A 57,671-nucleotide genomic window follows, 5' to 3' on the forward strand; every position below is an offset into this window, starting at 1 on the left:
CATACTTATAGGTTGTGTTGCCATGGCTATATCCTTTTTTGCGGAAGAATATAACCGAAAATCACCAAAAGTGTCCCAACATGCTCCGGTTTTTATGCGGCACGGCACTCGAAACGGCATTTGTCCCAACATACTCCGGTTTTTATGGCCTGATACCATAAACGAAAAATGCAAATAACTGATAATCAGCTATGCCTTCCAACGGCGAATTGCCGTTTTAGGCATTCGTTTTCAGCCCTCATGCTGTCCCAGCATGCTCCGGTCTCTCCAACCAACTACCGAAAAAAATAATGTATAGCAAAAGAGTTATCTCCTTTTCATGGTGAACAGAGGAAGATAGAGGAATATGCCTATGACAGACATCACAAGTCCACCTATAGTTCCTGCAGCAAGCGGAAACCAGAATGCCTCCTTGTCGGCACCAAGCATGAATGGTATGAATCCCAATATGGTTGATATTACGGTCAATGATATCGGGGTTATCTTGGCATTCCATGCCTTGATGTAGGCTCGCAGTGGCGAGATTGAGGGCACACGCTCACGTATCTGGTTGAACTCATTCAGTATGTAGATGCTGGCGTTCACCGTGATACCACACAAAAGGACAAACGAGGCGAAACCGCCCTGATCAAAGTTGAGCTTGAATAGATAGAATGTCAAGAAGACACCTATATACGAGATGGGTATCACGAATATGACCGCCAAAGGCTGCCGCAACGAGTTGAACAGGATACTTGTGGTGAAAAAGATTATCACGATAATCAAGAAAAGCAAGGCGTACTGCTTCTTGTCCTTTTCGTCCCACGACCAGTAGTTGTTCTCCGATTTAGCGGTATAGCCCATAGGCAGCAGGCGGTTGATGGCCTTTATCTCCCTCTCCTGTATCTTCGAACCTTGCGAACCGGCACCAATATACTCATATTGCAGGCACAGCTTATACTGCTGGTTTACCTTCACTATCTTTTGTGGCATCTGGCTCTTCTCCACACTCGCAAGCTCAGATAGCTTATAACTCTTTTCTCCAACACGATGAGGCATGTGCCTCATGGCCCATATATCAAACTCCTTTGATTGACGGGATGAGAGCTTCAACCTCTCCTGCTCATTATCAACAATGATATAGCCCGTATTGATATCCTTGCCAAACACAGGGGCGATAGAGGAGAAGAGTTCTAGTGGGGATATTCTCTCTTGCGCCATTCTCCCCTTGTTCATGTTGAAATAGAACTCCTGATAGTCATCCTTCCACCATGAGAACTCCGAATTGATGAGCACCTCCTTGATACGGCGGTATGTGAGCAGCCTTTCCCTCAACCTTTCAGCCCACTCATATAGCTCATCATAGTTATATCCATACATCTCTATCCTGAAAGAGCCGGCATTCTCACGCACATCATTGCTGAAGCCCTGGTCCATCAATCCCCATACACCCCAACTGCCACCGCCAAGCTCCAGGGCCTTGCTGATAACCCTGCTCTTCAAGAGATATGGGAATCCGCTACGCTCGCTCTTGCGGGTGAAGTAGACGTTTATCATCGCCTGCCTGGCGTTGTTGATAGTGGTCTGGAACTGCCTTATCTCACTGAAAGTGCTCAGATAGGCCTCCATCCTACCGATAAGGTGGTTCATCTGCCCCAATGTCGTTCCATTGGGCATGGACGCGCTAATGGTCAGCACGGCCTCCTCATTACGTGTGAAATAGCTTCCCTCATATACCTTCTCGACAAAGAGGCGCAATGTCCCTCCAAGCCCCTTGTCGATAACCGGCTTTACCTTCTCTTTCCACACCTCACTCGAAGCCATCTCATTATATCTTGCGATCCACACCGAGTCGCATGGCGACAGCTCCTTATCATCAGGCTCAATCTTTTCAGGCAGGAGGAAGAGAGGCAATCCAAAAACCAGCGCCAACACCACGCATGCCAAACCCCTATGTCTCATCAGGAAAGGAATCTGCCAACGGTAGTAGTTGGAGAAATAGACGGGAAAGCGATATTTTAACGGTATGATGGTTCGCTCCTCCCCACTCTTCAGCCCCATCTTCTCGATAAGTGCGGGCACAAGGAAGAGCGCTATCAGCAATGAGACGGCAAGGTTGATTATCACCACGGCGGCGAAATCCTGAAGGTTAAGCCTTATCTTCTCATCAAGGAAGAATATTATCACCAGCGCGCCCATTGTGGTGAGCGTTGCCGTCAGTATGGAGAGGAAGGCCTTGCGATCGTTGTGATACCTGATATGGTCGGTCATCACTATGGTGTTGTCAATCACAAGGCTTAGCGATATGGTTACACCAGCCAATGAATACAGCTGCATCTCCAATCCCAGCAGATAGTATAGTATAACGGCAATACAGAGGTTGATTGTCAAGCTGATAACAATGAGGAAAAGATATTTCACACTCCGCGTGATAAGCAGCACGAAGAGCAGCAAAATCAATATTGTCAAGCCTGTGCGGACATAAATCTTATCCAGCTCCTCCCGGATATATTCTGTCGCATCATAGCTGGTATGGATCTCGTAGCCCGGAGGGAGAAGCTCACGAATATGCTCCATCTCCTCCTTCACCCTATCCGCCAGCTGCAGCTGGTTGGCGCTCTCCTCGGCACGGATGAAAAGATATATTGAGTTCAATCCATTAATACGGTAATAACTCTGCGGATCCTCCTCTTGGCGTGTCACCCTCACAAGCTGGTCGAGCCTCACCAGCTTACCGTCCCTGTTGCTGACCGTTATCAATGATGGATCGAAACCCACATTCTCGTTTTCTGGCATGAGCGCAAGCCTGATCCAATCCTCACCAAGCTCACCGCCACTGTTGGCGATACCCAGGAACTCCTTCTTATAAAATGGCTGATAGCCGACTGTATATCAGCTACAGCAATTTCAAGGTCGGCAAGCTGGCGGCTGTCATACTCCAGACGCCACTCCATTGGCGTGGCTCCGGTGACGTCAATGCGGTAAATACCAGGCAGGCTGCTCAACCTGGGCTTTATCTGATCCTCGGCGAAACGCTGGATGAATATTGGCGTGGCGGAGGCGTTAAGGGTATAGCTCAAGAAGGGTCTCGACTCCATATCGTCGGGACGGCTCATCTCCAGCACCGGATAGCTAAGCTCCTCAGGCAGGTCGGGCCATGTCTGCCTCACGATGGTTGAGGCCTCGAAGCGAGCAGCGTCGATATTGGTGTGCTTGTCCAGCTCAAGAGTTATCCTTCCCCAACCATTGCCAGATGTCGATGATATCTCCTTTATGCCCTTGATGCGGGCCAACATCGACTCAAGCCGCGATGTCACCTCCATCTCTATAACCCTGGCGGAATTGCTGGGCATATTATAGCTGATGGTAAGCTTAGGCAACGTACGTGATGGGGATAGCTTGATCGGCAACAGGGCACGAAAGCTATTCCCGCCAACGCGACACATAGGAAAGAGACTATGATCGTGAATGATGATATGTTAGGCTTATAACCCATGCTCGTAATCAAACTCGTTGGCTAGCGAAACGCCGGTCTCGAAATCATGCAAAGTGAGTTTACGTATCTTATAATAGCTCAACCAATAGTTCTGCAACGCCGTGATATAGTTGCGTTGCGCCTCCTGCTGCCTGTTTAGCGAAAGCGTCAGGCTGTTGATGTCGGCCTTGCCAATCATGAAGCGTTGCTTTGTCTCATTGTATGCCATGATGGCGATATCAAGTGCCTCCTCGGCGCTGGAGATAAGATCCTGCCTGACATTGAAGTCGCTCACAGTCATCACCACATCCTCCTCAAGCGACAGCTCGGTCTGTCTCGCCGATATGCGCGCCACATTGAGATTGCTTTTGGCCATATTGTGTTTGCCCCTCCTTACGCCCCAATCAATCAACGGAATAGATAGAGAGGTAGAGACAAGGTCCCGCTGTAGCGGATCCCTATAGACATCCTTGAACTTGGATGACACCTGGTTGAAACCTATACTGGCGTTGATCGAGGCATTGAACAAGGCCTCCTTCCTGGTCTTGTCCACCTGCTGCTCAGCCTCAAGAATATTCTGCCTTATCTCCATGAATTTAGGATTGTTGTCGCGAGCCAAGGCCAGGGCCTCCTCAACATTGATATCAAGACCGTGAGGTCGTGATGGAAGGCGTAGCCTGATCTCCGTGTTCTTGTCGAAATTGAGGAATGAGGCCAAACTGAACATGGCGCGTTCAAGCTCTATATCCGCGTTGCGCAAGGTGTTGCGTGCGTTTATGGCATCCAGCCTCAATGTCAGCAGGTCGGCCTGGCTGATAGCCGCGATCTTATGCCTCTCCTCCCCTGTGCGATAGAGGGTGTCGGTCGTCGCCACATTCTCCTTTGCCATGTCATACTCCACCTGCGCCATCGCCAAGGCGAAGAAATAGTTGGTCGCGTTCTCGCTTACATTCTCAATGTTATACAGGAGCTCCCTCTTCGCCCTCTCATATTTCAATGGCTCTATCTTTCTCTCCCATCGGAAAGGGTTATAGCCGATAAGATTCTGTGTATAGCCGATGCTGATAGGTACAGAGGTATACTGATTATATGTGTTTGTGCCGAAATAGCGCATATAGCCCAGGTTTGAGTTCACATAGAAACTACCGCCCAGCAGGTCGAAGTTCTGCTTGATCTGCAGGTTGCCACCAGCGTAGAATGATTGCTGCTTGCGATACTCATCGATATCCTTATCAGAGTCGTATCTCTTGGTTATGTCCCTGTAATACTCAACCGGGGTAAGGTTGAGTGTCAAGCTTGGCAGACGCTCAGCCTTATAGCTGCGAAACTCCCAGTAACCTGAAAGGAACAGGTTCTTGTTGCGGAAAGCCTCCAACGAGCTATCCGCCGCCAAAGAGATTGTCTTCTCCAACGTGAGGACCAACGGTTGGCTCATGGCCGTGCCTGCCAACAAAGTCCACAACGCGCAAATGGCGGGAACTACCCGCATGTATAATCTTCTACTCATGCCGATTCTCTCCTATAGATATACCAATAGACCAATGGGATTATAAACAGGCTGACCGCCGTACCGACAAGCATCGCCGATATCATGGCGATAGATAGCGGCTTCTGCAACTCGCTTCCCATATCGAACGAGAAGAGCAGCGGAACCATGCCGAATATTGTTGTCAAAGATGTCATTATGATAGGGCGAAGACGCCTGCGCCCTGCCTCATGGATGGCCTCCAACAGAGGGATTCCATCCTTGCGTAGCTCATTTATCGCGTCGAGCTTCAGGATGGAGTCGTTGATGATGATACCACAGGTAACAACGATACCGATGGCGCTCATAAGGTTCAGCGTGTGTCCGAATACCCATAGCACCAACAGTGATGCCGCCACGTCTATAGGTATCTCCAACAGCAAGATCAAGGGCTGGAGGAAGCTCTCGAACTGGGCGGCAAGGATGAAATACATCAGTAGTATTGATATGAGCAGGATGACGACAAGCTCGTTAAGCATCCGCTTGTTCGAGAAGAAGCTTCCGGAGAAGTCAATATCCCAGTTGGCCGAGCTGTCACCCTCCGATACAACCTCCCTTATGTCGCTCATCAACGCCTCAGCGTCATCCACGCCATAGAAGCTGAATGGGATGAACTCGCCATTCTTTCCCGCCGTCAATGTCTTCAGGTCCTCACCCGAAGATACCTTGACAACAGCGTTGAGAGGTACATAATGGCTCTCTTGCCTCTCGTTGGGAGTGGTGCGGACTAGCGTGTTACGCAATACCTGGTCGACACTCTGCCCATTACCGGCCAAGGTGATAGGCAGATACTGCTGATATGAGCGGAGTGTAGCCACCTCATTCTCCTTGAAGGCGGTCTTCAACACACGGTATACCTCATCATACGACACATTATATAATAGCAGTTTTCGCTGGTCTATCGACAGGTTCAGATGGTTCTCGAAAGCGACACCAACAGGAGAGATACCACTCTTATCCGTCATCTCCTTCTCCAGGCGGTGCAGCGTGGAGGCGTCGGGAGACTTCTCCTTATCACGGGCATAAAACTCAGCCACTATATCAGCCTCGCCAGTGACGAACAGCTTCTCGAAGACTGTCTCAGGCGGAGAGAATGAGATCACCGCCTCGGGGTATCGCCGCTTCACCCAGTTAAGTATGCTCTCTTGCAACGGCCCAATCTGGTCGGTCTCCTTGGTCTTGAGGTATAGCTCCGCCTCCGAGACAGACATCTCCCTGTCCCTGTTCAGCAGGAACTGCTGCTGTCCGATATCTGCGGTATGTCGTGCGCCAACCTTATCCGCCTCACCAAACAGCTCAGCCACCCTGGCCCTGTTCTCATCAACATGAATATTCTCGTTCCACTCAATATGCGCTATCAACTCGTTCTGGTCAATCTCCGGCATCCTGCTTTTGGGGATGATATAGAACAGCGCCACACAGAGCGGTAAAGTGAGCGATATGAACAGAAGGCTGGCACCCTTATGGTTGAACACCAGGTCGACTCCCCTGTCATAGAAGCGATCGAGCGTATGCTCCTTCACCAGGTTGTTTATCCTCATGTTCCAGAAGCCATGCTTTATATCAGGTATACTGTACACAAGCTTATAAAGCACCGGCAACAACATGATACCTGTGAAATATGAGACCATCAATCCTACCGTCACGGCAAACGCCTGGTCGAAGAATATAGCACCTGCGATACCACTCATGAATACCAATGGAGCGAACACCGCGATAGTGGTGAAAGTGGAGCTGAGCATGGGGGTTATCACCTCGCTAGTTCCCTTCGCGCAGGCATCCTCCAGCGAACAGCCATTTGCCCTATATTGGGCGATATTCTCGGTAACGACAATTGAGCTGTCTATCATCATACCCAGCGCCAGTATCAAACCTGAGAGAGAGATGATATTCAGCGACATGTCGAACAGGTAGAAAAAGAGGAAGCTGGTGATGATACTGGTTGTCATGCTCAGTCCAATCACGGCAGGGCTCTTTACATCACCAAGGAAGATTATTGCCACTATACATATAAAGAGGAATCCAAGCGACAGGTTCTGCTTGAGGTTCGATATGGTATAATCGAGCAGCTCGGTCTGGTTTCTGGTGATGGTAAGCTCGATATCAGGATAGATTGACTTGAAATGGTCTGTCACCTCTACAAGAGCCTCCTTCATATTCTCCATGTTCTCGTCGGCCTGCTTTATCACGGCCAATGTCACCGCGCGCTTTCCGTTGGCTAGCGACACCCCGGTCTCCCTCTCGGGCACTATACCTATCTTTGCCAACTCCTTCAACTGGAAAACGCGCTCACCCTTGCGGATAAAGATATCCCTCACGTCATCAACCGTTCGCAACAGCGTGGAGAACTTGATATTATACTCATAATAGCCATCCCTCACCACCATGCTGCCAGGTTCAACATTGTTTTCCGACAGTGCCTGCTCTATATCATCCAAGGTGATATTGGCCATCTCCAGCCTGCTCATGTCGGGCACTATCTGCAGCTCCCTGCCAACCACCCCGGTCATGTCCACCATTGCCACCTCCGGCAGCTGCTCTATCCTGCGCTTTATCACATTCTCGGCAAACAGGCAGAGGTCGAGAAACTCCTCATTGCCGCCATGCGTCTGCTCACTGCCCTTCAATGTGAGGTTGAGGCAAAATACCGGGATGTCGGTCGCGCTAGCCTTCACCACCCTTGGACGCTCCACCTCACGAGGCAGATAGTTCATGGCGGCATCTATCTTCTCGTTCACCTCAATGAACGCGAGGTCGGTATTCGTACCAAAGTCGAAACTGAGCTTTATGATTCCCGAGCCATCGCATGTCTCGCTATGTATATCCCTCAGCCCAGCCACCTGCATAAGCTGTAGACGGACAGGCTTCACGATGGTGTTCTCCAGCTCTCTTGCCGAGCTGTTTTGTCCCGACACCTGCACTGTTATCTCGGGGATGGCAATATCTGGCAATAGAGATACCGGGATGGTGAAATAGGTCACCAAACCCATGATGAAGCATGCGGTGAATGCCATCAATACGGCAATAGGACGATGTAGCAGGAAACGGACCATAAGGCAGCTATATTATTTGCTGTTTTCCACTACCTTGACAGGCGCCTCATGCGCAAGGTTGATGTTGCCACTGGTTATCACGACATCATTTTCCTTTAGTCCCTCAACAATGGTATAGCTATCGGCATTCTCAAGGCCTGTCGTCACGTAATTCCAGTAGGCCACATTATCCTTTAGCGTGAACACCACCTGCTTTCCGGAGCGCAACACCACTGCCGTCTTTGGCACAATAAGCTGTTTTCCCAATGAGCGCTGCACGCTTACCCGGACATTCATTCCCTCAAAGAGCTGGCCCTTGCCACTGACAGCGGCCCTCACCTGCACCATTCCATTCTCATCCACCAAAGGGTTGATCTCTGATACGCTCCCATGTGTGGTAAGCCCGGCGTTGGCGAATGGTGTCACCTCAACACGGTCGCCCCGCTTTATCAATGGCAACTCGCTCTCAAGCACGCTGAATGAGGCCTCAAGGCTATTGGGGTCGATTATCGTACAGAAAGGTTCAGTCGTGGAGGCCATATTGGCCTGTTTGTCGAAGAGGTTGGCTATAACGCCATCAAAAGGGGCTGTCATCACCGCTCGCCTCTCCTCATAAAGGGCCATCTCATACCGCGCCGTGGCCAAATCATAACCGCTCTTCACACGAGCCAGGTTGAGAGTGGCCTTAGGCACCTTTGCTGAATCCTCCAACATATACCCTTGGCCGATCAACACATCCTTAAGCTCCAGCTTGGCCTTTTCCAAAGCGTCCTTGGCCTGGGCCACCTTGTTGCTTAAACGGAACAGGTCGAGTTCAGCGATCCGCTCGCCTTTGGCGACACGCTGTCCATTCCTCACATATATCTTGGCTATAGGCTCTGCGGCCTCAAAGCGGAGGTCGGCCATCCTCTGCGCGGAGAGTTTACCGTTACTAATAAGCTCATGTTTGAAATCGGAGTATTTAAGAGTAGCAACAGTGACCTCGTTATCTTCGCTGTGCAACTGAGCCTCTACAGACTCTTCAGCAGGCTCTCTCTCCCGACTCTCTCCTCCACACGACGAGATCAACAGTATAAAGATTAACAAACCGTAGTATTTCATTTTTCGTACAATATATTTACATGTAATACCAGAACCACATCTCCAACGGCATGATGATGGTCATGACAAACCCAGCAGGGACAGGTGATTATAGTGCAGAATCGGTACAGCATTCAGCACTGTAAGATTCTTTGCAAATATATTTATTTTTTCTTTCGTCATCTCAATGCCCCGTTTTTTTATGTTGGGTTTACACGGCTCTTTCATTTAAAAACTGCCTCGTCCTTTCGGAGAGGGTACTATTTTATAGCGGGCAACCCACGGGAATGATGTGGCTTCTTGTGGTGGTGCTACATGGCTTCAAGTTGGATCTAAGGGTATAGAAGTTTCCCGTCACAGGGAGTGTATATTCCTTATTTTTCAAAGGAGCAAGTGCGTCAAAAATTTGGCCGGGTGGCAGATTCCTCGTAACTTTATAGGTAAAACTCAAACAGTTACACAGAAAATGAAGCCACTCGACCAAAAACGTTCGATTGAGGCATATACGCTCAATATCCGTCATCGTCTTGCCGACATCATCATACTGATGTCCTCGGCAGGGTCTGCGGACATGTCGGACGTACCGCAATAATGGAATTCGGTCGTCACAACCTCGGCAGATTCCGTAAACTGGGTATACTCAGGAACGGGATACCCTCGGAAGCGACCCTATGCCGTGTTGCAAACGGCATAGACGATCTGGCTCTTGCCGACAAAATGCGGGAGTTCGCAGAAGTGTTCCACAAAGAACTGCTCAAAGCGGACTGCGACAAAGAGATAATCTGTGTGGACGGCAAGGCTGAACGAGGGACTGTCCAGGAGAACGGGCGCAATCCGGATATAGTGTCGGCGTATTCGTATGACACCGGCATCATATTGGCAACCGAGGCCTGCCTGAAAAAAAACAATGAGATAAAGGCCGTCCCGCTACTTATCGACAAAATCAACATATCCGGAAAGATAGTCACCGCCGACGCCATGTCCATGCAGAAGGATATCATCGACAAAATCAGAAAGAAGGAAAGTGATTTCCTGATAGAGCTAAAGGCGAACCAACGTTCTCTGCGCTACGAAGTTGAGGACAGACTAAAGGAGCACACGCCGCTTTATTCATATACAGAAGGGCCGGAGCTCGGCCATGGCAGAAATGAAAAAAATCAAATTTTGATGAAAGTGTAATTGACTGACATACAGATATGACTAATTACCCGATTCGAAATGAACCGGGTAAGGGATGGTATGCTTATTCTTTTGGCTTAAATGAAAGAGCCGTGGCCGGAGCCACGGATATACCTTAGATGCCCTTGGAGTATATCTTCTCTGGGCATAGGATATATACTGCCTCGGCACAAAGTAAGTATATCTGGATAAAAGGGAACTCCCTCAAAAAAAACACGTATATCCGCAAGTGCCTCGCAAAGCTGGAAATAGAAACAGATGTAAAAATTATTCCCCAAAAAGAAGTACTTTTGTAATCTCTATTTAGTTAGCAAACAGAAGGCATGAAGATTGGTTCAATAGATTTAGGGGAGCGTCCTGTATTCTTGGCACCGATGGAGGACGTGACGGATATCTCGTTTCGTTTGATGTGCAAACGCTTCGGGGCAGACATGGTATATACGGAGTTCGTATCGAGCGACGCATTGATCCGTTGTGTGAACAAAACACAGCAAAAACTAAATGTCTCCGATGATGAACGTCCGGTCGCTATCCAGATTTACGGCAAGGACACAGCCTCGATGGTAGAGGCCGCACGTATTTGCGAGGAAGCTCGTCCGAATATCTTAGATATAAACTTTGGTTGCCCCGTAAAGAAAGTAGCGGGCAAGGGAGCCGGAGCCGGCATGCTACGCGATATCCCGTTGATGCTGGAGATCACGAGAGAAATAGTGAAAGCCGTGAACATCCCCGTCACTGTGAAAACCCGTTTGGGATGGGATGCCGACAACCGCATTATCGTGGATCTAGCCGAGCAACTACAGGACTGTGGTATCGCCGCCCTCTCCATCCACGGACGTACACGGGCGCAAATGTACACAGGCGAGGCGGACTGGACCTTGATTGGTGCCGTTAAAAATAACCCTCGTATGCGAATCCCTATCATCGGAAATGGCGACGTGACTTCCGCCGAGATATGCAAGCAGCGTTTCGAGGACTATGGCGTAGACGCCGTAATGATCGGTAGGGCTAGTATAGGCCGCCCTTGGATTTTCCAAGAGGTAAAACACTATCTTACGACCGGGGAATTATTGCCGCAAAAGCCATTCTCTTGGTATCTGGATATCCTAAAAGAACAAGTGGAGCAAAGCGTGGAACGATTGGACGAACGTAGGGGGATCTTACATATTCGTCGTCATCTGGCAGCTACTCCACTCTTCAAAGGCATTACTGATTTCAAGCAAACACGGATCGCCATGCTACGTGCGGAGAGCGTTAACGAATTATTCGAACTCATGGACAATATCCCTAAAAAGTACGGAATTTCAGAATAATGCGCTTGATATATATCAAATTGAAATCTCTTTGCGACATTTTTACAATAAAATGTTACAAATACTATTGCCACATATTATAAAACCCCTTATATTTGCATCGAGTTTTTTTCATAGTATTTTAGATCTAAGGTTAACAAGTCTTTGCAAGGGGAGAGTCGTGAGATTGTTTCATTGAGGAGCAAAAAAAGCCGCATCCATATTGGGATCAGCGGCTTTTTTATTTTTCCAAAGCCTATGTTCTCGCACACACGTATACATTATTCAAAATAAACCCTTACATTCGCGAGAAACATAATACTATACCGCCATGAGTAAGAAAGTCATAACTTTCGGAGAGATCATGCTTAGGCTAGCTACTCCGGACCATTTACGCTTTTGCCAAGCCAATCAGTTCAACGCTACTTTTGGCGGAGGGGAAGCGAATGTCGCCGCCTCACTCGCTAACTATGGCATCGAGACTGAGTTTGTAACCCGTTTACCACAAAATGACATCGCCCGTACTTGCGTCATGGAATTACGCAAACAGGGCATCGGAACTTCCAAGATCATTTACGGAGGAGAACGGTTAGGCATTTATTTTCTCGAGACCGGAGCGGTTGCCCGAGCCAGCAAGGTGATATATGACCGAGCTCATTCTTCCATCGCCGGGATCCAACCGGGGATGATCGATTGGGATGCGGTATTCAAGGATGCCTCTTGGTTTCACTGGACAGGTATCACACCGGCTATATCCGAAGGTGCCGCCAACGTGTGTTCGGAGGCAATACAGGCGGCAAGCCGATTGGGTATCACAGTATCCTGCGACCTCAACTACCGGAAAAATCTCTGGAAATACGGCAAGACAGCCAATGAAGTCATGCCAAAACTAGTGGCCGGATGCGATATCATCCTAGGAAACGAGGAAGATGCAGAGAAAGTCTTCGGTATCAAGCCCGAAGGTTTCGACGCCACCACCACGGAAGGAGAGGTACATGCCGCCTCTTTCCAATCGGTATGTACCCAATTAATGGCTCGATTCCCCCGTGCACAGAAAGTTATTATCACGTTGAGAGGTTCTATCAATGCCAATCATAACACGTGGGGCGGAGTGCTATACGCAGATAATCGGCTGTACGAATCCCGCCGGTATAATATCACTCATATCGTCGATCGTGTAGGTGGAGGCGATTCTTTTATGGGAGGTCTTATTTACGGCTTACTTTCCTATCCCGGCGACGACCAAAAAGCCTTGGACTTCGCGGTGGCGGCTTCCTGCTTGAAGCACACGATTTATGGAGACTTCAACCAAGTAACCGTAGAGGAGGTAGAAAAACTCATGTCCGGCGATGCTTCCGGCCGTGTCTCCCGCTAATTTTCAATTCCCAACTTTCAATTTTTAATTCCCAACATGGCTCAATTCAATAAAATACAAACATTACAGACTATCATCCAAACCGGAATGGTGCCCGTCTATTATGATAAAGATGTGGAGATCGCCAAACAGGTTGTAAAAGCCTGTTATAAGGGAGGAGTCAGAGCCTTCGAGTTTACTAACCGGGGAGATTTTGCCCACGAGGTATTTGGCGAGCTGGTTAAATACGCCGCCAAAGAATGTCCTGAATTAGTATTGGGCGCAGGTTCCATCGTAGACCCGGGCTCAGCCGCCTTATTCATGCAGCTAGGGGCAAACTTCGTAGTCGGTCCGTTGTTCAACCCGGAGATAGCGAAGATATGTAACCGTCGCCTCATCCCTTACACGCCCGGCTGCGGCTCCGTATCCGAGATCGGCTTTGCCCAAGAAGCAGGTTGCGATCTTTGCAAGATATTCCCCGCCGGAAATGTAGGAGGTCCCTCATTTGTCAAGAACATAAAGGCGCCCATGCCATGGAGCCTAATCATGGCAACCGGTGCCGTGGAGCCTACGGAAGAGAATCTATCCGCTTGGTTCAAGGCCGGTGTGACCTGCGTAGGAATGGGATCTAAGTTGTTCCCCAAAGAAGCGATAGCAGGAAACCATTGGCAATCCATTACCGATTTATGCCATAACGCCTTATCTATTATTCAAAAGTATCGCCAAGTATGAAAAGCTTTTTAGATCAAGATTTCTTGCTCCGGACCGACACGGCCCGCGAGTTATATCACGAGCATGCGGCGAAGATGCCCATTATTGATTACCACTGCCACCTAGATCCCCGGCAAATAGCGGAGAATCATCAATTCGAGGATCTTACGGAGATCTGGCTTGGCGGAGACCATTATAAATGGCGGGCAATGAGAGCCAATGGTATTCCCGAGGAATATATCACCGGAGATAAGCCCCCTTACGAGAAATTCCTTAAATGGGCCGAGACGATGCCTTACACGATGCGAAATCCGCTTTATCATTGGACGCATCTGGAGCTTAGCCGTATATTCGGGATCCATAAAGTCTTGAATCCGGCTTCCGCCGAAGAAATCTATGCGACTTGTACGGATAAGCTACGTACCCCCGAATATCGTGCGCAGGCCATCATGAGACGGATGAACGTAGAGATCGTTTGTACAACCGATGATCCTATAGATTCATTGGAATACCATCAAAAAATACGTTCAAACGGATGCCATACCCGCGTATATCCGGCATGGCGGCCGGACAAGGTACTCGCTATCGATAATTTCAAGGCACTAAATGACTATCTGTCCAAGCTGGAGGCCGCTGCCGATAAAGCCATCCTCACCTACAAGCATTTATTGGAGGCTTTACAAAAACGACATGACTTCTTCGCCTCCCAAGGATGCCGGTTATCGGACCACGGGTTGGATACTTTCTACGCCGAGCCTTATACCGAGCGGGAGATTGAGGAGATCTTCCTCAAGGCTCGCATGGGTAAATCACTCACGGAACAGGAAGTTCGCAAGTACCGTTCGGCATTGCTATACGAATTGGCAGCGATGGATGCCCGGAGTGGATGGGTACAACAATTTCATATCGGCGCAAATCGGAATAATAACAAACGGATGTTTAAGTTATTAGGACCAGACGCGGGTTTCGACGCCATCGATGATCAACCGGTATCTGTCTCCATGAACCGTTTTTTCAGCCGTCTGGACCAAGAAAATCTACTGGCGAAAACGATCGTCTACAATCTCAACCCTCGCGACACCGAGCTAATGGTAGCCAATGCCTACAATTTTAACGACGGCAGTGCCCCCGGAAAGATGCAATATGGGGCGGCTTGGTGGTTCCTCGATCAAATCAAAGGCATGGAAGATCAATTAAACGCACTTTCCAGCCTCGGTCTTCTAAGTCGTTTCGTCGGTATGTTGACGGATTCCCGTAGCTTCCTGTCATATCCCCGTCATGAGTATTTCCGCCGGATCCTTTGCGATATGTTAGGCAATGAGATTGAAATGGGTTTATTGCCCGCCTCCGAACGCTCCTTTATCGGTCAATTGGTAGAAAACATTAGTTATTATAACGCTAAGCGATACTTTGGTTGGTAGTTACAGAAAACATTATTGATTTCTCAGGAATTAGTTTTAACTTTGCCCATAAACTAGTTAGGACTAATTCCATGAATAATAAGGCTTCGCTGGTAGAAAGAATTAGAAAGGGAGACCGTATTGCCTTTAATGAATTATATAGGCAATATTATCTCTCTTTGCGTTCATACGCGGAGTTGTTTCTGGACGAAGAGGAGTCGGAAGATGTGGTGCAAGATGTTTTTCTGAATGTATGGTTACGGAAAGAAAGACTGGATGATTCTCAATCTTTACAAGGCTATCTATTGCGTTCCGTGTATAATTCGTCATTGAATGTACTGAAAAAGAAAGGGCGTTCTAATGACTACCAGTCTATGTATGAATTAGAGATCGAGGAAATCGGATACAAATATTATGACCCAGATGCCAATGACGTGATACGCAAGCTCTATAACCAAGATTTACGAGCGGAGATAAATGCCGCGATCAATAGTCTTCCCGCAAGATGCCGGGAAGTTTTCACCTTAAGTTACCTTCATGATATGCCCAGCAAAGAAATCAGCCTGCAACTAGGCATCTCATTAAGCACGGTCAATAATCATATTTATAGTGCCCTAAAGCTCTTACGTGAGAAGTTGAAGATACATTATAACATAAATAAAAAAGAGAGTTTTTTATAGGTAGTTTGGGTTGAATGATTGTATTTAGTGCAAAGGAGAGAGTTTATATTCGAGATGGACGATTCTATTATATACACCTATTTATCTGGTAAAGCGACAGAAGAAGAAAAGGCGCGATTGAGAGACTGGCTGAATCAGTCTCCCAAAAATCGTACCTATTTTTTTGATCTGAAAGCGATCCGGAATGCCCAACGAGTAACCAATAAGATCAATGCGGAAGGAATAGAAGATTCACTCGCACGTATGAATAAACGAATCGACTCTATTCCACACTCTTCCAAGCGGGCAATCCTAAACATCCGGTTAAGACGCGCCAGTATTGCCGCTCTCTTATTTATTTGTGTCAGCTTATTTTGTCTATATATCACCCATCCGAGAGATGTGGCCAATCCCGGTAATAACCTTGTCACTTATACGAACGAGGCAACCGGCCATTCCGTGAAGATGATCCATCTCTCCGACGGGACGGTCGTATGGCTCGGAAGCCGCACCGTATTAACCGCTCCCTCGGTCTTTACCGGAGGAAAACGTGTGGTATGCCTAAGCGGAGAAGCTTTTTTCGATGTCACGAAAGATCCCTCCCACCCTTTTGTTATTCAAACAAATCTACATGAAGTACAGGTTTTAGGCACTTCATTCGGGATTAATACGGACGAGGAAGCCGGTATTTGCAAGACGATCCTAATGAGCGGTTCCGTACGGATACAAGATCCATCCGGGAATAATCTTGCCGTATTGACCCCGGGACAGCAGGCGCTATATTCACAAAAGACCGGGAACCTAGAAATCGAGGAGGTAGATGTAAATGCGCTTACCTCATGGCGCTTTGGCTTGATATCGCTATCGAATGTCGCGGTCAAGGAGATTTTGAGATGCCTGGAGGAGACCTATCAAGTAAAAATCCAAATGAATACCGCCTCGCTGGAAAATCGCCGTTACAACTTCTCTTTCAAGCATTCAAAAGGAGTCGAGGCCGCATTGAAACAACTCTTTTACATAACCGGAATATCCGCTAGTATTCAGCCTCAGCGGTAAATCGTATCCTCATTTGGATGAGGAATTTGACAGTTTGACAATTTGACAATCTGTAAACGGAAGTCCCGGAGAATCGATTCTTCCGGGCCAAGGGACAAGGCCTCTTCAAATCCACGTTAAAATATATTTAATTAATTCATCCTTAGCTGTATGCAAAAAAACACCCTTTCATTCCAGCGAAAATCATTCATCCCAATGCATATCCATTGACCTCTTGGGGCGATTCCATAGGATTACGACAGGCTTCTGACTGGTTTACGATGCCTATTCACGGCTGTTGACAACCCTATTCATGATGGTTTACGATGCCCAACGCAACTGTACGCGTAGCCTTTCGCCGCTTTTCGTGCCTGAAAATGGGTATATTTTCACCTAAAAGCGCGTTTTGTGGCTCCTCTCGGCTTCCGGTTTGGCCAATCTCAGGAATATCGCTGTCACGATTTGCCTATAAAAAGAATCATAAAGAAAGGAATAGGGCGACTTGGATGTCTTATCGATAAAAGAATTTACTCAAAATATCGCGAGATGAAGGATTCTATAAATCCTAAAAAAAGATCGTTCTTTTATAGGTAGTTTCATTTTGCCAATTGTATTATAGCAAGTGAACGGAGGGAACGACAATTCTTTGCTGAGCACATTAAACCGAGGGTAACATGATTGTAATATTTTATTCATCTTTTGTTAACCTTGGTTCTTGTGAGCGTATGACAAAGATTATCGAATTTTGCGCCCAATAACAATGTGCACAAATCCCAAAGTTCATGAGGAACCGGGTTCGGGATCTAATTTGTGTGTTAATCTTACATAAAACAGCAAAAGTATGAAGAAAAGTTTTTATGATTTTACCTCCGTCAAACGTTTATGCGTAGGGATGTCTTTATGCTGTATGGTCGCGGGAGCTCAAGCCGCTCCGACTTCCAGTGCATTTGACCAACGGTTTGACGTTGAGTTCTCACTCAACAACGCCACACTCAAAGCAGTGGTTAATTCCCTGAGAAAACAGACGGATATCGTATTCTCATACGATACATCTTTGGAATCTTTACGAGTAAACAACGTGTCGGTCAAAGCAGAGAATGAAAAGATCGAAGCTATTCTAGACCAAGCGTTCCGTGGTACCGGGATCAAGTACAAGATTGAAGACCGGATCGTGATGCTCTACTCCGGTAAAGAGCCATTGGCCAAGGCGAACGCTACACAACAAAGTACAAAAAAGATTTCCGGTATCGTTAAGGATCCGATGGGCGTTCCTGTCATCGGAGCGAACGTGATAGTAAAAGGAACTACAAACGGCGTAATCACCGGGTTGGACGGTGATTTCCAATTAGAGGTCCCGGAAAACGCCACCTTAGAGATCAGCTATATCGGTTACGTGACACAAAGCATCTCGGTGAGTGGAAAGAATACCTTCAACATCATACTGAATGAAGATACTCAGAAACTGGATGAAGTAGTGGTATTAGGCTACGGTGCCGGACAACGTAAACAAGACTTATCCGCCTCTGTAGGTGTGTTAAATAATACAGAGGATTTGGTGGCCCGTCCGGTTACCTCTACCGAAAGTATGTTGCAAGGACAGTTAGCGGGTGTTACCGTACAAGCGAACGGTGGAGACCCGACGGCTACACCCTCGATCGTGATTCGCGGACAGGGTTCACAGAATGGCGATAACGTATTGTGGGTTGTCGACGGTGTTCCCGGCGCACCCATCGCCTCCATGAATGATATCGAAACGATTGTCGTCTTGAAGGATGCCGCCTCTGCCGCTATCTATGGAGCGCAATCCGGAGCCGGTGGTGTTATCTTGGTAACCACCAAGAAGGCGAAAGAGGGCAAGACCTCGTTGAGCTATGACGCGACTTTCGGTATTCGTAAAGCCAGCAACGTAGTCGAGCCGTTAAACGCGGAAGAGGAGCTCGAGATGCGAAAACTGTCTTACGCAAACGCAAGTCTTACATTGCCGACCGGTTGGGACTTGACCAAAAACCCATGGGTAGGTACCACACGTACCGACTGGATGGATGAGATATTCCGTACCGCTTTCTATCAACGCCACAACGTTGCCTTGAATGTTGGTTCCGAGAATGCCTCCAACCGTATTTCGTTCGCATACGATGACGATGAAGGTGTATTGATCAATACTTTCAACAAGAACCTTTCACTTCGTTACAACGGTAAATTCAAATTGAATAAATGGGTGACCATCACCGAAGACGTGGTTTGGAAGAACAACGAAAGCCGTTCAAAGGATACCGACAGCGGTTATACGGGAGTTGTCTCAGCGGCCATGTATATGCCTGCCAGCGCTACGGTTTACAATCCGCTGGATGGTACCTACGGGGGAACAACGACCGAAGACCCGGACTATATCGCTCAATATGGCTCCAACTTCGCTGATATCCACGGAGACGCTGTCAATCCGGTTCGCTTGCTGGAAGCGGAGAACCGCTATAACCGAACCAGCGACATCTGGAGTACGACCAGTCTGGAACTAGCCAATATCGTTACCGGTTTGAAGTTCACGAGCCGTTTTACTTACAACCTGAAGAATAATCTATATAAGAACTTCGACCCGATCCGTGACGAGGTGGGAAAACCCTCCTTGACAAATACTCTGGATGAAACGACTTACCGTGCGGACGCATGGAAAACGGAAAACACATTGACTTACGACCATACGTTTAATGACATGCACACCGTGGGTGCCTTACTCTCCACTACGGCCGATCATTACAGCAAGCGAGGGTTAGAAGCCAATGGAAAAGATCTATCTGACGAATCCGCTTACTTACAATATCTATCCTACGCGAGTTCCGTTTCCGCGACCGATTATTTGACCGGCCCTGACGCAAACGTATCCTTGATCGCCCGTCTGGCTTATTCATTCAACGATCGTTACTTCGTCACAGCCTCTTGGCGCCGTGATTACGCAGGCCGTCTACCCAAAGATAATAACTATGGCGACTTTCCTGCCGTAACAGCCGGATGGAAAATCTCCAATGAATCTTTCTTCCCGAAGAGCGAGACACTGAACTTGTTGAAGATCCGTGCTTCTTGGGGACGTGTCGGAAATCTGGGATCTATCGGTTACAATTATAAATCAGCCTTATTAGGTAAGACTTATTGGTCGGAACAAGCGCAGTATGGCGTAGAATCGAACAAGATTTGGGGAAACTTCGTCTATAACTCTACCGCGTTAAATCCCGACTTAACATGGGAAACTTCCGAGCAATGGGACTTAGGTCTAGATGTAAACATGTTCGATAATCGCTTGAGCATGGCATTCGACTATTTCGACAAACGCACGTTCAACTTGATCCAGTCGCAAACGATGAACTGGCCGGGAACGATCGGTATCAATGCCATGTTAGTCAATCAAGGCGAGATCCGTAACCGGGGCTTCGAAGCGCAAGTCAGTTGGAACCAACAAGTAAATAAAGATTGGTCGTACTTCGTTTCCGGGAACTTCTCTTATTTAAAGAACTGGGTTTCTGATATTGGCGTAAAGAACTCAGACGGGACTCCGGGGGTTTGGACAGGTGATGGTAGTTATCGTAACCTTCCTTACATGTATCAGACCGCGGAAGGAGAACCTTTAGGCTCTTACTACCTGATCAAGACTGATGGCATTTTCCAAAGCGACGAGGAGGCCGCCGCTTATGTAGACAAAGACGGGAAACGAATCCAGCCGAACGCTACGGCCGGCGATTTGAAGTTTGTCGATGCCAATGGTGATGGAGTAATCAATGATGAAGACCGTCAGTACTGCGGTAGCGCTACACCTGAAACGACATTCTCATTCTCCGGAGGATTCACTTGGAAGAAGCTTTCCGTAAGCGCGATGTTCCAAGGCGTAGGTGGAGCACAAGCTTTATATGTAGGTAAATATATGGCCTTAAGCGATGTAGAAGGGAACTTCAACCGTTCAAGAGAGATCATGAACGCCTGGAGTCCATCGAATACAGGATCGAACATTCCACGCTTATCGAAGAACGACCCGAATAGCAACTTTAGTACGCCGTCAGATTGGTATCTGGAGAATGCTTCTTACTTGCGTTTGAAGAACTTCACCGTATCCTATGATTTGAGTGATGTTATCCGGAAATGCGCTCACTTGCAAGAACGCAACAGCATGATGTCGGTTTACCTTAGCGGTGAGAACCTCTTCACGATCACGGACTATTCAGGAATGGATCCGGAAACCGGTGGTTGGGATGCCTTGAAGTATCCGGTCTCACGCATATTCTCTGTAGGAGTCAAGTTGACATACTAATGGGGTGTTTTAAATAATATTCAAATTAACAAAGGATCAAAATGAAAAGATATATTACAGCATTAGCATTATCCGCATTGGTTTGTAGCTCTTGTAGCGACTTCCTCGACGTTCAGCCGGAAGGAGACGCGGCTACAACCGCCTATTTTCTAAATGACCAACAAGCCATTGATGCCGTTGACGGATTGTATGAAAGATTCCACCAAGAAGGTTGTTACGGCCGTGAGTTATTTTGGGAGCAGGGAGCCGCATGCGACATCGTTTGGGGACGTACACGCGGTTATAACTCTTTGGCGATCTTAGCCTATACCGGTGATGAATCTCCTTTGAGAAGCGTATTTGGCCGTATGTATTCTACCATGTCTCGCGCGAATTGGATCATCCAGGAATTAGTGAAGAAAGAGAAGGAGACAACGCTGACCGCTATCGAAAAACGCAGCTTGGGCGAGGCCTATTTCAACCGCGGTTGGGCACATTACCTGATCGCCTATCGATACGGTACGGATAAACAAGGAGTACCTTTTGTGCGTTACGAGGACTTCCCCGGCGATTACGACAACTCCATACCTCCTCAGCAGGCTACCGTTATGGATAATTACAAACTGATTATCGAAGATATGGACAAGGCGATCGCCTACCTGCCAAGGTTCGAGTCCTATGATTCCGACAACCGCGGTCGGGCACACCAGGCCGCTGCCGTGGCGTTCAAAGCGAAAACGTATGCTTACTGGGCTACCTGGGATGCTAGCCAATGGAACAACGTGATCGAGATGGTCAATCAATTGGAGAGCAATTACAATCGGGACTTAGCTCCGACATTCGCCGAGATCTTCTCGTCAGACTTGAAGAATTACTGGAACGCCGAATACCTGTGGAGCATTCCGGGCATCGGTGGAGCGATACCGGGTGGTTCCGAATTCCCGGGTGTTGTCCTAGAGAACAAAGGCTGGGGCAAATACAATGGTTGGGGGCAGATGAAGCCTTCTTACGACATCTACGAAGAAATGGTGAAAGATGGTAAAGGCAATGACCGTTTGGTGCACTCTATTTTGGAATACAACCAAGAGTTCACGTTCTTTGGCGAGACACGTAAATTCTGGTCTACCTCCGACCTTGAGGCTGGTTTCATGATCAATAAATACATGGACGCATTCAAATACTCAGACCCTGTAGAAGAAGGAGCCGTGAGTTACAACGGCAACTGGCCTACAACCCGTGTCAATTTCCCGATCATCCGTTTCGCGGAAATGTTATTGTTCCGTGCCGAGGCCTATTTAATGACAGGGCAAGCCGATAAAGCGACCGCAGACATCAACCGCATCCGTCTACGCTCCAATTTGACACCGCTTGCCGGCACCGCCACGATGAAAGATCTATATCACGAACGCCGTTGTGAGTTGGCTTTCGAGTTTACAGATCATCTATTCGACTTAAAGCGTTGGAACCGTTCTTCCAATGCCGACATAAAGGCACTGGCCGATAAAGAGTTGAACGCACACCCGCGTATCCGCAGATATGAAGACCGGGCAAATCCGGAATCCCCATTCACGGTGATTGGCTACGAAGATTACACCAACAAAAACGCCTATCAAGCGTATATGATGGTATTCCCGTATCCGAGTGAAGAGGTTACTAAATCGAACGGTCAATTGAAGCAGAACGAGGGATATTAACCGGTTCCTTTAAACCGATCCAGGTACGAATAAGATTCAATTACGGGCTGTTTCATTTCCTGAGACAGCCCGTGTTATTTCCTACCGGGTAAAAACGCATATCTCAGATAGGTAGTTTATCCTTGCCAATTGTATACTATAATATTAACAAAAGAACACCATGAGATTCATTCAAACGCTTTCTTCTTGCTTGTGTACGGGACTGATAGCCTTATTCACGGCCTGTAGCCAAGCGCCACAATCCCCCATCGATTCCGTGAATCCATTTATCGGCACGGGATTTCACGGACACACGTATCCAGGGGCCACGGCTCCCTACGGAGCGGTCCAGCTCAGTCCGGATACCCGGAAAGGGAACTGGGACGCCTGTTCCGGTTATCATTACAGCGATTCCACCTTAATGGGATTCTCCCATACCCATTTAAGCGGTACGGGATGTATCGACCTTGGCGATATCCTGTTCCGTCCGTCTCTCCGGACACCTTTAGCCTTCTCTCACTCGGACGAGAAGGCCTCTCCGGGCTACTACTCGGTGAATCTCAGGGAGGCAGGCGTATTGGCGGAACTTACCGCGACCCCGCATGTCGGAATACACCGATATACCTATAAAAAAGGGACAGAGGCTACGCTGGTGGTCGATATGGATCATTCATTGGACAACGAATATATGTACGAAGGCTGGGTAAAGCGAACCGGGGAGAATGAGCTTACCGGTATGAGACGTACCCGGGGCTGGGTAGACAATCAATATGTCTTCTTTGTAGCGCGGTTCTCGCGACCCTTCTCTTCCATGGAACAGCCTTCCGAACGGCAAGCCGTACTTACCTTCGATACGGCCACCGGGGAGCCTGTCGTCTGCAAAGTCGGGGTATCGATCGTAAATGAGGAGAACGCCCGCCTGAACCTTGAGCAAGAGACGGATTCCTATGGCTTTGATTTCGATGCCATCCATCAGGCGACACGCTCCGACTGGGAAAAAGAGTTGGACGCTATCACGGTAGAAGGAGGCACCGAAGCCGAGCGCGCGAATTTCTATACGGCGCTATACCATAGCAAGATCATCCCGAATATAGCGAGCGACGCGAACGGACAATACCGCCGTCACGACATGAGCGTAGCGACGCTCCCGACAGGCCGCCGCCAATTCTCTACCTTCTCCACGTGGGATACCTTCCGGGCCTGGCATCCGCTGATGACTTTACTGGATACTACCTTGGTGAATGATATGATACAGTCTCTCTTGGATATGTACGACGCTAGCGGCGAGCTTCCGTTGTGGCCCTTATCGGCGGGCGAGACCGGAACCATGATTGGTTATCACTCCACATCGATTATAGCGGACGCCTATTTGAAGGGCATTCGCGGATATGACGCGGAACACGCTCTCGAGGCGATGAAAATCTCGGCGGAGAAGAACCAGAAAGGAGCGGATTATTACATAAGGGAGGGCTTCATCCCGGCGAATATCAAGAAAGAATCGGTTTCCTGTTTATTGGAATTCGCCTACGATGATTGGTGTATCGCGCAAATGGCGAAAGCTTTAGGACATATGGATGATTATGAGACATTCATCGAGCGCTCCCGGAATTTTATCCATGTATTCGACGGCAGTACCCGGTTCTTCCGGGGCAAACGGCAGGATGGGAATTGGGAGGCACCTTTCGATCCATTCGCCATCGGACGTTCCTATACGGAGGCTACGGCTTGGCAGTATCGTTTCTTTACGCCGCATGACGTATATGGATTGACCCAGTTGTTCGGGGGCAAGGAGGCGTTCATCGCGGACCTGGACAGCCTGTTCACAGTCACCTCCGAGGTAGTCGGTGATCTGGCAGACGTTACCGGATTGGTCGGTCAATACGCGCATGGCAACGAGCCCAGCCACCACATGGCTTACCTGTACAGCTACGTGGGCGAGCCGTGGAAAACCCAAGAATGGACCCGTCGCTTGTTGGACGAGATGTACCAACCGACGCCCGAGGGGATTGTCGGCAACGAGGACTGCGGGCAGATGTCCGCCTGGTACCTGTTGAGCAGCCTGGGCTTCTACTCCGTCTGCCCGGGCAGCAACCAGTTTATCCTGACTACACCGCTCTTTGACAAAGCGACCGTGAGACTTGGAAACGGGAAGAGACTTACGGTCACGGCGAACCAGCCGGATAAGAACACCTACATCACGAGCGTATCGCTGAATGGAGAAGAGATCAAGTACTGCTATATCACGTACGACCAATTGATGCAAGGAGGCACACTGGCGTTTACGCTCTCGGCGACACCGGACAAGCGTTGGGGAACCGCTCCCGAATGCGCTCCCTATTCCTATACGGAACAGCCCACCGTCTCCATCCCCTACATAGCGAATGACCTGGATCTGTTTGAAGGCGAGGTTTCGGCGGAGCTAAGATCCGCGACACCCGAGGCCGTTATCCATTATACACTTGACGGATCGGAGCCGGACGAGAACGCGCCTGTATACAGTGAGCCACTCGTCTTGAAAGAGACCGCGACGATCAAGGCCAAGGGATATAAAAAGGGATTCGCGCCCAGCCGTACGTACTCGATCCAGGCGACGAAAGCCGTATTACGCCCCGCGTTATCCATCCGGCCTACGAAGCATGGGGTAGCTTACACCTACTACGAAGGAGCGTTCCAATGGGTAGCCGATCTGCCAAAGGCGAAGGTAGTCGAGAGCGGGACGATGCCGGAGCCTTCTATCTCGAACGCCAAGCAGCCGGATCATTTCGGCTACATCTTCACCGGATATCTATACGCCCCGGAAGATGGTGTCTACGAGTTCAGTACCCGCTCAGACGACGGCAGCGTCCTTTATATCGGCAAGGAGAAGGTCGTAGACAATGATGCCTCCCACGCCGCGATCGACGCGACGGGACGTATCCCCCTGCAAAAAGGCTACCACCCCTTCGCCTTGCATTATTTCGAGGATTACGAAGGTGAGCACCTCAGCTGGAACTGGCGTACGCCAAGCATGTCTCAGCCGGACGCGATCCCTACGGAAAACCTTTATATAAATTGATAGACCTATCATTAAACACTGAATCATATGAGAAGAACAACTCTATCCGTGCTATCGGCCTTAGCCCTCCTGCTGTCCGGCCCGATCGTTCCGGAAGTTGCGGCACAAAGCCGCCGAGATAAAGAGCAAACGTATGTACTGGAAAAGCCATACGAGGTAAAGAAATTAGTCCCCCCTACCGGGAAGAAAGTAAAGAACGTGATCCTGATGATCGGCGACGGAATGAGCCTTATGCACATGTATTCCGCTTGGACCGCCAACCGGGGTAAACTCTGGCTGGACAATTCCCAATACACCGGCCTCTCGAAAACCTATTGCGCCGACCGCCTCATCACCGACTCCGGAGCCGGAGGCACGGCGCTGGCCACCGGCCATAAGACGAACTACCACATGGTAGGCGTAGACCCGGAAGGCAAGCCCTTGGAATCTCTGGCTGCCTTGGCGAATAAGAAGGGCCTGTCGAGCGGCATCGCCGTTACCTGCCGGCTATGGGACGCTACTCCCGCCGACTTCTGCTGCCACAATACGGATCGCGACGCCGAGGCCGAGATCGCGGCGGATTACGTGAACTGCGGCGTCGACTACGTATTCGGCGGTGGCTCCAAGCTATTCGAGAACCGTGCGGACGGACGTGATCTGTTCAAGGAATTGAGGGAGAAGGGTTACCAGACTCCCCGTAGCTGGGAGGAGCTGGCGAAGATCCAAAAAGGCAAGGTATTCTGCGTTACCGATACGGTAGACACCCCGGTTCCCGCCAAACGAGGCGACCTCCTGGCGCGTGCCTCGATGAAAGCGATCGATCTGCTGGGACAGAACCCGGAAGGTTTCTTCCTGATGGTAGAGGGCTCCCAATTGGACGATTACGGACATTTCAACGATATCGACCTGTTGATGCAAGAGACGCATGATTTCGACCGTACGATCGGGCGCATCTTCGAATGGGCCGCCCAAGACGGGGAGACCTTGGTGGTCGTAACCGCCGATCACGAGACCGGTGGCCTGACCCTCGTGGACGGCGACCTGAACGAGGGCCGTATCGTCTGTAAATTCTCCACCGGCAGCCACAGCGGCGTCATGGTTCCCGTCTACGCTTTCGGCCCGGGCTCCGAGCACTTCTCGGGTATCTTCGAGAACACGGACATCTTCTGGAAGATCAAAAAGCTCCTGAACCTATAATCAAACCGTATTCATCCCCACCTATAAATCGCATAAAGCATGACAACAAGACGAAACTTCTTAAAGCAATCCCTTCTCGCGGCAGGCGCGGCCTCCGTTCCCGCCGGGAGCCTTTTGGCGCAAGAGAAGACGGAAGAGAAACGACCCAAATACAACCTGCCTTACAAGAACACCTACCTGAAGGAACCCTTCGTGACGGAAAACGTGTTCCGGACGGCGAGGCCGGAGACCATCGTTCCCGGCACCTTCGAGGAGGCCCGGCAGATCCTCCCGAACCCGACCTGGAGCGGGCATGAGAAAGAGATCGAGATGTACTGGAAGGCTTGGCAGATCGGCATCGGCAACATCAAGGCGCCGGAGCCGGATTCCGGTTTCGTATGCAGCTACCTCGATGTCGCCTACAACGGCAACATCTTCATGTGGGACTCCGCCTTCATGATGATGTTCGCTCGTTTCGGTACCCGCTTCTTCCCTTTCCAGCGCACGTTGGATAATTTCTACGCCAAACAGCATCCGGACGGTTTCATCTGCCGGGAGATCAAGGCGGACGGGGCGGACTGTTTCGAGCGTTACGACCCGACCAGTACCGGCCCGAACATCCTTCCCTGGAGCGAGATCGTCTATTACAAGCAGTTCGGCGATATGGACCGCTTGCACAAGATCTTCCCGGCCCTTTGCGCGTATTACAAATGGCTGAAGCTGAACCATACGTGGCGTAACGGCACGTATTGGACCAGCGGCTGGGGTACCGGCATGGACAACATGCCCCGGGTGGAACCGAAATACAACCCGATCTACAGCCACGGCCACATGATCTGGCTGGACGTCTGCTTGCAACAATACTTCACCGCCGGGCACCTGCTTGAGATGGGCTTCTACCTGGAGCGTTGGCAGGAGATCGAGGAGTTCGAGGACGAGCAGAAGATGCTGAAGAGGTATATCAACGAGCACCTGTGGGACGAGAAGGCGCATTTCCTGTTCGATCAATACGCCGACGGGAGCCTCTCCTCCACCAAGGGGATCTACGCGTACTGGGCCTTGTTGACCGATGTCTTGTCCAAGGAGCGCATGGACGCCTTCGTAGCCGAGCTGGACAACAAGGAGACCTTCAACCGCCTGCACCGCGTCCCCTCCCTTGCCGCCAACCATCCCAAATACAAGGACAACGGCCGCTACTGGCAGGGGGGCGTATGGCCGGGGGCGAACTATATGGTGATTACCGGCCTGCTGCAACAAGGCTATCGTAAATTGGCTTACGAGATCGCGCGCAACCATTACGATAACGTCCTCAAGGTATATAAGAAGACCGGGACGTTCTGGGAATACTACGCCCCGGAGCATGAGGAGCCGGGCTTCATGGCCCGCCGGGATTTCGTCGGTTGGGGCGGACTGGCGCCGATCGCCGGCTTGATCGAGCAGATCTTCGGCATCCGCTCCAATGTGTACGAGAAGCGACTGACCGTAGACGTGAACCTGACGGAGGCGTATGGCATCGACCGCTATCCGTTCGGCCTCGACGGGCTGGTAGCGATCAAGGTCAAGGCCCGCTCTTCCGCCGGCCAAGAGCCGGAGGTGGAAATTACGAGCGACGTCTCCTTGGAGCTCACCGTCTCGTGGGGCGACAAGCAGAAGACGGCTCACGTAAAACCCGGCACGCAGACCGTATAAGCGCATCAACATCCAGACTCAAAAACAGTTCCTATATGATGAAACAGATTCGATCCTTATCCATCGCCACCCTTGTCCTCTGTACGGCTTGCGCCTCCCCGAGGGGCGACCGGCCGGAGCGCGACATGACCGTCGTCGTAGCGGGCGATCTTCATTTCGACCTCCTCCCGGAGAGCGACCAGTATTACCACGTAGTCACCATGAACCGCCTGCCCGGTCATTTCACCTTCCCGGCGGACGCGGCGCCCGGCATCGCCGGCGAGACGATCGGACGCGTGGATGGCGTGATCATCGCCGGAGACATGTTCGACAAGGCCCGTCCCGAGATCCTCTCCCTTTACCGGGAGCGATACGAGACCGGGCCGGGCGAGAAGACCATCCATTTCCCCGTGTATCCCGGCTTCGGCAATCACGACATCGATCCCGCCGTATCCGACAAGGGTGCCGACAACCTGGCCGGCCGCGCCTTCTCCCTGCATTACCTGGATTCTATCCTGCAGGATAAGCTGGCGAGGAAGGAGATCCTGAGCTTGCACCCGTCCAGCCGCAGTTACTCCTGGAATATCGGCGACGTGCATTTCGTGCAAGCGCAACGCTTCTCCGGCGACACCGCCTATTGCGAGAGCAATCTCGACTGGCTGGCGGACGACCTCGAGCGATATGCCTCCGCGGGCAACCCGGTGGTCTACATCCAGCATTACGGCGTAGACCCTTGGGCGATCCAATGGTGGCCGCAGGAGGCCCGCAACCGGTTGTTCGACCTGCTGGACCGGTACAACGTAGCCGCTTTCTTGGTAGGCCATACGCACGAACCCTCCTTGCGCCATTACCGGGGATATCCGATCTACCAGGTGAACAACGCCTGGCCGGACGAGGATGGCAACGGCTCGTTCGCCGTATTGCGCATAAAGGATAACGCCGTCGCCGCGGCGACTTGCCGCTGGACTGACGACGCGGGCCATTTCGAGGTGGTGGGCCCTTACCTGAACGATACCCTTCCCCGCCGGATCAATCAAGCGATCCATTACAACGCGTTCTCCCACAACGATTATTGGCGAGAGAACCCGTTGCGGGACGCCTTGGCCTTCCGGTATAATTGCGTGGAGGCCGATCTGTGGCTGATCGACGGCGAGCTGTACGTCTCCCACGACCGCCCGGAGCCCGACCCGGCCATCACCTTCGAGAACCTCTACCTCAAACCGCTCGCGGCCCGTATACAGGCGAATGGCGGGAAGGTCTATCCCGGCAGCGACCGTCCTTTCTACCTGATGGTGGATTGCAAGGCAGAGGGCGAGGCGATGTACAAGGTATTGAAGAAGCAGATGGAGCCTTACAAGGAGTACTTCTGCTCCGTCGATGAGGGGGTATATAAAGAGGGCGCCGTCCTCTTCTTCCTTTCCGGCGACCGTCCGAAGGAGAGCCTGCCGAAGGAGGAGAGCCGCCTCGCCTTCCTCGATGGGCAGATCAAGGACTTGGGACAAGGCATCCCGGCCACCCTCGCCCCGGTCGTAAGCGATAATTACGCCGCTTTCTTCACCTGGGAGGGCGACGGCGAGATGCCTGCCGACCAGCTGCGGAAGATGCGCGAGATCATCCGGCAAGTCCACGACGAGGGAAAGCTGTTCCGTTGGTGGGGCGCTCCGGATACCGAGGCGTTCAAGCGCTTCTTCATCGAGGAGGGCGTAGACCTGGTAGGCGCCGACAACCTGAACGGCTTATACAACGTCTTGAACGAGCAATAGATCGATTGTGCCGGCCCCGGCAGGAAAGAGAGAGCCTACGGGGATCTTGATATACAGGGAGAGCCGGAAACAGCTCTCCAAGGATAGAAAAGAGGGAGGTGTGGCAAGCCGGTATATACCGGTGTTCGCCACACCTCCCGAGGTTTTTTTGGGGGGTGTACCCTCTTGGGCACACCCCGCTTTGTGTCTAGAAGCTCAGTTTATAGGACCGCGTGCCTACCCGGATGATATAAGAGCCTTGCGGCATCTGCTCCGAGTATTCGCCGGCAGACAAGGACAAGGTCTTGTACACACGGCCGTCGAAGGTAACGATGTAAGCCCTCTCGGCCTCCGGAGTCCGGATGAACAGGCGGCTGCCGGAAGCCCATACACGCAACTCACCGGCCTCGATCTCCTGGTTGGCGGTCGGACTATCCCCCTTCACGATACCGCTTACGGTCACTACCACGTTGCTACGGATGTCGGCGATCGTATAGCGGCCGGCGGCGTCCGGCGTAAGTATCGTGCCGTTGGCCTTCACCACCATGTTGTCGGCGTTGTAACCCGCTTTCACCTCCACGGTAAAGGAGAGGCTGTTCCCCTTCTCGACGGTCGTAGAACCTGTGGCCGCGATCGTAGCGCCCTCCACAACCGGCAATGTCACGGTGTAAGTGACAGGGGTGGGGACAGGGGTTGGAGTAGGCTCGGGCTCGGGTTCCGGATCGGGGATACGGGAACCGGAAGCCGTGATGACCAGCGTACCGGTGATCTTCTCCAGCGAGAACTTGCCGGTAGAGCGGTCGTACGTATAATCCGTACCGGCGTCCAGTGCCTTCTCGCCCATCACCACGGTAATGCCGGACGGGAGCTCGTAGCCGGAGGATGCGGTTAATGTCAGCTCGACCTTCTCATCCTGGGCTTTCGGCTCGAAGGAGGGGGGAGCGGAGGTGAGGTTGGTGAGGTTCAGCACTACCTCGAAGAAGCCCTCTTGGATCCCCTTGGCTTTGATGACAATCTCCCCGTCAACATTCTCTATCTTAACTTCTCCTGTCTCATTATTATAGGTATAATATTCAGTAATCGCGGCCTTTAAATTACCCATCTTCTGCTTTAATAACCGGCCACCCATTGTTACCTTGATCGCGTATGGAAGCTTATAACCTTTAGCCTTCTTCAGCGTAGCGGTGAAGGTCTCACCTTTCACGATGGTATCCTTCGAAGCTTCGATGGTCAGGTTCGTCACCTCCTCCTCGACTTTGTAGATCTTATCTGCCACGGCTGTTACCACTACGTCTCCGGTCACCTCTGTGATGGAGACCGTACCGTCTGCCTGTTTATAGGTGTCTGTCAATGTATTGCCTCCCATCGTCACCGTGACAGCTTTCGGCAGGTTGTAGCCTTCATCCGGCACCAGGGTGAATGTCAACGGATCGCCATGGGTCACGGCATTCACCTTCGAGGTGGAGGTCAGGTTCGTCAGGTGGAGGGTCACGTCATACTGTTTCAAGACACCCTCGGCTGTTACCACTACGTCTCCGGTCACCTTAGCGATGGAAACCGTACCGTTTGCCTTATCATAGGTGTAGCCTTCTGTCAATGCCTTGCCTCCCATCTTCACCGTGACAGTTTCCGGCAGGTTGTAACCATCATCCGGCACCAGTGTGAATGTCAACGGATCGCCATGGGTCACGGCATTCACCTTCGAAGTGACGGTCAGGTTCTTCACCGCCTCCTCGCTGAAAGTGTATTGCTTCTTTGTGCCGTTGGCGGTGATGGTCAAGGTTGCCGTCAGAGGTACGTTCAGCGTGAATGTTCCATTCGTGTATGTATACTCTGTACCGGCTAGGTCTTTATCTCCCATCTTCACAGTGAACGCGCCATCGTATTCATAGCCTTCAGAGGCAGTAAAGGCTACCTCGAACTGAGGTTGTGTATTGATCTTAAACGGACCTACGGAAGAGGGAGTGGCTACCACGCCATCCAGGTCAAATACTACCTGTATATCACTGTCATCCAAGGCGGTAGCCTGTATCGTAAGGTCGGAGGTGATGGAGAATATTACCACCTTGCCGCTCTCCTTGTCGTAAGTATAATCCTTATCGGCACCTTGTGTCAGCGGTGTCTCGCCCTTCAGGACCGTGATGGCATCCGGCAGCTTGTGGTTCGCTTCGGGTTTGAGGGTAATTGTATAGTCCTTGGCCTGCTCAGAGTTCTCCGTCACTTTCACCTCGTTGTCTTTGTCAGATGTCAAGTGCGAGAGTTCTTGCTTGATCGTAAAGATCTTAGGCTCCGGAACGCCGATGGCGTAGATCTGCAAGTCGCTATTGACTGCATTGATCTTGATCTCTCCGCTCTTGCGATTCTCAGAGACTGTATAGGTATAGTCCGTACCGACCGTAAGTTCCGTTTCACCTGCTTTCACTGTCACTGTCTCCGGCAGCAGATAGCCTTCCTTAGCGGTCAATTTAACCGCAAAGCCGGAGCCCTCCGTGACGGAGGTTTCTTTAGCCACGTTAACATCCAAATTGTCTTGCTGCTGGATAGAGACTGTATGCGTAATCTGTTCAGCTTTGGCCTCGATTACGATATTACCGGTCACGGCCGGGATATGGATCTTGCCGTTGCTATAGGTATAATCCGTTCCTGCGGTCAAAGTCTTGCCACCCATCGTTACCGTGATGGATGCCGGAAGGTTGTAGCCCTTTTGTGGCTTAAGTATAAGCTCGATCTTTTCTCCGGTCAACACTGGCGCATAGGATTGTGGATCAGAAGACAAATACTCAAGATCAAGAGAGACCTCATAATGATGATCATCTATACCAGAAGCTGTGATCTTTAAATCAGACGTAACGGCCTTAATAACAACTTTACCTGTAGCTTTATCATACGTATAATCCTTATCTATCCCTTGTGTTAAAGGTGTTTCACCATTTAATATCGTGATAGATTCTGGTAAACGATAGTCCTTTGCAGGAATTAAAGTGAACTCAAATGAATCTCCCTCCTTCACTTTTTGAACCGTAGAAAGATCCGGTGAAGTAGTTAAATTATCAAGTCTGACAGCCGTAATCGTATGAGTTGGCTTAACGGGGGAAGTATAGACTTGTTTAAACGCTATATTATAAATTGTTTTATTACATCCATTTTTAGAAGTGACTGTAATAGTCCCGACAGCGGTATCCTCAATCCAGGTTGGATTTGTTATCTCAACTTGGGCCCCAGAATTGGAAGCCGTTGCATTTAATGTTATCTCAGGAGAATCCTGTATATCAGAAGGAAGCACCACGGTATAAGAATCCCAGCCTTTTAACTTCATTTCATGGGATTCTCCGTTGAGCACGTAAGTAAGAGACGAAATCTCTGTACTTTCTAAATCCCTCATCTCCTCATCTGTAACCACTTGTTGTGGGCGCTGACAAAGAATCGAAACAGGTCCTGAGACAAAGGGTATCGTTATAATTCCCGTATTCTTATCCCAATAGATATCGTCATAATGGTCGAAAGGTTCGGTTACGGGAGCATCGTGTATAAGAGCACTCCAATATCCTATCTGCATACTAATATCTTTTGCTTCAGGTAACGCGAATCCTTCTAACGGTGTTAATTGAATAGTACCGGGTTTTCCATATTCGAGTTTTCCTATGACTTTGGCTTCAAAACCCATATGTCGAGGTTTCCATGTGTCCAAATCATAGTATATGGGATAATCAGAGATAGGTCCTTCCTGAGGTTTACATTTGTAGGCAATTTCAGGTGTAGCTCCCCGTATTAAATTCCAATCTTGCTTATCGGATGAATAAGCAAGCATTAGACACACATCGGGGTCTTTCAAGGTTACATGTGTGGTAATGCCACCAGCGTGGTATTCATCAAACGTCAGTTTATAATCATCCCGCATATCCAAAACCTCTACTATATTTTCTTCTTGATCCACTGACACGAGAGCGACATACCCTTCAAACGGGATATTCCCTCCACTGACAAGAGCACCATTCACACCTCCGTCCCATGCTTCTAACCAACTCTTATACATGAAATCCACGTTAAAGAGAGACGTTTGTAGTTGAAGAAAAGAGGTATTCTCTTCCGGATTATTGGGCTTTATATTTATTATCATGTTATGCTTTTGATTATATCCTCCCCAATACGAATCATTTTGAGGATCTAATGAGGAGAGTAGATAGAACCCGTTATGTAAACCTCCCCAGCCCCAATTGAAATGGAATCGACCATAAGAGTCATAACCATCGCATACAAACGCATGTCCTTTACCATTGAGTGGATCTACGTTTTCTTCTGTCGAAGACGAATACAACACCGGACGCCGGTTATCTAATTCATTACGCAATATAGACGTCCACTCTTCCCAAGAATATTCCTCTTCCCTTTGATATAAGGCTTTCATCTGTAAACTATATCCGAATACATCGCGCAAGGCCGTCGTTGCATCCGTGGTGTAGGCAGAACTTTCTCCCGAACCATAAACCATCTTGACATTCGCGCCGATGTTCCACATCAAGGCCGCCACCTGATTGGCCTGATCCTCCGTATAACTGCCGGGGATATATTCCAAAGGCATATTATCCCATAGATAAGGAGCGTATGAGACCTCATATTTCTGCTCATTCACAGTGTAGGTGGAGACACCATTTGTCACTACCGTCTTGGGATGCTCATGATATTTCATAATAATACCCATTGCGGTAGCCACGCAACCGGTAACAGCATGCTTTCCATCTATCATAGGCGTCTGCAGATTGTACGGCTCATATTGGCTCCACTTCGCGGTAGGAAGTACTATTCCCTCCGTCGCTCTCAGCGTTGTACCGCTCATGTGGCGGCTCCACTCGGCGGCGATCTCCGGGGTGGCTTCGATGTCCTTGCTTATCGCCCAGGTAATCTGGTCTTGATAGCCGGCCAGCCAGCCGCGGAGGTTCTCCGGCAGGTTGTCGGGGTCGAAGCTGCCTTCGTCGGAGTAGCCCAGGACGGGGCGCACGCGGTCGTCGCCCGACACGATGGCGAAGCCTTTCCCGCCGGGGAAGTTGAACACGAAATAGTCGGCCGCGCCTTCCACCTGCCCGCTACGCAGGGCCGAGCCGCTCTGACCGGGGGCCGCGGCATAGACCAACGCCAGCTCGCTTGCCGAGCGCAGGCCGCCGATGGCGCCTTCTCGTTGCGCCACGCTCTCCGCTACCTTGCGGGCCGTGGCCACGTCAATCCGTTCCGCCCACGTCAAGCCCTGCCCCGGCAAGGCGGCGTACAAGCACAAGATCATCGCTACCAGCGACAACCTCAAACTGAATCTTCGTAAAGATGTATTCATAAGCATATAAATTTAAATAAATGTATTCCATCACTTTTCGAACGCAGGGACAGGCTGTCCCGGGATAACGCGGATTGCTCCAAACGCAACGATCCCGCATGCGGAGGAAATCCTCCGCATGCGGGATCGTATACGTCGTATATAGATATTATTTGCTTGCTTGCTTGCTTGCTTGCTTGCTTGCTTGCTTGCTTGCTTGCTTGCTTGCTACACAATTATCCCGTTTTGCCAAATGTATATTGGTAAAAAAGGTTAACATGCTATCTATCGTAAACTGTGTCATCTGGTTTTCATAATACAAGGGCCGAAGGTATAGGTTAAATCCAATACAACAAAATATGAATGTGATTTTAACATTTGTTCATGGGTATGGGGTCGATCGGGAGATCGAGCGGGGGGTCGGTGCCGGGATCGATACCTATGTCGAAGCCTCGATCGACCCGGGTGCCGGCCGGGAGACCGGCAGGGGTATCGATCGAGGCTCCGGGGAGTGACCCGGATTAGAGTTCGTCGGGGCTCGCGTCGCCGCCATCTCCCTCGGGCCGCTCACCCACGGTGAGGAGGATCGGGAAGACGTAGGTGCGGGGCTCTTTCAGGAGGCTGTAGCTGGCTCCGGCCTGTGTCGTGATGCTCAGCTTGTACTGTCCGTCGGCCAGCCCCTCGGGTACCTCCACGATCTGCTCCGAGGTGGTGCTGCGGGAGAAGAACTCGACTTTCTGGGGCGCGGCTCCCGCGGCGTCTTTGGTGAAGAAGATGCCGTTGGCCGGGTTGTCGCCCTTTATCAGGAGGTTCGCTCCGGAGATGATGACATTCTTGCCCGGGGTGACCTGTAGGTTCACGCTTTGGGTGCGTACGTCAAGCACTTGGTTGATGACCGGCCCGGTGGTGGCCTTGTTCAGGTTGAAGGTGATGTTCTTCAAGGCATCCAGCAGCGGCTTGCCGGGGGTAAAGGTAACGCCCGCGGAGTGTATCTCCGGGTTGAAGACGGGAGCTTCTCCCTCGAACGAGCCGGAGAGGTTGAGCAGGTACTGCCCTACGCCGTCTACGAGGCTCTTGCCGTTGGCCACGGCCTCTACCTTCTTGCGGTCGGCCAGCGTGAGGATGTTCTCGATGGTCTCCGGGCGGTACTCGGTGCGCTCGGCCACGATGTCGGCGGCTACGTCCGTGTTGCGGTACGTGCCGGTGATGCGCGGTTTGGCCACATAATCGCCCGGTTTCTCGGTTAGTACGTTGTCATACAAGTCTGCGCTAAGGATAATTTTTCCTACCATAGGTTTTGATTATTTAAAGTTAATACTCTACTTGCCTCGTGCCGGGCGGGAAGGCGGTCAAGCGGGGTCGCCCCCCCTCCGCGCCCCCCTTCCCGGGGTAAGGCATCGGCAAATATAATGAAATTTTAATAGAACGCGCCCGATTCCCTTAAAATTAACCCAATAAAAAACAGGGGGGGCTGTGGGGGGTACTGCCGGCGCGGGGTTATTCCAACCAGGGCTGGGGGTTCAGCTTTGTCTTTTCCTTCCAGAGCTGGAAGTGGAGGATCGTGGAGTTGCCGTCCTCCGGGTCGGAATAGATCCTTCCGATCGCCTGGCGGGTGGAGACGCCGTCGCCCGCCTTCACGTAGACCTGGCTCAGGTTGCTGTAGACCGTCAGGTAGTTGCCGTGACGGACGATCACGGAATTGTTGTAGCCCGGCACCACGAATACCCGCGTCACGACCCCGTTGAACACCGCGCGGGCATCCGCCCCGGGGGAGGTCTGTATGTCGATGCCGCTGTTGTTGGTCCGGACATACCTCAGCTCCTCGTGCTGCCGCTCGCCGAACGCGGCGACGATCGTGTGCCGCCCGGCCACCGGGTAGGGCAGGCGCCCCCGGTTGCCCGCGAAATCGTCGGACAGCCGCTTCTCGGCCTTTGTCATCGCGTAGCCTCCTTTCGTATCCGCCACGCGCTCCTCGCGGGACGGCTCCTTCTTACGCGCGCGCTCCGCCTTGGCCGCCGCCTCGGCGCGGGCGATCTCCTCGGCGATCTGTCTCTCGATCTGCCGGTTCAGCGCCTCGGCCTGCCGGCGCTTCTTCTGGAGGTCCGCCTTCAGCTCTTTCTGCTTCTTGTCCAGCCGCCGGACCTCCGCCTTCCGCGAGGTCTCCTCGCTCTCCAGCTTCTCGCTCTCTTCCTGGCGGGTGCCCAGGAGGGCGCGCTTCTCGGCCCGGGTCTTCTCCATCTCGGCCTGCCGGCGGCGGATCTCGGCCTGCTTCTCGAGGATGTCGTCCGCCTGCCGCCTCTGCCAGTCCGCGTATTCCCGCAAATAGCGCATGCGCCGCATGGACTGGGAGAAACTCCGGGCGGACAGGATGAACAGCAATTTATCCTGCGAGCTGTGGCGCTTGTAAAGCCCCTGCATCGATTTGCCGTAGTTCGCCCGCTTGTCGGCCAGCTCCCGCCTCAGGAGGCCCAGCTGCTCTTGGATCCGCGAGATGTCCCGCTCGATCTCGTCCAGCTCTTGGTTCAACAGCCGGATGACCTCCTTGCGGGAGAGGATCTGCCGCGCGAGCAGGTTCAAACGGTTCAGGGAGGTCTTGGCGCTTTGGGCCGTCTCCCGCAATAAGCGGTCTGTCGCCTCGATGTCGGCCAACGCCTCCGCGCGCCGCTGCTCCAGCTGACGGACGGCGGCGGATTTCTGGCCGTAAACCGCGGCGGACAGGGCCCATGCCCCTAAAAGGATCCAGACGTACCTCATGACTGCTTAGGGATTCGGGTTCGTAATCGTTTTCAGTAGCTGCGCGAAGGTGACGCGCTTGTATTTGGAAGGGAGCGGGAAGTCCAGCTCGAGCGGCTCGTCCAGCCGGATCCGGGAGTAATGGATCGTCGCCCCGCCCTCGGGATGCCCGTTCTTCAGCACCCGCACGTCCATCCGCGCCGGGAATGGCTGCTGATCCACCCAGCGGAAGTCCTCGTACAGCCATCGCAGGCCGTAGCGGTCGGCGGGGTCCGCCACGTGGGTGGCGAGCAGTTTCTCCGCGCCGTCTGCCCTGAAGGTATAGCGCAGCCCCATGGCATCCTCGGCCCGGATCTCGGCGACCGGGCCCTCTTGCCTCAGCTTGAGGCGATCGTAGTGCTCGCGGGAGACGCCCCGCTCCCCGGGGATAAACAGGTGATTCGTGAGAAGGGCTTGCAGATTGTAGAAGTTGAACTCGATGGGGGTCTGCCCTCGCAAATTGGAGTAGTTCTCGATCAGGTAGCGTCTGTTCATGCGGTCCGCCACCTTGATCGTATCGCGGCTCAGCTCGATACGGAGGATCTCGATCCCGAGAAACGGCTGTACCGACAGCTGGAAAGCGCTATCCTTGACCATCTTCATATCCACCCGGGCGCTCATGGGCTTGCCGGGGATGTCCAGCTCCACGCTCAAGCGGGCCGTCAGGGTACGGAACCGGAAGGATCGCTCCTCCATCGACCGGAGGAACTCGTCGTGGGCCTTGACGCCGGCGGATCCCTCCGTCGCGACCTTCCCGGACGACCTACAGCCGGCCAGCATCAAAAGGAAAAGGCCTCCGCACAACAGGAGGGCCCGGAAACTCTCTCTTCTCATCTCGCGTTCTTGTCTTCTATATATTGCCGCTCGGCGATCTTACGGTTCAAGACCTCGGTCTCTTTCCCCCTCTCTTTCGCCTCTTTCCATTGCTCCACCGCTTTCTCCTTGTCACCGTTCATGAAAAGGATGTCTCCATAGTGATCCGCGAGCTCGGCGCTCTTCGTCTTGTCCTTCTCCAACGCGCTCTCGATGTAGATCTTCGCCAAGGTATAGTTGCCTTGTACGAAAAATATCCACGCGTAGGTGTCCAGATAGGTGGCGTTGTCCGGCTCCAGCTTGATGCACTGGGCGCTCATGCGCTCCGCTTTCTTCAGCTCTTTCTTCTCCAGGGAGAGGAAGTAGCTGTAGTTGTTCAGCACGGCCACGTTCTTGTCGTTGTACTTCAACGCCTCCTCGTAGGCCTTATACGCCTGGTCCGACTGCCCCATCTGGTGGTAAATGTCACCGATCTGGCCGTAGAAGTCCGACCTCAGCGGCAGGTTCTCCTTCGGGAGGATGTCCAGGCCCGCGTAGTAGGTATCCAGCGCCTCTTGGTATTTCTCCTGCTGGTAATAGGCGATCCCCAGGTAGAAGTGGTATTCCGGCGACTCGGGGAAAAGCTCCATGCAAGCCGTGCAGATACGGACGACCTCCGGGATATCCTCCCCGGTCAAGGCCAGGCTCAGCAATTGCTGCCAGGCCTCGGCCTTGCCCGGCTCCAGCTCGGTCACCAGCTGGAACTGGAATCTCGCCTCCTCCGTCTTCCCCTGGACCATCAGCAGCCCGCCATACATCAGCTTCAGGTCGATATCCTCCGGATGTTGCTCCAGAAGGGTCTGGAACAGGGGGTTCGCGCTCTCGGTCTCCTGCTCCGTTTGCCGCAGCTTCAGGATATACCGGGAGAGGATGTTCACCTTCGTCTCCACGTCCAGCTTCTCGTTGACCAACGCGCTGCGGATCTGCCGCTCGGCGGCCTCCTTGTCCCCTTTCGCCTCGTAGTAATTGGCCATGGAGACGATATAGTAGGGGTCGGTCGGATCCATCTCATTCGCTTTTTGATAGCAGGCCAACGCCTTCTCCATCTCCCCGTTCTCCAAGTGAAGGTCGCCCAGCACGATCTGGTAACGGGCCTCCATGGGGTATTTGGCCGCCAGCTTCTCGATCTCCTTGAAGGCCGCTTCCGGCTTCTCCAAGCGGACGTACAGTTTGTATTTCTGCATGGAGATCGCCTCGTTCATGCCCATTACCGACTCCAACGCGTCGTAGGCCGCGATCGCCTTCCCGATCTCGCCGGCCTGCGTCAGGGCATCGGCCAGGTAATAATTCAGCTCCTTCTTCTCCGGGTAATCGCGGACCAGCGCCTCGTACTCCTCGGCGGCTTCGCCATACATGCCCAGGTTCCGGGTGATGGAGGCCAAGGCCATCTTGTAGGTGAAATTATCCCGGCTGTTGGCCACGGCTCTTTTCAACATCTCGACCGCTTTTTCCGGACGGTTCAGCCGCACGTAGAAGGAGGAAAGCTCATACAAGAGCGGAGCCGCCGTCGAGTCGATCGCCAAGCAGTGGTTGAAAGCGTCGTAGGCGGCGTCGAATTTGCCGGCGTTCTTCAAGTTCAAGCCCTCATAAAAGAAGTAATCGAACTTGCGCCGCTCCTTCTCCGTCGCCGCGGCACCGGCCGGGAGCGCGGCGACCAACGCGTGGAAAGCGATGAGATATATCAGTTGCTTAAACATTCTATTTATTCTTGTTAACCTTATTACACTTACTCTTTTCCGGTATGGCCGAATCCCCCGGCTCCCCGCTCCGTATCATCCAACGTCTCCACGGGTTCCCAATCCACACGGCTGTGGGCGGCTATCACCATTTGGCAGATGCGCTCCCCGTCATTCACCGTAAAAGGCTCGGAAGACAGATTCGCGAGAATAACGCCGATCTCTCCCCGATAATCGGCGTCGATCGTACCCGGTGTATTCAGCAGGGTTATCCCATGCTTCAAAGCCAACCCGCTGCGAGGACGCAACTGGGCCTCATAGCCCTCCGGCAGCGAGATATACAGCCCGGTCGGGATTAATTTACGCTCCAACGGCCTCAACACGACCGATTCCGACAGATTCGCCCGGATATCCATCCCGGCAGACAAAGGAGTCGCGTAGCCCGGCAGCGGGTGGCGCGATTGATTGATAATTCTTACTTTCATACGTGCAAAGATAAACAAATTGTCGATGGCCAAGTCAATTCACCCAATCCCCGTTCTCTTTGATCAACTGGACCAAACGTTCTACAGCCTCTTCCTCGGGGATGTTCTTGAGGACACATTCCTTGCCTTTATACAGGCTGATCTGCCCGCGTCCGGCGCCTACATAGCCGTAGTCGGCATCGGCCATCTCGCCGGGGCCGTTCACGATGCAGCCCATGATGCCGATCTTCAAGCCCTTCAGGTGGGAAGTGGCCTCCTTGACACGGGCGACCGTTGTCTGCAGGTCGTACAAGGTGCGTCCGCAACTCGGGCAGGAGATATACTCCGTCTTGCTGATACGGCTCCTCGTCGCCTGCAAGATCCCGAACATACAGCGGTCCGAGACCACCGCCCCGCATCCCTCGTCGCCCAGCATCAGGCCATCCCCGAAACCGTCCAGCAAAAGCGTACCGAGATCGGCGGCGGATTTCAATTGCAACGACTCCACGTCCGTCTCCCGGTAATCGCGATGCAAGACAACCGGCACGTCACAACCTGCCATCAGCAGTTTGTGCATGGCCGCACGTTGCGAGCCAACCCCATTCCGGTGATGTGTGCTCAATAAGACTACCGCGGCCTTATCCGCTTTCAAGATCTCCAGCATACGATCCGTAAGATCCGCGTACGTCAGACGGATGAACTTAAGCGGGCAATCGTAATCCTTTAGCTCCTCCGCCTCCGAGGCGATGAAGCAAGGAAACGCGTTCGGACGCTCTTTCCAGAAATGGGCGTCGACCAACAAACGGAAATTATCCGGCAAATTATCCGGATCTTCCTTTCCTATATATATATAGTCCGGCAAGGACATATAATCAAACTCAAAATCTCCGTCGCTACGGTCGGAGATCACGACCGGCGGGAACGTGCCTCCGATACCCTCCACCACACGGCTTGTACGGCGGCTTGCCGCCACCGTATCGAACCCGGGAGCCATCGAGGCCTCGATGGGACGATGATTTTCCCGCTCCCCGATATAATCCACCAGTTTACGCGCTACCGGCATTTCCGCCTCGGGATCCTCACTCAAAGAGACCCGGATCGTATCACCGATACCGTCGCTCAGAAGCGTACCGATCCCGACAGCGCTCTTGATACGCCCATCCTCGCCGTCACCCGCCTCCGTTACCCCAAGGTGCAAGGGGTAACGCATGTTCTCGGCCTCCATCGTACGTACCAACAGCCGCACGGTCCTTACCATGACGACGGTGTTGGAGGCCTTGATCGAAATAACCACATCCGGGAAATCCTCCTCCCGGCAAATACGAAGGAACTCCATGCAACTCGCCACCATCCCCTCGGGGGTATCCCCATAACGGCTCATGATGCGATCGGAAAGCGAGCCGTGGTTCACACCGATACGGATAGCGGTGCCGTGTGCCTTACAGATACGCAAAAAAGGGACGAACCGCTCGCGGATCTTCTCGATCTCGGCGGCGTATTCCTCCTCCGTATATTCAAGATGGCTGAATGTCTTTACCTTATCTACATAGTTCCCCGGGTTGACGCGTACCTTCTCCACCTCGGCGGCAGCGACTGCCGCCGCTTTGGGATTAAAATGGATATCCGCGACCAAGGGGGTCGTATACCCTCGCTCATCCAATTGTTTACGAATCTCGCCCAGGTTCCGGGCTTCCCGCTCTCCCTGCGCCGTAAAACGCACGTACTCAGCTCCGGCCTCGATCATACGGATCGCTTGAGCTACCGCTGCCGCCGTATCCATCGTTGATACATTCGCCATGGATTGAATACGGATGGGATTCCCGCCTCCCAGGGGTGTGTCGCCGATGTGGGCAACGGACGATTTACGGCGGTTGTAATTAAAGTAGGCCATTTCCAGTTGACAATTGATAGTTGGCGGCTGGCAATAGACAGCTGACAGTTATCGTTTATCGTAACCATCAACTGCCACTTGTCATCTGTCAATTAATTAGTTTTGTATTTGAAAGAAACCTTGGCCAACTCCTCGTTAGCCTTCACGATTTTCTTCTTTAAATCCTCCTTATAAGCGGATAGCTTCTCCTGAAGCCGCTCGTCGCCGACGGCAAGCATCTGCGCCGCGAGGATTCCGGCGTTCAAAGCGCCATTGATACCGACAGTAGCCACGGGGATTCCCGGAGGCATCTGCACGATAGCCAACAGCGCGTCCATACCGTCCAGCGTAGCGTTGATAGGCACGCCGATCACAGGAACCGTCGTCATGGAGGCGATCACACCGCAAAGATGAGCGGCCATTCCGGCAGCGGCGATGATAACCTTGATTCCACGTCCTTTGGCTCCCTTGGCGAAAGCCTCCACCTCCGCGGGAGTACGGTGCGCGGATAGCGCATGCATCTCGAACGGGATCTCCATCTCATCCAAGAACTTGGCCGCCTTCTCCATAACGGGTAGGTCCGAGGTGCTACCCATGATAATACTTACAACGGGTGTCATTCTTATTTAGCGATTAGCTTTTGATAGTCTTCGGCGGATAGCAAGTCCTCTAATTCTCCGGCATCAGAAACAGAGATCTTGATCAACCAACCTTTGCCATAAGCGTCTTCATTCACCAGCTCGGGAGCGTCTTCCAGCTCCGCGTTTACTTCCAGGACCATGCCACCCGCGGGCATGAAAAGATCAGAAACAGTCTTGACAGCCTCGATCGTACCGAACACCGCTTCTTTAGCGACGGTCTCACCCACTGTCGTGATGTCTACAAAAACGATCTCACCGAGCTCGCTTTGCGCGTAATCAGTAATGCCAACATAGGCTACGTCACCTTCTACACGAATCCACTCATGGTCTTTTGTGTACTTCAAATCTGTAGGAAAATTCATAATTTTAGTGTTTTTATTAGATAAATAAATAGATATAACTCACTAGTGAGGCTACAAAGGTACATATAAATCCCAAACAAAACCCCGCATATACCTGCATGGGTGTATGCCTTTTTAAAAAGATACGCGAGGTACCTAATAAACCGGCCACGATCAATGCGGCCATAAAAGAGCCGTAGGGATTTATCATATGGATACGCGCCATTCCCATAATACCGCCCAGTAACCCGCCGATACCAATGGCATGCGCGCTGATCTTCCAAGCGAAGTTGATGCACAAGGCGGCTACCAAGGCTACGCAAGCCCCGATCAACATCGCTAACAACCAAGAAGGAATCAGCATCTTGTATAGGAAAAAGATACAGGCCAGGATGGAAGTGATAAAAATCAGATAAGGGACCACCCGCTCCTTCCGGTCGGAGAGCTCTATATCGCCGGCCGCGCCATTTCTCACCAACAAGAAAATGAAAAGTCCGGGAACTATCGCTGTCGAAATGAAGGTGCCTCCGGCAATCAGCAGCTTCACGGGCAACGGGTAAATGGCGAGAAATGTAAACATCAACGCCAACACGATCCCATAGGTCACCATAAGCAACGGATGGAACACGAAAGATATTATATTCGAGAACAGTCTCATACGCCTTTATATCTCCTTTCTCAGACGAGCGACCGGAACCCCCAGTTGCTCCCTGTATTTCGCTACCGTACGCCGGGCGATGACATATCCCTTTTCTTTCAGGATCGTAGCCAACTCCTCGTCGGTCAACGGTTTTCGTTTATCTTCGGCATCCACATGCTCTTTCATGATCTTTTTCACCTCACGGGTCGAGATCTCCTCGCCGGTATCGGTCTGTATAGACTCGGAGAAAAAGTATTTCAACGGATAAATACCGAAATTCGTTTGTACATATTTACTGTTGCTTACCCGGGAAATGGTGGAGATATCATACCCCGCGCGCTCGGCTACGTCTTTCAAGATCATGGGATGGAGTGTAGCCTCATCGCCTGTCAGGAAAAAGTCCCGTTGTAAACAGATAATCGCCTCCATGGTACGTCGCAAGGTCTCATTACGCTGCTTGATCGCATCGATAAACCACTGCGCGGAATCGAGCTTTTGCTTCACGAACTGTACGGCATCCCGTCTCTCAGCGGTTTGATTCGCCTTATTCGCCGTATAATCCTGAAACATCTCGGCATACTCCCGGCTGATACGCATATCCGGTATCCCCCGGCTGTTCATGCTCAAGAGAAGCTCTCCGTTATGCGCTTCCACCACGAAATCCGGGATGATCTGGCTCATCGCCACTTCCATGGAACCACCCCAATTACTTCCGGGTCTCGGATTCAACATCGTAATCTCGTGAATGACCTTCTTCAACGTTCCCTCATCAATATCGAGGCCTCGTAAGATCTTATCGTAATGTTTGCGGATGAACTCCTCGAAATATTCGGTCAAGACACGGATCGCCAAATTCGTAACCGAAGTCTTCTCCTTCTTATCCAACTGGATCAGCAGACATTCTTTCAAGTCGCGAGCCCCTACCCCGGCAGGCTCAAAATCTCGGATGATATGCAAGACAGACTCGATCTCCTTCTCATCCACCTCTTGTCCGGCTTGGAAGATCAAGTCGTCCGCTACCGCCGAAAGGTCCCGGCGCAAGTAACCGTCATCATCGACATTTCCAATGATATACTCCGCTATTTTCATCTGCTTATCCGGTAAGTCCCTTAACCCGAGCTGCTGTAGCAAAAACTCATTCAAGGATTGGCTTACGGAGAAGGGGACATCCTCCTTCCGTTCCGCACGCTCGGTCATTTCCCGCAGCTTATAATCCGGTATATCGTCTTCCGTTAAATAATCTCCCAAAGAGAGGTCGGTCTCGGCATCGGCAGAAGGGATCTCGTCTCCCCCCTCCTCTGTATCAGTACGTTCAAAATCATCAACAGGCTCTTTTCCTTCCTCCAAGGCAGGGTTATCTTCCAGCTCATGCCTCACACGCTCTTCCAGCTCAACCGCGGGAAGCTCCAGAAGCCGTATCAACTGTATCTGCTGAGGGGATAGCTTTTGCTGTAACTTTTGTTGTAACTGTTGCTTTAACATAATCTAAATCATTGCACTGTAAGGGCAGGGCAATCACCCGCCCCCTTATTTATCAGCATGCAAATATAAGTTTTTAGTTTTAACAGTACAGCTATTAAACTATAATAGTTCTAAACAAGGTGCATGATGGACCCTGGCGACTTTAACCCAACTTTGATTTCCATCGAAGTGTTTGATTTATATTTTAACGACTTAGCTTTCTTTGTTTGTCGTTTTGTGTACTACAAACTTTTCTCTATGCTTATCCTTCTAAATCGAACCTGCTAAATCAAGCTTACGTCATTTTTAACGAACGATTGATAATTCTAATCTACTCTATATAATTTATAGGGGGATGGAACGTTAGGTATTAAACGTAAATGATTACCTTCGCGGCCGACTGCCCGGTGGGTACGCAAGTAGAAATAATTAATTATCACACTTATACAAAGTATGGGAAAGTACAAACTAATCAACAACGTGTTGGGGTGGGTCGTTTTTTTGATCGCTTCTGCCGTTTATCTGATGACAATGGAACCCACCGCCAGTTTCTGGGATTGCGGTGAGTTTATCTCCTCGGCATACAAACTGGAAGTAGGGCACCCGCCCGGAGCTCCTTTCTTTATGTTGACAGCCAATTTGTTTACGCAGTTCGCCTCCGACCCTTCCAAGGTGGCTGTGATGGTTAATACGATGTCCGCCCTGTTTAGCGGCCTGACGATCTTATTCCTTTTCTGGAGTATTACCCATTTGGCTCGTAAGATTATCGTGGAAGACGATAAAACGATGTCTTTGGGGCAGATGATTACGATCATGGGTTGCGGTTTGGTAGGTTCTTTGGCTTATACATTTAGCGATACATTTTGGTTTAGCGCCGTGGAGGGCGAGGTATATGCTTATTCTTCCTTGTTTACCGCCGTGGTATTCTGGTTGATCCTGAAATGGGAGGAAGCCGCCGATCGCCCGCATGCCGATCGTTGGATTGTACTGATCGCTTATCTGATGGGCCTGAGTATCGGTGTCCATTTGCTGAACTTATTGTGTATCCCAGCGATCGTGTTGGTGTATTATTACAAGAAATTCCCGAACCCTACGATGAAGGGTACGCTGATCGCTTTGTTGGTGTCGTTCGCTATCGTGGGCTTGATGATGTACGGTGTCGTACAAGGTTTGGTTGAGGTTTGCGGTTATTTCGAGCTGTTGTTTGTCAATCTGTTCGGCACGCCGTATAACTCGGGTGTATATGCGTTCGTGATTATCTTGGCGGCTTCGTTGATCTGGGCGATCCGGGAGACGATGCGAGACGAGGTCCATCCGGTGCGGATGAAGATCTCCTTTATCCTTTCGATCGTATTGCTGGGTATTCCATTTATCGGTAGCGGTTACGTGATCGCCGTGATCCTTACGGCGGCTTTGACGGCTTATCTGTTCATGAGCAAGCGGGTAAATATCAAGATGCTGAATACGATCTTGGTTTGTTTGATGGTAATCGTAGTGGGTTATTCATCCTATGCCTTGACATTGATTCGTGCGACAGCCGATACGCCGATGAACCAGAACGCACCGCAGGATATCTTTACCTTGCGTACCTATTTGGCTCGTGAACAATACGGTAAGACCCCGTTGATCTACGGCCAGACCTATGTCTCCGAGGTGAGACGCGAGAACCAAGGCGGTACTTGCGTACCTGTATCGAAAGAGGGTGAGCCAACGTGGAGCCGTGTCATTAAGAAAGACAAAAACGAGAAGGATCATTACTATATCTCTCGTTACGATACGGAATACGAATATGTGGATGAGTTGAGTATGCTTTTCCCCCGTATGTATAGTAGCGACGGACGTCATGTGGCTGCTTATAAGGAGTGGGCACAAGTAAAAGGTACACCGGTGAAGTTCAACCGTTGTGGCGAGATGGTGACGGTGATGAAACCTACATTTGCCGAGAACCTGCGTTATTTCTTCGCTTATCAGCTGAATTTCATGTACTGGCGGTATTTCATGTGGAACTTCTCCGGACGGCAGAACGATATACAAGGTCACGGCGAAGTTTCGAATGGTAACTGGATAACCGGTATTCCCTTTATCGATGAGGCTTTGGTGGGCCCGCAAGAGGATATGCCGTTCGATATTATCAACAATAAGGGGCATAACGTATATTACATGTTACCGCTTCTGTTGGGTATCTTGGGGCTTCTATTCCAAGCTTATGCCGGGAAGAGGGGTATTCAGGGATTCTGGATCACGTTCTTCTTGTTCTTTATGACGGGTATCGCGATCGTGCTTTACTTGAACCAGACGCCGTATCAACCTCGTGAGCGAGACTATGCGTATGCCGGATCGTTTTATGCGTTCTGTATATGGATCGGTTTTGGTGTGGCGGCCTTGGCGAAAGGATTGCGGGAGTATGGCAAGCTATCTCCGGTAGTGGCGGGTTCTGTCGCGACGCTACTGTGCCTGTTGGTCCCTATCCAGATGGGTGCGCAGAACTGGGATGATCACGATCGCTCGAATCGTTATGTTTGTCGCGATTTCGGTGCGAATTACTTGGAATCGTGCGAGCCGAACGCGGTTATATTTACGAATGGCGATAATGACACGTTCCCGTTGTGGTATGCGCAGGAGGTGGAAGGTATTCGTACGGATGTACGTGTATGCAATACGAGCTATTTGCAAACCGACTGGTATATCAATCAAATGAAGAAGCAAGCATACGAATCTGATCCGCTTCCAATCTCTTGGCAACCGGAGGATTATGTGCAAGGTACTCGTGATGCCGCTTATATATTCCCGATGACGGATAAATCGATCGATCTGAAGACCGCTCTTGATTTCGTTCGCAGTAACGATCCGAAGTTTAAGAAGATCCCGGGAATCAACCAAGAATTGGATTATATCCCTGCGCAGACATTGACGATGAGGGTAGATTCCGCCGCGGTTATGGCTGCCGGAGTGATCGATACCGCTGACTTACCGTATTTGCGAAAAGAGATGAAGATTGACTTGAAAGGCAAGGATGTCTTGGGTAAACAAGAGTTGATTATCTTGGATATGTTGCAGACGAATGATTGGAGCCGTCCGATCTATTACGCGATTACCGTAAGCCCGGATCAGTTCGTAAAACTGGATCCGTACTTCCAGCAGACCGGTATGGCTTATCAGATCGTTCCGATGGAGACACAGGGAACGACTCGTTCGATCAATACGGAGAAGATGTATGACAACGTGATGAATAAGTTCAAATGGGGGGGAGTCAATACGCCGGGTGTGTACTTGGATGAGAATGTGATGCGGATGTGTAAGAGCTATCGCATCGCGTTGTTCGGTAAGTTGGCTGCCGCTTTGGTCGCGGAAGGTGAGAATGAGAAAGCGCTGAACGTATTGGATAAGGCAATGGAGGTATTGCCTCCCGAGAATGTCCCGTTGGATTACAGCGCTCTTTCCTTGGGTGAGCTTTATTACGAGTTGGGCCGGAAGGAGAAGGCGGAGATGATTTATAAAGGCATAGCGGACAATGCGTTGCGCAGTATAAACTGGTATTTCCGTTTGCGTCCGGGGCAATTATCATCGGTTGAAAGTGATTTAGGTCATAACTTGGCGGTTCTCCAAGAGGTATTACGTGTAAGCAAACAGTATAATCCTGAGTTCGCGAAGCTTTATCAAGAGGAATTTGATAATTACCGTATGGCTTACGGATCAGTGGCAAAAGACTAACAAAGTATGTTTATAGAACAACCGCCTTGGTTTTACAGGGCACTGTTCCCGGGGGTAACTTGGCGAATACCGGCAGAGAAGAAGTGTGTGTATCTCACCTTCGACGATGGCCCGATTCCCGAGGTTACCCCTTGGGTTTTAGATACATTGGATACGTATGGGATCAAGGCTACCTTTTTTATGGTAGGGGATAATGTACGTAAGCATCCCGAGGTTTTCCGGATGGTGGTGGATCGCGGGCATCGTGTCGGTAACCATACGTTCAATCATATCCAGGGTATCAAGTTCTGGACGAAGAATTATTTGGCGAATGTGGAAAAGGCTGCCGAATATATTCCCGGCAATTTATTCAGGCCTCCTCACGGGCACATGCGTTTTCCGCAGGTAGTATGGCTCCGCCGCCATTATCATATCGTGATGTGGGACGTGGTCACTCGTGACTACAGCCCGCACATGACTCCGAATGGTGTTTTCAACGTGGTAAAGAATTATACCCGTAATGGTTCCGTTATCGTTTTTCACGATTCCCTGAAAGCCGAGCGCAATATGCGGGAGGCAATGCCCCGGGCTGTCGAATGGCTCTTGGAGGAAGGCTACGAATTTAAGGTCTTTGAATGATGGGTATCTCCCGGTTTATAAAAGATAAAGCAATGGAGTTAGGCTTTTCCGCTTGCGGTATCGCTGGAGTAGCGAAGGCCGAGAGTGAGGAGGCTTATTTTGACCAATGGATCGCGGAGGGTTGCCATGCGGGAATGAGATACATGGAAAATTACCGCGATATCCGTCTTAATCCGGGGGGCTTGGTGGAAGGTGCCAAATCGGTTATCTCCGTAGCCTTGAATTATTATCCGGAAGTTCTCCGGAATCCGGAGGAACCTTATATCTCGTGTTATGCGTACGGAGAAGATTATCACGGGGTCGTAAAGGATAAACTTCGCCAATTATGGAAAGCGATAACCGAGTATCATCCCTCCTTTGATGAGGCCCGTGTATTTACGGACTCCGCTCCTTTGCTAGAACGTTATTGGGCTTGGAAAGCCGGTTTGGGATGGATCGGGAAGAATACGAATCTGATCATTCCGGGCAAAGGCTCTTTCTTTTTCCTTGGGGAGATCGTGACGACCTTGGAAGTCGACACCTATGATTCCCCCAAAAAGAATCTCTGCGGTTCCTGTACCCGCTGCATGGACGCTTGCCCTACCGGAGCCTTGGAAAGGGCGAAACGGTTGAATGCCCGCAAATGTATCTCGTATCTTACGATCGAGCATCGCGGGGAGATCCCCGCTGAGCAAGCCTCCCTGTTAGGAAATCGCATCTATGGTTGCGACACCTGCCAAGCCGTTTGTCCTTGGAACCGCTTCGCTATGCCTACGGCGGTAGCGGCCTTTCATCCCACCCCTGCTTTGCTCGCCCTTAAAAAAGACGACCTCAAGGCTTTGAGTCGTGAGGATTATAATCGTATCTTTGCGCGTTCGGCGGTGAGACGCGCCAAATATGAGGGATTATTACGAACAATACAATATCTAAAAGACTAAGTTACCATGAGAAGATCATTTAACTTCTTGCTTCTCTTCTTCCTGTCGGTGATGACGGTAATGGCCGCTCCCGGAGACTTACAAGAGAAGCTTGCCGCCCTAAAGGGAATTAGTGGCATCGAAAAACTTCAATCCGATCATTATCCGGAGAAGTATGTGGTGCGTATTACGCAGCAGGTCGATCCGAAAGACCCCGCCGCCGGGACATTTACGCAACGGGTGATCGTGGGCCATGTGGGGTATGACCGGCCTACCATTATCGTGACCGAGGGATATGGAGCCGCCTACGCCCTCAACCCGAGATATCAAGAGGAATTGTCCAAGCTATTGAACGCGAACCTGGTGTTCGTGGAGTACCGTTATTTCTTGGAGTCGACGCCGGAACCCAAGAACTGGGATTATCTGACCGCCGAGAACTCCGCGTACGATTTGCATAATGTCCGGAATACGTTTAAGCAGATCTACCCGGAAAAATGGATCAGTACCGGTATCAGCAAAGGTGGGCAGACTACGATGCTCTACCGTGCCTTTTTCCCGGACGACGTGGATTTCTCCGTTCCATACGTAGGCCCGTTGTGCAAAGGCGTGGAGGATGGCCGTCACGAGCCTTTCTTACGTAAGGTAGGTACGAAGGCGGAACGCAAGAAGATACGGGATTTTCAATTGGAAGTCTTGAAACGCAAGTCTGATATGCTCCCCTTATTGGAGAGCTATTGCAAGAATAAGGACTTGACTTTCCGTATTCCGATGCCCGAGGTATTGGATTATTGCGTGTTGGAGTATTCATTCGCGCTTTGGCAATGGGGAACTTCGGTGAATACGATCCCTTCCAGGTCTGCCGACGATCAGGCGCTCTTCGACCATCTGATGAACATCAGCGGGCCTGATTACTTTGCCGAGAACCAGCCCAACATCTCTTTCTTCGTACAAGCCGCCCGTGAGCTGGGTTATTATGGCTACGACGTGAAACCTTTCAAGAAATACCTTACGATCGATAGCGCCCAGGGATACCTAAACCGTATCATGCTTCCCGGGGAACTGGTCGGCAAGGTAGACTTCCGCCCGGCCCTGTACCACAAGATCTATGACTTCTTGAAGGACAACGACCCGAAAATGATCTTTATCTACGGCGAGATCGACCCGTGGAGCGCAGCCATGGTGCCCGCTTTCAAAGGTAAGAAGAACGAGCAAATTTACATCCAGCCCCGAGGTAGCCATGGTGCCCGTATCGGCAATATGCCGGAGGATATGAAGGAAAGGATCCTTACGCAAATCAACCAATGGCTGGCAGAGTAGGAGGGGCATTGAAAAAAGAGATGGGAGATTTTAAGTTACTGATATCGGCTTTGCTGGTTTTGCTGTTTATGGCCTGCGGAGATAAACGGACGGATGAGCGGATCGTCAGCGTGACGATTGAGCCGCAACGGTATTTCGCGGAGAAGATAGCCGGAGATAAATTTACGGTTCATTGCGTGGTTCCGGCGGGGCAAAGTCCGGAGACCTATGATCCTACACCGCGGCAAATGGTGCAGGTGGGTAAAAGCCAAGGCTATTTAAGGATCGGATCGATCGGGTTCGAACGGGCTTGGATGGATAATATCCGGAATAATAATCCGGGACTTGAGATTTTTGACCTGTCCGAAGGAATTGATTTACTTAAAAGCCCAGAGGAAGAAGAGGAACAGGAGCATCACCATCATCATCCCGGAGGTGTCGATCCGCATACGTGGAGCTCCATCTCCGGGGCGAAGGTGATCGCCAAGAACACCCTGGACGCTTTTGTCTCCTTGGACCCGGAGAATGAGGAATATTACCGGGCGAATTATGAGCGACTGACGAAAGAAATAGGGGAGACGGAAAAGATCGTTTCCGGTTTATTATCTTCTCTTGACAATAAGACATTTATTATCTACCATCCGGCCCTGACCTATTTGGCCAACGAATATGGCTTGACCCAGCTTTGCATCGAGATGGATGGAAAAGAGCCCTCTCCCGCGCAATTAAAGGAACTGGTCGAGATCGCACGGGAACATAACGCGAAGGTCGTATTTATCCAACGGGAGTTTGACCGGAAGAACGCCGAGCTGATCGCCAAAGAGACCGGTTGCCGTCTGATCCCGATCAATCCGCTGGATTACGATTGGAGTAAGGAAATGATTCATATCGCAAAATCGTTGGCCGATGGACAAGTTGATTGAGTTGAGAGAGGTTACCGCCGGATACGGTAATAAGATCGCTTTGCGTAACGTGAAGCTGGATGTATGGGAAAATGATTTCTTGGGGATTATCGGACCGAACGGCGGTGGGAAAACGACGCTTTTGAAGGTGATACTGGGTCTGTTGCCTCCTGTTTCCGGAACGGTTCGTTTTTACGCCGGAAATGTAGAAGTTCCTTCCTTGAAAATCGGTTATCTGCCCCAAATGAGCCAGATCGATAAGAGGTTCCCGATCTCGGTACGGGAAGTGATCTCCTCCGGTTTATCCGCGGAGAAACCTTTGTTTCGTTCATTCAACAGGTCTCAGAAAGAGCGTGTAGATGAGGTGATCGTACAGATGGGATTGGAGGAGTTGGCAGGCAGGGCCATCGGTGAGCTTTCCGGCGGTCAGTTGCAGCGGGTCTTATTGGGGCGTTCTATCGTCTCCCGTCCGCGGATGTTGATCTTGGATGAGCCTAATTCGTATGTGGATAAGCGATTCGAGTCTCGTTTTTATCAGCTTTTGGAAGAGATCAATAAAGAGAGCGCTATTATCTTGGTTTCCCATGATATCGGTACGATTTTGGCGATGGTGAAGAATATCGCTTGCGTAAACGAGACTTTGCATTATCACCCGGGAGCGAACGTCTCCGAGGAATGGTTGGGCGGGAAATACGCTTGCCCGATCGAGTTGGTGGGGCATGGCGACTTGCCGCACCGAGTCTTGAAGAAACACCCACACGAATAATTCGGGATAACTCTATTTGTATGATACCACAAATCATGTGCTGGATAAGCTTGCCGGAGATCGGTTATATCGTAGGTATTGCCGTAATCCTGTTCGGATGTAAGGCCGTATCGCAAAACCCTTTCATCAGTAAGAAACAAAAGATTCTTTGGATGCTGACGATCGTGTTCTTGAATTGGATCGGGCTGCTGTGGTATTATTATACATTTTACATGAAAGAAAAATGAAGGATATGAAGATATTGATAACCGGAGCGAGTGGTTTTATCGGCGGTTTCTTGGTAGAGGAGGCGCTTCGCCGTGGGTATGAGACGTGGGCAGGTATTCGTGCGGGTAGCAGTAAAGCGCATCTGCGAGATAAACGCATCCATTTCATCGACTTGAAATATGGCGATCGGGAAGCGCTTACGGCCCAGCTCTCGGATTTTGCCCGTGCGCATGGGGCATGGGATTACGTGATCCATAACGCCGGGTTGACGAAGACATTGGATAAACGAGACTTCTTCCGTGTGAACGCCGAGAATACGCGTCGATTTATCGAGGCGTTAGCCGCCGCCGGTTGCGAACCGAGGAAGTTTCTCTTGATGAGCAGCCTGAGCAGTTATGGGCGAGGCGACGAGAAGACGTTCCGCCCGATACGCCTGGACGATCCGCAGCGGCCGGACACGGCTTATGGCCAAAGTAAGCTGGAGGCGGAGAACTACATCCGCGAACAATCTTATTTCCCTTACGTGATCTTGCGCCCTACAGGGGTATACGGCCCGGGTGAGAAGGATTATTTCATGGAGATACAAAGCGTAAAGTCAGGATTCGATTTCGCCGTAGGCGCTATTCCCCAGCGAATTACGTTTATCTATGTGAAAGACTTGGCGACCGCGGCCTTCCTCTCCCTTGAGAAAGAGGAGATAAAGAACCGGCATTATTTCGTGGCCGACGGAGAGGTCTACACAGATGAGTCTTTTGCCCGTATGATACAAGATATTTTAGGGAAGAAGCGGGTATTGCATGCCCGTATACCGCTGGGATTGGTGCGTATCGCTTGCCATTGCTCCGAATGGATCGGCAAACTGTTGAAGAAGAGTATGACGCTAAATAGTGATAAATACATCATCTTGAAGCAGCGTAACTGGATTTGCGATGTCACTCCTCTTCAAGATGATTTAGGTTTTATCCCGGCCTATCCTTTACGGAAAGGCTTGGAAGAAAGTATCGAATGGTATAAAAAGGAGGGGTGGTTGTAAAAATCACTCTTTTTTTTGATGCCTCTTCGTGAATCCGTTCTCAAATAAAATACTATTTTCGCGTATCATAAAGAATGTTCCGCAAATAATGGATATACAGAGGCATAGTCGCGTATTGGGCGATCGGAAATTGTCGGATCGGTCATCATTTCTCGATAGACCCCGGGACGGGTACGGTGATCGGCGAGACGAGCGTGATCGGCAATCATGTACGTATCTTTCAAGGGGATAGCGGAGGATGTACCAGCGGGGAGTACGGTTACACAATTGAAGCGAAATGAGAATAATTAATAACAAACAACGTAATACGCAATTGAGAATAATTTTCAATTCTCAATTCTCAATTTTCAACTAAAATGAGCGAGACATTTGAGATGGTGGCCAAAACCCTATACGGGTTGGAAGAGATCTTGGCCGAGGAGTTATTAGCTTTAGGTGCCAACGACCTGCAGATCGGTCGTCGAATGGTTTCCTTCACGGGTGATAAGGAATTGCTTTATAAAGCGAATTTCCACAGCCGTACGGCCCTGCGCATTCTGAAACCGATTTATCATTTCAAGGCCAAAGATGCTGATACCGTTTACAAGGAGGTGAAAAAGGTGGAGTGGGAGAAGTATTTGTCGCTGGACAAGACGTTCGCTATCGACTCGGTGATCTATTCCGAGGATTTCAATCACTCGAAGTTTGTCGCTTACCGCACGAAAGACGCTATCGTGGATTATTTCATCGAGAAGTTCAAGAAGCGTCCGTCTGTTCGTGTCAATAATCCGGACTTATATATCAATATCCATATTTCGCATAACGATTGTACCTTGTCCATCGATAGCTCCGGCGAGTCTTTGCACAAGCGCGGTTATCGGGTGGATCAAACGGAAGCTCCGTTGAATGAGGTGTTGGCCGCCGGCATGATCCTGAAAACCGGTTGGAAAGGAGAGTCTAATTTCGTGGATCCGATGTGTGGTTCCGGCACATTGTTGATCGAGGCTGCCATGATCGCCTTGAATATCGCTCCGGGTATTCATCGCAAGGAGTTCGCTTTCCAGAAATGGGTGGACTATGATGAGGAACTGTTCGACCGTATTTATAATGACGAAAGTGGGGAGCGTGAGTTCGCTTTCCATTGCTATGGCTCTGATATTTCCCAAGCCGCTATCGATATCGCCTTGGAGAATATCCGCAGCGCTGGCTTGGTAAAATATATCGATCTGAAGGTGAAACCGTTCCAACAATATACGGAGGCTCCGCGACCGGGTATATTGGTGACGAACCCGCCTTACGGAGAGCGTATCTCGTCTCGTGATTTATTGGGATTGTATAATATGATCGGCGAGCGTCTGAAACATGTGTTCGTGGGGTATAAGGCTTGGATCCTGAGCTATAAAGATGAATGTTTCGATAAGATCGGCTTGCGTCCGAGTGAGAGGATTAAATTGATGAACGCTTCCTTGGAGTGCGAATACCGTTGCTATGAGTTATTCGAGGGAACCAATAAAGACTTCAAAAAGGCATTGAATGAGGATAGAGAGGCGCGTCTGCGTAGATCGGAAGGCTCTTTCGAGCGTAGGGGCAATGATCGTCCGGACTTCCGTACGGGTCGTGTGGATCGTCCGGAACGTCGTTTCGCCGCTGCCCATAGCGAGGAGGAGGATGAGCGTTTCGCTTCCATTCCGGGGAAACGTGTCTTTGGGGAAGACCGGGGAGAGGATCGTCCGATGCGCAAGAGATTCGGGGATGCCCCGAGTCGCAGGCCGATCAAGCCCAAAGGGGAACGCCCCGTGAAAATGCGTTATCGGGATGAGGATGATCGTAAGAAGGGGTTTGGCGATCATAAGCGTGATGGAAAACGTCTGTTTAATAAACCGATAAAACGAAGAGGATATGAGAAATATGAGGATTAGACCGTCTCTGTTTATAAGCTTTTGTCTGATTTTATTCG

General features: G+C 50.9%; 38 protein-coding genes and 3 pseudogenes (1 of these 41 running past the window's edge). 26 read left to right on the forward strand and 15 right to left on the reverse strand.

The annotated features are described in order from the left end of the window. Positions 1-306: 306 nt before the first annotated feature. From G7Y39_RS03920 to G7Y39_RS03935, 4 genes and pseudogenes are all read right to left on the reverse strand, one after another. A pseudogene (locus G7Y39_RS03920) lies at positions 307-3,475 on the reverse strand (efflux RND transporter permease subunit). After that, positions 3,465-4,889 (reverse strand): TolC family protein, encoded by a 1,425-nt coding sequence (locus G7Y39_RS03925; protein ID WP_370520354.1) that lies wholly within the window; start codon positions 4,887-4,889, stop codon positions 3,465-3,467. Before G7Y39_RS03925 ends, G7Y39_RS03920 begins: the two are co-directional and overlap by 11 nt. 68 nt (positions 4,890-4,957) lie before the next feature. Further along, positions 4,958-8,032 (reverse strand): efflux RND transporter permease subunit, encoded by a 3,075-nt coding sequence (locus tag G7Y39_RS03930; RefSeq protein ID WP_165155277.1) that lies wholly within the window; start codon positions 8,030-8,032, stop codon positions 4,958-4,960. 12 nt (positions 8,033-8,044) lie between these two features. Next, positions 8,045-9,112 carry an efflux RND transporter periplasmic adaptor subunit gene (locus G7Y39_RS03935; protein ID WP_165155279.1) on the reverse strand — a complete coding sequence of 356 codons (1,068 nt, stop codon included), beginning with the start codon at positions 9,110-9,112 and terminating at the stop codon, positions 8,045-8,047. 570 nt (positions 9,113-9,682) lie between these two features. Here G7Y39_RS03935 and G7Y39_RS03940 point away from each other — a divergent pair. The 14 genes and pseudogenes from G7Y39_RS03940 to G7Y39_RS13860 all read left to right on the forward strand — a co-directional run bounded on the left by G7Y39_RS03940 (position 9,683) and on the right by G7Y39_RS13860 (position 30,308). Then, entirely contained in the window at positions 9,683-10,270 is a 588-nt protein-coding gene (locus G7Y39_RS03940) for an ISAs1 family transposase (RefSeq protein WP_165155361.1), read from the forward strand. A 323-nt stretch (positions 10,271-10,593) separates the two neighbouring features. After that, positions 10,594-11,583, forward strand: coding sequence for a tRNA dihydrouridine synthase DusB (gene dusB, locus G7Y39_RS03945; RefSeq protein ID WP_165155281.1), 990 nt, complete (start codon positions 10,594-10,596; stop codon positions 11,581-11,583). Positions 11,584-11,893: 310 nt separating this feature from the next. Continuing rightward, positions 11,894-12,937, forward strand: coding sequence for a sugar kinase (locus G7Y39_RS03950; RefSeq protein WP_165155283.1), 1,044 nt, complete (start codon positions 11,894-11,896; stop codon positions 12,935-12,937). A gap of 36 nt (positions 12,938-12,973) precedes the next feature. After that, positions 12,974-13,648 (forward strand): bifunctional 4-hydroxy-2-oxoglutarate aldolase/2-dehydro-3-deoxy-phosphogluconate aldolase, encoded by a 675-nt coding sequence (locus G7Y39_RS03955; protein WP_165155285.1) that lies wholly within the window; start codon positions 12,974-12,976, stop codon positions 13,646-13,648. Next, positions 13,645-15,048 (forward strand): glucuronate isomerase, encoded by a 1,404-nt coding sequence (gene uxaC / locus G7Y39_RS03960; RefSeq protein WP_165155287.1) that lies wholly within the window; start codon positions 13,645-13,647, stop codon positions 15,046-15,048. Before G7Y39_RS03955 ends, uxaC begins: the two co-directional genes overlap by 4 nt. 71 nt (positions 15,049-15,119) lie before the next feature. Beyond that, on the forward strand, positions 15,120-15,707 hold the full coding sequence (locus tag G7Y39_RS03965) for an RNA polymerase sigma-70 factor (RefSeq protein ID WP_165155289.1): 588 nt from the start codon (positions 15,120-15,122) through the stop codon (positions 15,705-15,707). Positions 15,708-15,761: 54 nt separating this feature from the next. Continuing rightward, positions 15,762-16,742 (forward strand): FecR family protein, encoded by a 981-nt coding sequence (locus tag G7Y39_RS03970; RefSeq protein WP_165155290.1) that lies wholly within the window; start codon positions 15,762-15,764, stop codon positions 16,740-16,742. Positions 16,743-17,895: 1,153 nt separating this feature from the next. After that, positions 17,896-21,015 (forward strand): TonB-dependent receptor, encoded by a 3,120-nt coding sequence (locus G7Y39_RS03975; protein WP_241159959.1) that lies wholly within the window; start codon positions 17,896-17,898, stop codon positions 21,013-21,015. A gap of 41 nt (positions 21,016-21,056) precedes the next feature. Continuing rightward, entirely contained in the window at positions 21,057-22,688 is a 1,632-nt protein-coding gene (locus tag G7Y39_RS03980; RefSeq protein ID WP_165155292.1) for a RagB/SusD family nutrient uptake outer membrane protein, read from the forward strand. A gap of 160 nt (positions 22,689-22,848) precedes the next feature. Beyond that, a complete protein-coding gene (locus tag G7Y39_RS03985) occupies positions 22,849-25,722 on the forward strand; it encodes a GH92 family glycosyl hydrolase (RefSeq protein ID WP_165155294.1) in 2,874 nt (957 codons plus the stop codon). Positions 25,723-25,749: 27 nt separating this feature from the next. Then, entirely contained in the window at positions 25,750-26,898 is a 1,149-nt protein-coding gene (locus tag G7Y39_RS03990) for an alkaline phosphatase (protein WP_165155296.1), read from the forward strand. Positions 26,899-26,937: 39 nt separating this feature from the next. Continuing rightward, positions 26,938-28,566, forward strand: a complete 1,629-nt coding sequence (locus tag G7Y39_RS03995; RefSeq protein ID WP_165155298.1) for a trehalase family glycosidase — start codon at positions 26,938-26,940, stop codon at positions 28,564-28,566. A gap of 125 nt (positions 28,567-28,691) precedes the next feature. Further along, positions 28,692-29,369 (forward strand): annotated as a pseudogene (locus G7Y39_RS13855) (metallophosphoesterase); the annotation flags it as partial. A 168-nt stretch (positions 29,370-29,537) separates the two neighbouring features. Then, positions 29,538-30,308: a phosphatidylinositol-specific phospholipase C/glycerophosphodiester phosphodiesterase family protein gene (locus G7Y39_RS13860; RefSeq protein WP_370520355.1), complete on the forward strand. Its 771-nt coding sequence runs from the start codon at positions 29,538-29,540 to the stop codon at positions 30,306-30,308. A gap of 187 nt (positions 30,309-30,495) precedes the next feature. On the opposite strand, the gene G7Y39_RS04005 is transcribed toward G7Y39_RS13860, so the two are convergent. Next, positions 30,496-35,610 (reverse strand): C10 family peptidase, encoded by a 5,115-nt coding sequence (locus G7Y39_RS04005; protein WP_165155302.1) that lies wholly within the window; start codon positions 35,608-35,610, stop codon positions 30,496-30,498. 338 nt (positions 35,611-35,948) lie between these two features. On the opposite strand from G7Y39_RS04005, the gene G7Y39_RS04010 reads away from it, so the two are divergent. After that, on the forward strand, positions 35,949-36,104 hold the full coding sequence (locus tag G7Y39_RS04010) for a hypothetical protein (RefSeq protein WP_165155304.1): 156 nt from the start codon (positions 35,949-35,951) through the stop codon (positions 36,102-36,104). A 6-nt stretch (positions 36,105-36,110) separates the two neighbouring features. Here G7Y39_RS04010 and G7Y39_RS04015 read toward each other — a convergent pair whose 3' ends face one another. The 10 genes from G7Y39_RS04015 to rpoN form a co-directional block, all read right to left on the reverse strand. After that, a complete protein-coding gene (locus tag G7Y39_RS04015; RefSeq protein ID WP_165155306.1) occupies positions 36,111-36,881 on the reverse strand; it encodes a DNA-binding domain-containing protein in 771 nt (256 codons plus the stop codon). Positions 36,882-37,086: 205 nt separating this feature from the next. Then, positions 37,087-38,343, reverse strand: a complete 1,257-nt coding sequence (locus G7Y39_RS04020) for a murein hydrolase activator EnvC (RefSeq protein ID WP_165155308.1) — start codon at positions 38,341-38,343, stop codon at positions 37,087-37,089. 6 nt (positions 38,344-38,349) lie between these two features. Further along, positions 38,350-39,195 carry a DUF4292 domain-containing protein gene (locus G7Y39_RS04025; RefSeq protein WP_165155310.1) on the reverse strand — a complete coding sequence of 282 codons (846 nt, stop codon included), beginning with the start codon at positions 39,193-39,195 and terminating at the stop codon, positions 38,350-38,352. Beyond that, positions 39,192-40,910 carry a lipopolysaccharide assembly protein LapB gene (locus G7Y39_RS04030; protein WP_165155312.1) on the reverse strand — a complete coding sequence of 573 codons (1,719 nt, stop codon included), beginning with the start codon at positions 40,908-40,910 and terminating at the stop codon, positions 39,192-39,194. The genes G7Y39_RS04025 and G7Y39_RS04030 overlap by 4 nt, the downstream gene beginning before the upstream one ends. Before the next feature lie 29 nt (positions 40,911-40,939). Continuing rightward, positions 40,940-41,374, reverse strand: a complete 435-nt coding sequence (gene dut / locus G7Y39_RS04035) for a dUTP diphosphatase (protein ID WP_165155314.1) — start codon at positions 41,372-41,374, stop codon at positions 40,940-40,942. Between the two features lie 34 nt (positions 41,375-41,408). Continuing rightward, entirely contained in the window at positions 41,409-43,244 is a 1,836-nt protein-coding gene (locus G7Y39_RS04040) for a 4-hydroxy-3-methylbut-2-en-1-yl diphosphate synthase (RefSeq protein ID WP_165155316.1), read from the reverse strand. 92 nt (positions 43,245-43,336) lie between these two features. Beyond that, entirely contained in the window at positions 43,337-43,843 is a 507-nt protein-coding gene (gene purE / locus G7Y39_RS04045) for a 5-(carboxyamino)imidazole ribonucleotide mutase (RefSeq protein ID WP_165155318.1), read from the reverse strand. A 2-nt stretch (positions 43,844-43,845) separates the two neighbouring features. Further along, on the reverse strand, positions 43,846-44,226 hold the full coding sequence (gcvH, locus tag G7Y39_RS04050; RefSeq protein WP_165155320.1) for a glycine cleavage system protein GcvH: 381 nt from the start codon (positions 44,224-44,226) through the stop codon (positions 43,846-43,848). A gap of 16 nt (positions 44,227-44,242) precedes the next feature. Continuing rightward, a complete protein-coding gene (locus G7Y39_RS04055) occupies positions 44,243-44,863 on the reverse strand; it encodes a hypothetical protein (protein WP_165155322.1) in 621 nt (206 codons plus the stop codon). Positions 44,864-44,869: 6 nt separating this feature from the next. After that, the gene (gene rpoN, locus G7Y39_RS04060; RefSeq protein ID WP_165155324.1) at positions 44,870-46,327 is read right to left on the reverse strand and encodes an RNA polymerase factor sigma-54; all 1,458 of its coding nucleotides are present in this window, start codon (positions 46,325-46,327) and stop codon (positions 44,870-44,872) included. 432 nt (positions 46,328-46,759) lie between these two features. On the opposite strand from rpoN, the gene G7Y39_RS04065 reads away from it, so the two are divergent. The 11 genes and pseudogenes from G7Y39_RS04065 to G7Y39_RS04115 all read left to right on the forward strand — a co-directional run. Further along, on the forward strand, positions 46,760-50,017 hold the full coding sequence (locus G7Y39_RS04065) for a DUF2723 domain-containing protein (RefSeq protein ID WP_165155326.1): 3,258 nt from the start codon (positions 46,760-46,762) through the stop codon (positions 50,015-50,017). A 6-nt stretch (positions 50,018-50,023) separates the two neighbouring features. Beyond that, positions 50,024-50,635 carry a polysaccharide deacetylase family protein gene (locus tag G7Y39_RS04070; RefSeq protein WP_165155327.1) on the forward strand — a complete coding sequence of 204 codons (612 nt, stop codon included), beginning with the start codon at positions 50,024-50,026 and terminating at the stop codon, positions 50,633-50,635. Further along, positions 50,635-51,552 carry a tRNA epoxyqueuosine(34) reductase QueG gene (queG, locus tag G7Y39_RS04075; protein ID WP_165155365.1) on the forward strand — a complete coding sequence of 306 codons (918 nt, stop codon included), beginning with the start codon at positions 50,635-50,637 and terminating at the stop codon, positions 51,550-51,552. Before G7Y39_RS04070 ends, queG begins: the two co-directional genes overlap by 1 nt. A gap of 6 nt (positions 51,553-51,558) precedes the next feature. Next, entirely contained in the window at positions 51,559-52,848 is a 1,290-nt protein-coding gene (locus G7Y39_RS04080; protein WP_165155328.1) for a S28 family serine protease, read from the forward strand. 20 nt (positions 52,849-52,868) lie between these two features. Further along, positions 52,869-53,750 carry a metal ABC transporter solute-binding protein, Zn/Mn family gene (locus tag G7Y39_RS04085; protein WP_165155367.1) on the forward strand — a complete coding sequence of 294 codons (882 nt, stop codon included), beginning with the start codon at positions 52,869-52,871 and terminating at the stop codon, positions 53,748-53,750. Then, a complete protein-coding gene (locus tag G7Y39_RS04090) occupies positions 53,734-54,495 on the forward strand; it encodes a metal ABC transporter ATP-binding protein (RefSeq protein ID WP_165155329.1) in 762 nt (253 codons plus the stop codon). Before G7Y39_RS04085 ends, G7Y39_RS04090 begins: the two co-directional genes overlap by 17 nt. Positions 54,496-54,530: 35 nt before the next feature. Next, positions 54,531-54,722, forward strand: a complete 192-nt coding sequence (locus G7Y39_RS04095) for a hypothetical protein (protein ID WP_241159957.1) — start codon at positions 54,531-54,533, stop codon at positions 54,720-54,722. A gap of 5 nt (positions 54,723-54,727) precedes the next feature. Then, positions 54,728-55,735 (forward strand): NAD-dependent epimerase/dehydratase family protein, encoded by a 1,008-nt coding sequence (locus tag G7Y39_RS04100; protein WP_370520353.1) that lies wholly within the window; start codon positions 54,728-54,730, stop codon positions 55,733-55,735. Between the two features lie 134 nt (positions 55,736-55,869). Then, a pseudogene (locus G7Y39_RS13620) lies at positions 55,870-55,968 on the forward strand (serine acetyltransferase); the annotation flags it as partial. Between the two features lie 123 nt (positions 55,969-56,091). Further along, entirely contained in the window at positions 56,092-57,633 is a 1,542-nt protein-coding gene (locus G7Y39_RS04110) for a class I SAM-dependent RNA methyltransferase (RefSeq protein WP_165155332.1), read from the forward strand. After that, a protein-coding gene (locus G7Y39_RS04115; RefSeq protein WP_165155333.1) for a S9 family peptidase crosses the window boundary here: on the forward strand, positions 57,614-57,671 show its start. 2,144 nt of this gene lie beyond the right edge of the window; the window shows 58 of its 2,202 coding nt (coding positions 1-58); its start codon is at positions 57,614-57,616; its stop codon lies off the right edge, out of view. The genes G7Y39_RS04110 and G7Y39_RS04115 overlap by 20 nt, the downstream gene beginning before the upstream one ends.

The organism is Parabacteroides sp. ZJ-118 (genome assembly GCF_011038785.1).
Classification (GTDB): domain Bacteria; phylum Bacteroidota; class Bacteroidia; order Bacteroidales; family Tannerellaceae; genus Parabacteroides.

What these genes read in the sequence shown, in the direction of transcription:
- G7Y39_RS03925 (WP_370520354.1), bottom strand. Translation starts at nt 4,889, where the DNA reads ATGAGCCAACCGTTGGTCCTCACGTTGGAGAAGACAATCTCTTTGGCG.
- G7Y39_RS03930 (WP_165155277.1), bottom strand. Translation starts at nt 8,032, where the DNA reads ATGGTCCGTTTCCTGCTACATCGTCCTATTGCCGTATTGATGGCATTC.
- G7Y39_RS03935 (WP_165155279.1), bottom strand. Translation starts at nt 9,112, where the DNA reads ATGAAATACTACGGTTTGTTAATCTTTATACTGTTGATCTCGTCGTGT.
- G7Y39_RS03940 (WP_165155361.1), top strand. Translation starts at nt 9,683, where the DNA reads ATGGAATTCGGTCGTCACAACCTCGGCAGATTCCGTAAACTGGGTATA.
- dusB (WP_165155281.1), top strand. Translation starts at nt 10,594, where the DNA reads ATGAAGATTGGTTCAATAGATTTAGGGGAGCGTCCTGTATTCTTGGCA.
- G7Y39_RS03950 (WP_165155283.1), top strand. Translation starts at nt 11,894, where the DNA reads ATGAGTAAGAAAGTCATAACTTTCGGAGAGATCATGCTTAGGCTAGCT.
- G7Y39_RS03955 (WP_165155285.1), top strand. Translation starts at nt 12,974, where the DNA reads ATGGCTCAATTCAATAAAATACAAACATTACAGACTATCATCCAAACC.
- uxaC (WP_165155287.1), top strand. Translation starts at nt 13,645, where the DNA reads ATGAAAAGCTTTTTAGATCAAGATTTCTTGCTCCGGACCGACACGGCC.
- G7Y39_RS03965 (WP_165155289.1), top strand. Translation starts at nt 15,120, where the DNA reads ATGAATAATAAGGCTTCGCTGGTAGAAAGAATTAGAAAGGGAGACCGT.
- G7Y39_RS03970 (WP_165155290.1), top strand. Translation starts at nt 15,762, where the DNA reads ATGGACGATTCTATTATATACACCTATTTATCTGGTAAAGCGACAGAA.
- G7Y39_RS03975 (WP_241159959.1), top strand. Translation starts at nt 17,896, where the DNA reads ATGCTCTACTCCGGTAAAGAGCCATTGGCCAAGGCGAACGCTACACAA.
- G7Y39_RS03980 (WP_165155292.1), top strand. Translation starts at nt 21,057, where the DNA reads ATGAAAAGATATATTACAGCATTAGCATTATCCGCATTGGTTTGTAGC.
- G7Y39_RS03985 (WP_165155294.1), top strand. Translation starts at nt 22,849, where the DNA reads ATGAGATTCATTCAAACGCTTTCTTCTTGCTTGTGTACGGGACTGATA.
- G7Y39_RS03990 (WP_165155296.1), top strand. Translation starts at nt 25,750, where the DNA reads ATGAGAAGAACAACTCTATCCGTGCTATCGGCCTTAGCCCTCCTGCTG.
- G7Y39_RS03995 (WP_165155298.1), top strand. Translation starts at nt 26,938, where the DNA reads ATGACAACAAGACGAAACTTCTTAAAGCAATCCCTTCTCGCGGCAGGC.
- G7Y39_RS04005 (WP_165155302.1), bottom strand. Translation starts at nt 35,610, where the DNA reads ATGAATACATCTTTACGAAGATTCAGTTTGAGGTTGTCGCTGGTAGCG.
- G7Y39_RS04010 (WP_165155304.1), top strand. Translation starts at nt 35,949, where the DNA reads ATGAATGTGATTTTAACATTTGTTCATGGGTATGGGGTCGATCGGGAG.
- G7Y39_RS04015 (WP_165155306.1), bottom strand. Translation starts at nt 36,881, where the DNA reads ATGGTAGGAAAAATTATCCTTAGCGCAGACTTGTATGACAACGTACTA.
- G7Y39_RS04020 (WP_165155308.1), bottom strand. Translation starts at nt 38,343, where the DNA reads ATGAGGTACGTCTGGATCCTTTTAGGGGCATGGGCCCTGTCCGCCGCG.
- G7Y39_RS04025 (WP_165155310.1), bottom strand. Translation starts at nt 39,195, where the DNA reads ATGAGAAGAGAGAGTTTCCGGGCCCTCCTGTTGTGCGGAGGCCTTTTC.
- G7Y39_RS04030 (WP_165155312.1), bottom strand. Translation starts at nt 40,910, where the DNA reads ATGTTTAAGCAACTGATATATCTCATCGCTTTCCACGCGTTGGTCGCC.
- dut (WP_165155314.1), bottom strand. Translation starts at nt 41,374, where the DNA reads ATGAAAGTAAGAATTATCAATCAATCGCGCCACCCGCTGCCGGGCTAC.
- G7Y39_RS04040 (WP_165155316.1), bottom strand. Translation starts at nt 43,244, where the DNA reads ATGGCCTACTTTAATTACAACCGCCGTAAATCGTCCGTTGCCCACATC.
- purE (WP_165155318.1), bottom strand. Translation starts at nt 43,843, where the DNA reads ATGACACCCGTTGTAAGTATTATCATGGGTAGCACCTCGGACCTACCC.
- gcvH (WP_165155320.1), bottom strand. Translation starts at nt 44,226, where the DNA reads ATGAATTTTCCTACAGATTTGAAGTACACAAAAGACCATGAGTGGATT.
- G7Y39_RS04055 (WP_165155322.1), bottom strand. Translation starts at nt 44,863, where the DNA reads ATGAGACTGTTCTCGAATATAATATCTTTCGTGTTCCATCCGTTGCTT.
- rpoN (WP_165155324.1), bottom strand. Translation starts at nt 46,327, where the DNA reads ATGTTAAAGCAACAGTTACAACAAAAGTTACAGCAAAAGCTATCCCCT.
- G7Y39_RS04065 (WP_165155326.1), top strand. Translation starts at nt 46,760, where the DNA reads ATGGGAAAGTACAAACTAATCAACAACGTGTTGGGGTGGGTCGTTTTT.
- G7Y39_RS04070 (WP_165155327.1), top strand. Translation starts at nt 50,024, where the DNA reads ATGTTTATAGAACAACCGCCTTGGTTTTACAGGGCACTGTTCCCGGGG.
- queG (WP_165155365.1), top strand. Translation starts at nt 50,635, where the DNA reads ATGGGTATCTCCCGGTTTATAAAAGATAAAGCAATGGAGTTAGGCTTT.
- G7Y39_RS04080 (WP_165155328.1), top strand. Translation starts at nt 51,559, where the DNA reads ATGAGAAGATCATTTAACTTCTTGCTTCTCTTCTTCCTGTCGGTGATG.
- G7Y39_RS04085 (WP_165155367.1), top strand. Translation starts at nt 52,869, where the DNA reads ATGGGAGATTTTAAGTTACTGATATCGGCTTTGCTGGTTTTGCTGTTT.
- G7Y39_RS04090 (WP_165155329.1), top strand. Translation starts at nt 53,734, where the DNA reads ATGGACAAGTTGATTGAGTTGAGAGAGGTTACCGCCGGATACGGTAAT.
- G7Y39_RS04095 (WP_241159957.1), top strand. Translation starts at nt 54,531, where the DNA reads ATGTGCTGGATAAGCTTGCCGGAGATCGGTTATATCGTAGGTATTGCC.
- G7Y39_RS04100 (WP_370520353.1), top strand. Translation starts at nt 54,728, where the DNA reads ATGAAGATATTGATAACCGGAGCGAGTGGTTTTATCGGCGGTTTCTTG.
- G7Y39_RS04110 (WP_165155332.1), top strand. Translation starts at nt 56,092, where the DNA reads ATGAGCGAGACATTTGAGATGGTGGCCAAAACCCTATACGGGTTGGAA.